We start from the raw sequence: 57,671 nt of genomic DNA, 5'->3' as shown, positions 1-57,671 counted from the left end.
GATGTGTTACTTCTTGTGGGGCTTGGAGTGAGAGTCATTGTGTCGCCATCAAAGGTGATTGTTATGACTCTGTTTGCAAGGGTAGCTGAGCCTGAGAAGCCAGTACCTGTAACAGTGACTACATCACCAGGGATGCCTGTCGTTGGACTCAATGTTATCTTTGGTTCAACTTCGATGTCTACGGATGCCGTACCAGTTGGGTCTCTAACAATTAGGTAGTGAGTGCCTGCGGGAGCAAGCGGGATTGTCACATCAATTTCGTAATCACCAGCTCCATCGGCATAATCTGCAGCCAACAGATTCGCTGGGTTAGTATTCTCCCAGAAAACCTCGACATAGGTACCAGGAGCTGCGCCACCGCCTGAAACTGTAACTTCGTCACCAACGTTAAAAGGATCACCTGACGCTGGTGTTGTTATTCCTGGAGCTGCGCTTGCTAGTGGAATTGCTGCCAGAACTGCTGATAGTACTAGAATTGTCAGGGTTAATGTTGCGAAAAGTTTTTTCTTGTTTTGGGTTGTTAGGGTATTCATTTTTAATTTCCTCGTATTTTATCGAATTTTTCATTTACTTTATTATTTGCTTTTTAGCGCTTGAACTATAGTCGACTTAGTACTTATATCTACTGTAAACAAGCCCTAGCCCAACAAGTGATGTGTACACGTTTCATTACACGTGTAAGGGTCAGTACACATTTAAAGCCCAAAATAAGCTTCTTTTTTCAAGAAAACTGCTCAAAAAGCTCCAAACTGTCGACCTGTTCGACAGAAAATTAGAGCTTAAAATCAATAATCAACATGCCCTTTAAGACTTCACTTTTCTCAGTCTGATAACCAATACCGTTCATGACGCCTTCAACAAACCGTGCAAGCGCCTGCGTCGCATCCTCTTTGAGCACAGTGGAAACACACCTCACCCTTGCCTTAGCACCGTCTTTTCGGACCTCAACTTCGCTCAAATCCCAACGGCTTGCCTCAAGAAAACTCTTAAGCGCCAAAACTGGGTCAGCAAACCGCTCTTTTAGGTACTTGCCATGCCACTTGCCGCTCTCAAACCACACCTTCTCCAACTGTTCTTTGCCAGATTTGCAAACCTCATTAGTCAAAAACGTAAGCACGTCTAAAGGCACAAAAGCGCCGCCTAAAACCCTCTGTGCATAGATAACTTCAAAGAACTCGCCCAACTGATGAAGGTCATAACCAGCAGAAGTAACCCTAACGGACTGCTCCAGTGATTCCTCAATAAATCTGCTAATCGTTACGCCCCTGCTGCGCGAGGATTTCGCAACCTCCTCAAGGAGGTCAAAAGGAACATAAACTAGCTTCTTATCCTTACGTTGAACCATGAACTTCCTCCTTTAATGCCTCCAAACGAATCACCCCTCTTGAAACATCCCTAGAATCTATCTTGTAACCAAACGCTTTCATGGCACCTTCCAAAAAAGCCGAAAACAGAATCGTGTAAGACTCAGTAAACCTTGGGCTAGTGACGCGAACCGACACTCTATCATAATTATCCTCCAAAACAAACTCTGGCACGTTCCATGTTAACCCAGCTAAGTCATTTTTAAACGCTAAGAGAGGAGAATCACCATTACCTGTAACGTAGCGCGTGGCAAACCAGACGCCAGCATCAAACCAGCTTTTGAGGGCTTGGCGTTTGCCTTTCTCGTAAGCTAAGTCAGCCATTTCGTACCAGAGACTTTCTAACCCAAGAATGAAGCCTAGTGCACGTGCATCTTCCAGACGTTTGCGTGAATCCACAATCTTCTTTAGGTTTAAACCTAAGTTTTGAGAAGTAATGACTAATTCAAAGGTTTCATTGACCAACTCGTAGAGGCTGCTGCCGCGTTCTTTTGCGACTTCGCCCAGACGGTTCAGCAAGTCTTCTCTTGCCACAAATGTTTTCCTTCGTGTAGGCGACTTGCCGACCATGCTATATCACGATTAACTCCAAATGCGCCTCAATGAGCCACTTCATTAGCGCTACTCCAACCACCAATTTGTTGTCTTTGCTTATGAATTTTTCTTACGGTAACCGATTCCTTAAGGGAAGAAAACGCTAAATCGACACTTCCCAGTAGCTGACGATGTCGCCTTTTACCCATCTGCCGCCTATGCTTTTGACAACTTCGTTGATGTCTTCCCATTCTGCCTTGAGAAACTGCATTGGCTTGATAACTACGCAATCGTCTCTAACTGAGAAACTTAGCAGTTTACGCTGCTCAGGACTAAACTCGTTAGCAACACCCAAAGCGGCATCGCTGGCTGGCGGCGGCGCTTGCTTTGCAACCAAAGGCAACGGTTCAGGAGCAACCGTCACCGCAGGCTGTGCAACCTCTTTTGCCATGCTTTTCTTGGTGGTGAAGGTGAATTCTGGAATGGGAAAGCCCTCGGCGACGTCCTCAAAACTCTCGCTGCGAACTACTGCAAGCACTTGTTTTGTGAACAGGTCAAGTTTTAAATCTAAAAGTTCTGCGTCATTTGGCAAGTTGGAAGTGAAAGGGGCGGCTTTGCCTTTTAAGAGTTCGACGAGGAATTCAGGAGTTAGTTTTATGGTTCGTAGTTTCATGTTTTTACACGCTCAAAACAGCCTAAAGCTGTCAAATGCATAAAAGCATTACTAACTTGAAGCTAGCAAGTTGCAGCGATGGCTAAATTAAGCCAAGAGGGCTATTGCGGTTTTTTCCTATAGCCCCCTTATTTATAGGCGGTTTAACGCTGCGCCGCGAAAGTTCTGTTGCTCTGCCAGTAGACCCTATCCCCCTATATAAAGGCGGATTTTTTAGCATGCTTTGACGTTGAAAAGTCGTCGATGACGTTTTTGTAATAAATTTGTCCTAAAAATCGTCAATATCGTATTTCAAAAGCAAAGTGTTCTTGTCGTTTGAATGATGAATCGCGTTTAGATTCACTTACTGAATAATTCACTGACTGAATATGAAAATTTAAATTTGGGTTCTCCTCTTGTTTGCGTTTTTCGTTTTCTGTTTCAAGAGGTTTTTCATGGTTTTGCGCCTTTTATTTTCTTGTTATACGATTGAGGTTTGTTTACTTGTTGCCGTTATGGCCTATAAAATGCACCGGTTGTTAGGCGGATATTGGCTGGGTTTGCTTGATGGTTGTTTTTTGGTTTGCAGTGTAGCCTTGTTTTTCTAGTTCTTTGTCGATGTCTATGTCCGCGATTAGTCTTTTGATTTTTTGCAGGTGCTGGATTATTGGGCTGTCTTTGTTGGTTTGGTACATTTCTGCTTTGCCCACAGTTCGGGTGCGCTTGATTAGTTGGTGTTTTTCTAGGTAGGGGATTGCTCTTATGATTGTGCGTATGCTGACTTCTGCGTTTTGGGCTATGTCTGTTTTTGAGTAATCCCATTCTGTGTATAGTGTGAAGAAGTCTAGTATGCGTGCGGTTGATGAGTTGAATAGTCTTTCTAGTGGGGCAGGGTTTTGTTCTGCAAGTTTTTTTGGCATGTTTATCATTATTGTTTAAATTGCTTATTAATGTTTCTTTGTCAATAGGTGATGACTTCTTAGTCATAATGCCTTAATAGCATGTGAGCACTAACCAAGTTGCCAAAGAAGTCATAGAGGGGTTGACTTGTGAATGCTACAAGGCTTGAAATCGCTATTCTTCAAAAGATGTACGAGCATAATCTTATTGGGGAAAAGCATACAAGCGAGGACAACATCCCCAAAGGCTTTCCTAAGCATCTGCGGGGAGACGTAAAAAAGGCGCTAGACAAACTTATCCGCAAGGGCTATGTCCTGCCCAAAATAACAAGTTACGGTTTAGAAGTTTCCCTCAACCCAAGACGGATAGCTGAAATACGTAAACTCATCAGCACTTAATTTTTGAGGTTTGGTTTTTGCGTGTCGGGGTCGCACAGAGATAATCGTTTATGAACAAACAGGTTCGAGGCAACCTAATCCCCTATAGGTTTCTGCATAGATATCCTAATAGCATCCAAATATGCTGGGCGTTTCCCATCGTTTTAGGCACAACTAAGAAAAATTAAACAAAAAAGCTACCTAATTAACAGAAAAGTTAGAGGTTACGGCGCTTCTTTGCAGCCTTAGCAACCAACAACGCGGCAGTAGCCACAAACAGAGACAGCGGAATTAGAAGCGTTGACAATTCAGGAATAGTCCAAACATCCGAGTTCGTGTTTGTGATGGTTTCTGTAAAGATTTCCGTGTACCCCCCATACATGTCCCTGCTTTCATAGTATGAGTCTACCACTATGCCTTTGATTTTGTCATAGTAAACTTCAGTTTTTTCGCAGCTATACTCAGATGTTACTTCAACTAAACGTTTGTTTGTTTCCCTGTTACCAGTTTGATAAGTTCTCGTAACCGTCTCGTTTATGGTATCTTGATCCCAGGTAGGATAGATTGGCTCATTCACAGTCAGATTCGCTGGGATTATAAGAGTCCCGAAGGACATGTGAATTGAACCCGTTTGAATGTCAAGGTAACCTGTTTCTGTTTTTGTTGTTTCATTTTTGTATCTAATTGTTATTTGACCATCAATTATCGTTCCCGTAACGTTCATTATTTGAATTTGAAAACTTTGAATCTGCATTTTTTTAGCGACGTTGGCTGTTGGTTGAGCATTTGGATCAGTTGAGTTCCAAGTCGCATGATAGTCGTATTCAAATATGTCTCCTTCAATTACCCCAGGAAGTGCATTTTGAGCTGTAATTGTTGGTACACTCATCAAGATTGCCAAAATGAGGACTGCCATTGTTATTTTACTGTTCATTTAGCTACTCCTCGTACTATATTGAGATTGATTCTTTGACTATTTAATTTTGCGAAACAAGAAAAATAAAAAAAGAGTGTGGTTTACTTGTTGACTATGATTTGTACGTTGTCAACCCAGACTTGCGCATTTGATGGCAAACTTTGGCTTAAGAATTGGAATCTGAAGTAGCTAGTGAAAGCTGATGTGTCCGTGATGTTTATTGAGAAGTAGTGCCATGTGTTAGCCGCGTAGACATTGCGATCACCTAGGTTTACGCCTAGATTATTCCAAGTTATACTGTTGTAGTCGTCTGTTTGTGTTGCGCCCCAGCGTATTTGGAAGTTTGTTGGATTTGTGCCAGTTATTCTGAAGTAGAAGGACACTGTTATGTATGCTGCGCCTGTTGCGTCTACCTTGTTGCTTGAGAATGCTCCTTGGTTACTGCTTACAGATGATGCTGAGTTTGGTGAACTATAGTATTGTTCAGTGTTGTAATTCCACGGTGGATTAGGCCAAGATCTCCATTCGGAATCCCATGGTGTACCGTCGAAACCTGTGGTGAGTTTAACTTCAGGTGTTGCTGGATTAATTGTGAATGTTGTGCTTACTGACCGATAGTTTGTTGCTGTGGCTGTTATGGTCGGTGTTCCTGTGTTTGAGTCTCTGTAGTAGACATCTATGTAGCTGTTAGGATAGCTTATTGCTATCCACGAAGTTATTTGGTTTGTGCATGCTGCGTTGGAATAGAACTTTCCACCGCTGGAAGATGTAGCTAAGTAAACATAGGTAGTACCACTTGTTATTGGGGTGCCTGCTGAGTTTTGGCGTTGAATTCTTATTCTTCCTGATGGCTCATAGACCACTAGAGTTTGGCTTGTGCCATTAATAAACACCAGTTTGTTGCCTGTTGATTGAATGAAGTTTGCTGTTATTGTTCCTGGGCCGTTGATTGTCGCTGTTGCTGGTGACGCTGTCGATGGGGTTATTTGGATTGCTCCGTTGAATGTCCATGATGAGAAACTGTACCCTGAGTTAGCGGTTGCGACCACTCTGTTGTCGCCTTCGTCGTACCAGCCTGTGGCATTAGTTGTTCCACTTCCCGTAACAGAGAATGCTATGTAGTATTGGGTCTTCCAGTTTGCAAATGCAGTCTTTGGACCATCCATAGTTATACCGCTGCTTTGAGCATAATTTGTGCCCGAAGCGTCAGTACCCCAACTAGTGAACACATACTGAACCCCAGTACCGCCTGAAACGGTTCCCGAATCTAGCGATGCATAAGCTGTAGCACCACTATCATACCAGCCTTGACCGCTGGGTGTACCATGGGCTGAAGTAACAGTCAAGTAACACTGCGTCTTCCAGTTTGCAGATGCAGTCTTTGGACCATCCATAGCTATGCCGTTGCTTTGGGCGTAGTTTGTGCCTGAAGCGTCAGTTCCCCAGTTAGTGAATACGTATTGGACTCCTGTGCCGCCTGAAACTGTTCCAGTATTTAGCGTTGCGTAAGCGGTTGTTCCACTGTTATACCAGCCTTGACCGCCTACTGTGCCGTGAGCTGAAGTTACAGTCAAATAGTATTGAGTCTGGTAACTACGTGTTATTGTAGTTGTTGAAGTTACAGTCACTGCGCCTGAAACTGGACCATTTATTGAGTATCGTTTGCCGCCTGCACTGCTTGTTACTGGATCAACAAAGGTGTAGGAAACGGTTTCACCACTGTAGACCGTGATAGACCCGCCTGCAACACCAAATGTGCCAGATGGGCCACCACCAGAGACTGAGTAAGAGACAAGGTTGCCAGTGGCATCGCCTCCAAGACCACTACTACCGAAAGTCACTTGGTATTCTTGTCTTACAAAGGTTGCAGTAACGACTGGGTTGGCATCAATGGTTATTGTTGTTGTGATTGCTGAACCAGAAGCATCACCGCTCCAGTGGTCAAAAGTCCAGCCTTCAGCTGCATTAGCTGTTAACTGGACATTAGCGCCAAGGAGGTATGTTGCTTGATTTGGATTCTTGGTCACGGTTCCACTGTCGACAGGGTCTATGATTATTGTTAATGGATATTCCGGTGTGGGGGTCGGTGAAGGTGAAGGACTTGGACTAGGTGATGGACTTGGGCTTGGACTCGGTGAAGGACTTGGACTAGGTGATGCTGATGGTGACGGACTTGGCGAGGCTGTTGGTGTCGGATTTGTTTGTGATGTGCCTGGTTGGTTTGTGCCTGTGACTTCCATCCATGTGCCTTCGACTGTCACTATTTTGATTTTGTCACCTGGCAGTATATTGTAATTTATTTGGAGTTCTCTAGTTTGTCCCTTGTTTATTGGAATGTATCCTTTAGAGTTCTTAACTTGATCAACGTCTTCGCCGTCAACCTTTTCTATGTTTTTCAAAACGTCGTTGATGTATACGCTACTGGTTGGATTGAGATGGACTGTTCCTTGGCCCGTGTTTTGCACGTAGATCAGGTTGGTTCCTGCTTTGTAACTTTGTATTTGGATTTGGTTGCCTGCTTGGTCGGTTCTGCCGCCAATGTAGCCCATAACCCACGCGTATGCTATGAGTGAGGCTATGACAGCTATTGCAATCATAAGTAGTACGGAAATTACTGGTGAGACTGCTCTAATGGAGCGTCTGATTTTAGTTATTTTTCTCAATTTTTCTTCCTTTCCTTGTTTGTTTTGGAGCATGCGCTAGAAGTTAGCGTTCTCTCCTTTCTCGATTTGTAATTGTTTGGGCGGGGGTATTTAAGAGTATATAGAAGTTATATCCTTGCATGCACAGGAGACTCTGAGCCATTTTTACGGTTCTTTTGGTTTTTCACGCTATTTTCTGGGCATTTGGTTGGCGCTTGTATCGATTCGCGATATATTAAGATGTGTGAAGCATGACTTATAACAGGTGAGGCAGGGTTTAATAATAGAACTTAACTCTAGAAAAGATGGTTAAAATGACTCTAGAATTGATGGATAACAAAGTAAAACGTCGAGACAAACTCGTCATAATGATGGACATAATCGGTATTGCCAAGAAAGGCGTTTCCAAAACTCACATAATGTTCAGGGCTAACCTTAGCTTCAGCCAGCTAAACGAATACTTAGAGTTTTTGCTGAATCACGACCTAATTGAGGTTACATCAGAAGAGGGACGCATGGTGTATAAACCCACGGAGAAAGGATTAGAATTCATGGAAATGCAACAGCAAGTACTCGGCATGCTCAGCGAAAAGAGCAAAAGTTGCGTGAAATTTAATTGTAATTTTGCCCCAAGAAGCAAGCCGTTTGTTTACTCGGCTTAATCTCGTATACCGATTTCTATTTTTTGATTTTTAATTCTAGTTTTTGTTGCTACGCAGCCTGCTTGAGCATTAGTTTTGTTTTTTAGGAGCCCGCTTTTGCAGCTTGTCTTAATTCTTGCTGCTCGGGGAGGAGAACACCGATGTAAAGTTTATTGTTTTGCACCTGAATTTGCTTTGTTTTGCGTTCCGCTTTGTTTGCGCCTGTATAGGACATTATCCAGCCAATCAGGAATAGCGCCGCTGCAAGCGGCAACATAAAGAGAGTGGGGATTTTTTTGGGTTTTTTACGCATGGTTTTGTTACGTTTGTAAATTATTAATAAGTTTTTTTATTATCGACATATATATGTTCGGCAGTTTGGGTTTATTGATTTGTTTTTGCCATGTTTTGTTTTGGGATTTGTTGTTTTTGATGGTTTCTTGGTTACGGGCACGTGCTTTTTTGCGGTCGCATGTCATTTTTGTGTATATGTGAATGTTAGGAAGTGTTATTCCGTGAACAGCAAATACATGTGCTGTGAGGCTTAGCCGTGACTGAAATTAGTGCTTTAGTGGAGAAAAATGAAGCAAGGCGAGTTTGGATTTACGTGCTGCCTGAAAAAACAAGTTCTAATTCGCAAAGTTCAATTCAGGCCATTCCCGTGTTGAGCGCGCAACAGTTGGTTTGTAGACGTAAACCGAAAAGACCTAGCAAGTTGTAGGCGTTTGGGTTATCGGCTGGTTGCGTAAATCATCAAAGCGCTTAAAGCTAAAATTACAATCAATTCGATATTTGTTTGATAAGGCTTAACAGTTTCTTGCACCGAGTACATCTAAACTGCAACGTGACTTAGCACGGTTGATGTTTAGCTTCCCTACGGAAAAACCGACGCATGCGTGCGTGTTCCAGCGAAGGGATATATCCGTTGCACGAGCTATCTTAACCTTTTTAATCCGTGCCAAATCATCATATTGCACAAGCTAACAGAAGGATATGGAAGTTTCCTGAATTCAGCCAACATTTCAATTCTAACTGAAATAATGTGTTAAACAAAAGAACGAAAAAATAGTGCGTTAGCACCATATTTCTTGTTGAGCTTACCGCTACCAAAAGTTATTTATAGTGAAACCGACCCAATTAAAAATGGGTTTTTAGAGTATTATTCTTTTGATATTTTACTCTTTGAGCCTTTATAATTTGGGAGAAAAGAAAATGCTTATAACTAGAAATAAGAGCGTAGCAATCGCAACTATTATTCTGCTCATGCTTTCGATGGCAGCTTCAATCATGCTGATTCCTGCTAATGCGCATACTCCTCCGCGGACTGTACACACTTATGCATATATTGCGCTATCACCCAACCCTGTTGGCGTAGGGCAACAAGTAATCGTAGTGTTTTGGGTTTCACCCAATCCTCCCACAGCAACAGGTCTCGGAGGTGACCGATGGCGCGACATGACAATCACGATCACCAAGCCTGACGACGCCAATGAAACGCTTGGACCATTTTATTCTGACCCAACAGGAGTAGCTTATACTACCTACACGCCTAACCAAGTAGGCGAATACAGATTCTTCCTTAATTACCCTGGACAAGTGATGTCTCTTACTGGTCCTACTGGATTGCCCGCCAACCTGCCTGACTTGTTGGCAAGAGGCGGAGACCAGTGGGTAAACGATACATTTCTAGGCAGCACCGCAACAGAATACCTCACAGTACAGGAAGAACAGATACCGAAAATTCCTGACACACCGCTTCCAACGGAGTACTGGACACGACCAATTGAAGGACAAAACAGTGCTTGGGCAACTATCGCATCCAACTGGCTAGGAGGAAGCCATATCGGCGGGTACGCGAATCTTTGGCAGAAATACGGCACAGCCCCCAATAGTCCGCACATAATGTGGACACGTCCAATAGAGACTGGAGGAATTGTTGGAGGAACCGGCGACATTCCAGGCATAGGTCCAGACGTAGGCTTTTATTCAGGCGGTTCGTATGAGGGCAGATTCACCAACGCAATGATAATGTTTGGAAGGCTATACTATGCTGAACCTCTAGGTCACTCAAACACTGGCGGCGGATACACTTGTTTAGACTTGAGAACGGGCAAAGTGATGTGGCATAGGGACGACATCGCATACACTACTGGAAATACTTCGACTGGTGCGCCAAACACAATTCTTGTGCCCGCATTTGGGCAGCTCTTTGATTATGAATCACAAAACCAACACGGCGTCGTCGGCGGCATACTTTGGGCACTTTCCACCGAAGCAGGAGTGCGCATTTGGAGTGCCTACGATGCATTCACTGGAAAATGGCTATTTAATGAAACCAACGCACCCATCTTTACAGGTCGGACTGGCGACCAGGAACAAAGTGTACTATATTACACTCCGAAGGGCGAATACATACGTTATGTACTAAACTATAATAGAACCGCGCGTTCAGGGTGGCTTGCTTTATGGAACAACACACGCCAAAACGTCGGATTAGAGCTGGTTGACCCAGGAGGAGGAACAGGAACAAACGCTTTTCAATGGAGACCTAACGGAAAATCAGTTAACATGAGCAATGCATATTCATGGAACGTAACAATAACAGCTGATTTATCAGGGCTCTCAGCACCTATCATAGTTGGTGCAATTCCAGGTGATATCATACTGGGAACAAGTTCTACATTTAACGCTTTTATTGCATATGGCGCTGGCACACCAGATCCCTATACTATATGGGCGATAAGCGACAAGCCCGAATCTAGAGGGCAACTATTGTGGATTAAAAATTACACAGCTCCAACAGGCGACGTTACTAGGTCGTTTTCATTAGCACCGATAGATACTGTGAATCGTGTCTTCTTTATGAGAGACATGGAGACAATGTCATGGTTAGGATACAACTTGGACAACGGCAATCTACTGTGGGGACCATTAACGGGAAACAAGCGTGCATATTCATACTTTGGCAGTGGCTTAGGAGCTGGCCCAATAGGCTGGCCAGCGTATGGCAATCTTTACACCCAAGGCTATGGCGGAGAAATAGTTTGTTATGATGGAAAGACTGGAAAAATCCTGTGGTTATACAACAACACGTATAGCGGTATTGAAACAGCATGGGGCTATTATCCAATCTTTATCGGTGCCATTTCAGACGGGAAAGTCTATGCTTTCAATAACGAGCACTCACCTAACTATCCACTCTATAAGGGCGAAAAAGTTTACTGTATTAACGCAACTACAGGCGAGGAGATCTGGACTCTACTGGGGTGGGCTGGTCAAAGCGGAGGCCCAGGCACGTCGACTATGATTCAGGCTGAAGGCTATTTGGCATACTACAACTATTACGACAACCAAATCTATGTTATCGGCAAGGGACCAAGTAAATTAAATGTCAATGCACCTAGCGTTGGCGTGACAACCGCAACTCCAATAACCATCAGCGGTACTATAACTGACATTTCCGCTGGTTCTCAGCAAGATGCGGTATTGTCAAACTTCCCCAATGGTCTGCCATGCGTATCTGATGCAAGCATGAACGGTTGGATGGAATACGTCTATATGCAGAAGCCTTGCCCAGCAAACGTTACTGGTGTTCCAATCACAATTGACGTCATAGACTCCAACGGCAACTACCGAAACATCGGCACAATAATAAGCGACGGCAGCGGCACCTTTGCTTTCACATGGACGCCTGACATACCTGGAGACTTCACTGTAATCACTACTTTTGCAGGTTCAGAATCATACTACCCATCAAGCGCTGAAGCACACTTCCACGCAGCCACTGTTGCACCAACAGCGTCGCCACCTCCAGAGATTAGTTTGGAACCTACTCAAATGTACGTGCTTGGTATGGGAATCGCAATAATAGTTGTGATAATAGTCATCGGCGCATTGATTCTGCTGGCTCTTAGAAAACGACCATAGAGTGAAGCAAAAAACTTCACTTTCCATTTTCCCTTTTCTTTGTTGAAGAAACCCAAGAATCATGTTAGTGTTGAAACAACAATGTCAAGTTTTCAGTTTTAATTTTTCTTGATTTTGTTGCGGGCTTAATTTGTTTGATAAGGCTTAATAGTTTCTTACACCGAGTACATCTAAATTAAAAACGTGACTTGGCATGGTTGATGTTTGGCTTCCCTACGGAAAAACCGATGTATGCGTGCGTGTTCCAGCCCGAAACCTGCTTGGAACCATCGAGCCTAAAGAGCATCAAGGGGCACCAGATCCAAAAGCGGAAGTAGAGCGAGCCTTAAAAGAACCCATCAATTCTAAGCGTTTAAGCGAGATGGTCACGCCTGAGAGCAAAGTTGCCATCGTAGTAGATGATGCTACTCGCAAAGCCCCAAGCGAGAAGATGCTACTCCCAGTTCTGGCTGAACTAAACAGTGCAGGCGTAAAAGACGAAAACATCACCGTTATTTTTGGTTGTGGAACGCATCGGGCAGTTACGCCCCAAGAGGCGGAAGAACTCCTCGGGCAAGAAGCACTCAAACGGGTAAAAACTATCAGCCACTGTTGCACTGGCAACGATATGGTTTACGTGGGCACAACCAAAACCCATGGCAACAAGGTGTTTGTGAACCGAGTTTTCGCTGAGGCAGACGTGAAAGTGCTCCTCGGCGATGTTGGCTATCACTATTATGCGGGGTACGGCGGAGGCAGAAAAAGTGTCATGCCAGCAGTGTGCGGTGAAGAAACCATAAAACACAACCACGCCATGCTCCTGCAAGCAAACGCCAGAACAGGCATTTTAGAAGGCAACCCCGTGCACGTGGACATGACTGAAGCAGCAAAACTTGCCAAAGTCAACTTCATCGTCAACGTGGTCGAAAACAAACAAGGCGAAATCGTCAAGGCGTTCGCTGGCGACTTGGAAGCAGCTTTCATGGAAGCGGTTAAACTCGTCGACGAAATGTACCGCGTCACAATTGACCGCCGAGCAGACATAGTCGTAGTAAGCGCAGGCGGACACCCAGCAGACATAAACCTCTACCAAGCCTACAAAGCATTGGACAACTCGTTGGATGCAGTTAAGCGCGGAGGAGTCATCATTCTAGTCGCGGAGTGCCGTGATGGGCACGGTCACCAAGTGTTCTACGACTGGATGACAAGACTAGGCGACCTCAAAAACGTCGAACGAGAAATTAAGCGCAACTTTGTCATGGGCGGACACAAAGCGTACTACCTGCTAAAAGCACTACAGAATCACCAGATAATTCTGGTTTCTTCCATGCCAGACTACTATGCAACCAGCATATTCAAACTAAAAACCGCACGCGCCGTAAACGACGCGCTTGCCGAAGCGTTCAAGATTGCAGGTTCAGCTGCAAGAGTTTGGGCTATGCCGCAGGGCAGCTACACGCTACCGATATTTAAGGCGCCCGAAGAAACCCAAACTTAAAGAAAAACTTACTTTTCATGACCTTTTGGTGGTTGATGGAATATAAAGCGTAAACTTTAAGTCTGAACGGTGAAACTTGGTAAGCAAGGCGAAATGATGCAACAAACCTACAATCTACGCAAATTCGTCCCCGACGACCTACAAAGCGTTATGCAAATCAACCGCGTCTGTCTACCAGAAAACTACACGGACTTCTTCTTTATCGATTTGCATCAGCGTTTTCCAGAAACCTTCATTGTTGCCGAAGAAAACGGAAAAATAGTTGGCTACATCATGTGCAGAATAGAAGTTGGCTTATCAAACTACGGTTTAGGCGGCTTAATACGCAAAGGACACGTAGTCTCCATTGCAGTTCTGCCACAGAGCAGACGCAAAGGCGTTGCCCACGCACTGATTAAGAAGGCAATGGAAGGCATGCAGTATTACAAGGCTAAACAATGCTTCTTAGAAGTGAGGGTCACCAACGAGCCAGGCATAGCACTCTACAAGGGCTTAGGGTTCGAAGTCACCCGAACAATTAACGGCTACTACTCAGACGGCGAAGACGCCTACGTGATGACCAAACGACTGTAAAATTAAGACAACAGAAGCAAAATATAGGTTAACGTAAACTTTTAACTATATGTCAAGCGTTGACCCAGCAATTTTCATACTCTTCCAAGTCGGCTTACTAATTGTTGCTTCTTCGCTCGGCTCAGAACTATTCAAAAAACTCAGGCTCCCTGGAGTAATCGGCGCCATCTTAGTCGGGCTGTTCATCGGCGGTCCAGGCGGACTGGGGCTCGTCACCGACTTGACAGTTATCAACTTGCTCGCTGTGCTGGGGTCGGTGCTGATTTTGTTCATGACAGGGGTGGAGTTTGATGCATCAGCCTTCTGGAAGGTAGGCGCCAAAGCATTCCTACTAACAACAATCGGAGTAATCCTATCTGTAATTTTTGGTTATGGAATTGGACTTGCATTAGGTTGGTCATGGCAAGCCGCCATTCTTTTGGGCGCAGTTTTAGCTCCCAGCGGAACCAGCGTAATAGCCGCCATCTTAAGCGCTGAGGGCAGAGTTGATACAAAAGCAGGCTCTACTCTGATGACGGCAGTTATACTTGATGACATCGAAGGCATCTTAATCCTCACCATCGTGTTAGGAGTAATCTCAGAGGGCACCTTTTCAGGAATCAACTTGCTTGAGGTTGGCGTAGTTGCCACCATGTTTATTTTTTCCTCAATATACATAGGCACCAAAATATTCCCAATAATGATTAAGAAATTTCAACGCGTAATCTCTGACGAGGTAATTTTTGTTATACTGCTGGGTTTAGGGTTAATACTGGCTTTCGTTGCAACACAAGTAGGATTAGCGGCTGTTACTGGCGCTTTTATAATGGGCGCTATCATTCCGCATGCAAAAATTGGTGAAAAACTTGCCAACAGGCTGTTTATGATGAAAGAAATTTTTGCAGCTGTCTTCTTCACCAGTATAGGCTTGGTGATTAGCCCAGTAGGCATGCTAGCGGTTCTCCCCATCGGTTTACTAATTCTCGCAGTCGCTCTGCTGGCAAGGTTTGCAGGCGGCTTCGTAGGTGGACGTTTAGCAGGGCTTAAGGGTAAAACATTATGGACAGCAACTATCGGACTTGCAGTGAGGGCAGAATTATCGTTCATTATTGCTTATGAAGGTGTGGCGATGGGAATTGTAGGCACCGACTTCTTAACGCTAACTGCAATCGCCGTAATCGGTTCTATGATTGTGGTTCTTCCGCTCTTCTCAAAACTGCTTAAAAAAGATGAAGGCTAAATCCAAAGCGCGCAAGCTGAACATCTGTTGGTGCCAAGCCGCAGTCACATACACTTAAGATTCGTGCTTGCCCATGTTTTGGTAGGATGTTTTTTCTTGGAGGTGACATCATTGCCCAAGGCAAAGATGAGCGAAAAAGACAGGCAAGAAGCGCAGAGAGATGATATTACAGAGGTTGACCAAGAAAAGATTCTGAGGCATATGCCGAAAACCGAGCTTGTAGAAACGAGGGAGTCTCCTGAAGACTAAACTCTGCCGATTTTGTATTTTGGCGAAAGGATTGCTCGCCTCAAAGCCAGCTGCACGGCTAAATTCACCGCTAAAATCAAGCCTAACAACCCATAACGTGCGTCAGTCGCAAGCACTGCAGTGTCAACAAATACTTGAAAGTTCTGTGCACCCGCCACCAAGTTCATAACACTCATGCCAAGCGTCAGTAACGTTAGCGGTATGGCAGCATAAAAAGAGATATTCTCTTTTAGTTTAAACAGCAAAACGTACGAGAACGCCAATGTTGGACCGTAAAATGCGAAGGCGCCCAAGATGCCAAGTGGCCAACCCAGCGGATTTATCTCAATAGCCAAGCGCGTTACGTCAATCGCATAAACTGTCGTGATTATATCAAACATCCAGAAAGCTAAGGCGACGCCTTGAAAAGCAAAAAGCAGGTTCCTCCAGTTCACTTTTTCGTCAATCGCCCTCTGTCGGAGGTTGTTTAGCTTTAGCATGGTTATGCTGGTCACTGGGATAAGTAGAATAAGCAGGTACATTAGTCCTAGCCATGCGTCGCCGCCATGGAATAGTGCAATGATGTTAAAGACCCAAACCAGTCCAGTGGCGACTAGAAAGCCTTGGGCTAGACTCTTCAGTGACCCCATGTACTTTTTCTCCCCCTATTTATGCCCTAAATAGCTCTACCTACATAACCTTTATTCCCAAAACCCAACGCTAACCCACCTGTTCGACAACGGAACAATTATAAGCAAACTCCCATCACGCTAAAAGCAAGGAGGAACACTATGCCAAAAGTTACGTTAATGACAGAAAAGAAAAGAATAGCGCTCATCGCGCATGATAACAAAAAGCAAGACATGTTGGAGTGGTCAAAATACAACATTGGCACGCTAAAAAAGCATGAACTCTACGCCACAGGCACCACAGGCAAAATTCTAGAGCGGGAATTAGGCTTAGATATTAACATACTGGAAAGTGGACCTCTAGGTGGAGACCAGCAAATCGGCGCACGCATAGCAGAGGGCACAATCGACTTCTTGATTTTCTTTTGGGACCCGCTTGCTCCTTTGCCCCATGACCCAGACGTTAAAGCGCTTCTGCGAGTGGCAGTGGTGTGGAACATTCCGATTGCTTGCAACCGTGCCTCAGCTGACTTCTTGATTTCATCTCCGCTTATGTGCCAAGATTACCCGCGCAGGCTACCAGATTACGAAAGCTACAGACAACGACTAAATTAAAACTTCTATTTCCACATTTTTCACAGCTAGTAAATTGTTAAATATCGCCCGAAACTTAATTTTATGGTGACAGAGGTGATTTTTTGTCGTTTTTATCGGCGCTACAGATAGCAATCCCCACTGACCCCACCACGCTTCTCTGGATACTAATCATTCTAATAATCATCGGCTTAATCGCAATCATAATCATTGGCTTTCTGTTTGCCTTCCCAGTCGCAGCATTAGCAGCGATTCTTGTTTGGTTCCTCACCGGCGGAGACCTGTTCTGGACAGCGGTAACGTTCCTCGTCGTCGCTTTGATTTCAGCGGTTGCAGGCAGAATCTGGCGCGCGACATATCATCCCAGACACAGGCACGAGCACATCGATTAGATTCCAAAAATTCCTTAGCCGTTCAGAGCCGTTAGCCATTTTTCTTAGAAATATATAGATAGTTAGACCTATTCTTATCTCTCAAAGCTTCAGTGTACAATGCGCTTGAGGTTAACGAATGAGCCGAATCCATGAGCACGTTAAAATCCCAAAAACTATGTCAACCCAGCATCCTGATAATGCCAATGCTCCAGAGTGGAGCGAAGACGAAATAATCGACGGCAACGTAGAGGTCTATGAAGCCTTCTACGCCTACAAGACGCTTGGCTGCCAAGAAGTCATGTGGGATGCCGAAGGCAAAGACGTTGACACCCGAGTAGTAAGAAAGCTACTGCAGAAGTACTGGGATTTCTTTTCAGAACACGTTATCGGAGAAGACGTTTACTTAACTTACCGAATTCCAAACCCCAAAATAGAGGGTGCAGAGAAAAAGTTCCTTGTTGAAACGCTCCAAAACATTCCCATCGCCTACGATGTGGCGACTCTGGTTTACAAAAGGGAAGTTGCGCCCATTTTCGAGGTAATTTTGCCCTTCTCTACAGAAGCTAAAGACCTCATTATGCTTCTTAACTACTACAAAAAAGCCATCGTTGGCGACGAAGAGCTGACACTGCATGATAACACGAAAATAAAGGATTGGTTAGGCACATTTAAGCCGAGAACCATATCGATAATCCCGCTAATGGAAGATTTTGACAGCGTACTACAAATAGATAAAATCATCAACCCCTACATTAAAGCCGTTAAACCGAAACATCTGAGAGTGTTCATCGCAAGGTCTGACCCAGCCTTAAACTACGGCTTAGTCTGCGCCGTCCTCTTATCTAAAATTGCCCTCAGCAAACTCAAAAACACAGAAAAAGAGAGCAACGTGACAATTTACCCCATCATCGGCGCAGGCTCAAAACCCTTCAGAGGACACCTCTCACCAGAAAACATCGACAACTTCATAGAAGAATACAAAGGGCTATCCACTGTAACGATTCAGTCAGCCTTCCGTTATGATTATCCCACGGAAAAAGTTCAAGAATGCATACAAAACCTAAACCGCAGACTACCCAACGGTCAACCAACACTCATAGACCACGAAGAAGAACAACAACTCGTAGGAATAATGGAAAAATTCAGAGTGCAATATGAAAAAGAAATCGAAGCCATAGCGCCCCTCATAAACAGCATCGCCGCCTACGTGCCCCAGAGAAGAGCACGCAAACTGCACATTGGACTCTTCGGCTACAGCAGATGCGTTGCAGGGGTATGCTTACCCAGAGCCATCGCGTTCTCTGCCGCCCTCTATAGTGCAGGTATGCCTCCAGAATTCATTGGCATGAAAGCCCTAACCGCATTGAACAGCAAACAATGGTCTCTGTTGCAGAAGCATTACCTAAAAATGGAAGACGACTTGAAAGTAGCGGGCGAATTTGTCTCTTGGAACAATATTGACATGCTGATGGAAATGAGCCACAATGTAGCAAAAAGAGCAGGTATGACTGAGGAGAAACTAAAGGAAGCCTTATCAAACACCAAAGAAGACCTCAAAACAGTCGAAAAGTGCCTCAACATTAAGCTGGGACCAAAAGGTATTGACCAGCGAAGACATGAAAACTTTAGCAACAACTTCCTATTGTCATTTCTGCAAAAAGAAGACTCCGAGGCAAGAAAATCACTTGTAGAGTCAGCTAAGCTTAGAAAATGCCTTGGCTAAAAAAACCTAACTCCTTTAAAAAATTAATAGAACAAGGAAAGGTTATGCTGTTTTTGGCTTAGCCTTCTCAACAGCACTATTTAGACTTGTCATTTCAGCATTTGCTTTACGGATTAGGTCAGCGATGGTTTCTTTTGTTGGAACTGCTGCTCCGATGGACAGCGCCATTGCTTTTTGGTGCGCTTGTTGCAGTAGCGGTTTGATTGTTTCTTTCGTTGGGTAACTGATGCTTAGTGCCAATGCAAAAGCTTCTTGGGTGCTTGATTCAAGGCTTTTCTTGGTTGCGTCAATGTCTAAGGTTAGTTGGCTACCATCAATCATAAGACCATTATCGAAAATCGCCCGCATAGAAATGCCGAGTTCAACTGCTTTAATGCCCAGCTTAGACAGCACACCTGCAAGGCGCTCGTTTATGACTTCACCTTTGCGGACAACTAGCGTGTCTTTGCTAACCCAAACGCTGCCCGACTCAATTCTTGTGGGCAACCCAACAGCGTTTAATTGGCTAATAACTGGACCTGGAGGCTGACCTGTGTTTCCAGCTGGAATAATCACATCGTCAGCGGCTATGTCTCCTGCCTTGGCTGTGGTTTTTACTTTGCCGCGCTCCAGCATAAGCGCCAGTTTGAATGGGTTAAGGTCTGAGAACAAGAAAACGTTTGATCCGTCCAAGTATTCTTCAAGCTTCTTTAGCTCAGCTTGGTTTAATTCTTCGATGGCTATCTTCATCAGCGTATTCTTTAGAACACGGAGACGTACTTTGCCAGCCATGCTTTTCTTTAGCCCTTGCAGTTGGGAAGCGCGAACCTTTTGCAGGCTAGCTATGCCGATGGATTTGTACTCTTTTAGTATGTCTTTTATTTCTTCTACTTCGCTTGATTTTTGCTCTAATACTTGTTGGGATGGCATGATTTCTCTACTCATTACGGTTTAATTTTCACTGGCTCGCCCATGGAAGTCTTGATGAAAGCGTATTTCACGTTTTTCAATCCTCGCTTTAGTTTTCCATCAAGAACACGCAGAACAGTCATAATGTTATCGACAAGTTCTTCATCTTTCATCTGCTGGGAGCCGACAGAAACTTGAATGATTGGTTGAGCGCGCATTCTAACAACCACAGTTTTACGGTGCTTGTTTAGCAAAGCCGAAATATCAGCGTTAGGAGGAACAGGAACGGGCAGTTTTCCTCGAGGACCCAAAACTGGACCAAGAATCCTGCCGACAAGCGGCATTAGAGGAGCTTCAGCAATGAAGATATCATAGGTGCTGGCAAGTTTGCGCAAATCTTTCTTTTTACCCGCTAAACCTTCCAAATCAGCGCGGTCTAGGACAAAGTCAGCTTTAGCATTCTTGGCTTTGAGTGCGAATTCTCCAGAAGCAATAACACAGACCTTGTTTGGTTTACCTGTAGCGTGAGGCAGTTCCACTACCTCTTGGATTTTGCCTTCTGGCGCCTTCATATCAATCTCGGTGATGTCCAAGATTAAGTCTACTGTCTGATTGAATTTCCTGTCGCCAGATTTTTCTTTTGCCTGTTTTAATGCTTCGGATATTGTCTTGTTGTCTAGGGGCATTTTTAAGCCTCGTGCCAATGAGGGATTGGAAACCCATTATAAAAATATTCGCTTATCATTTAGCCAGTACCGAATAGGTTTTCGTAGTTGCCAGCATCTATCTCTTTTTGGACTTCTCGGGGGTCTTTGCCCTCAACGGTGACGCCCATGCTAACGCAGGTACCCAGCAATTCTTTGGTTGCCAACTTGATGTTCGGGGCTAATAGCTGAGGACTTTTGATTTTTGCTATCTTCACCAGTTGCTCAACGGAGAGGTCACCGACTTTAACGGTGTTTGGGGTTCCTGAACCCTTCTCAATTTTAAGTTCGGAAACGATTAATGCTGATGCTGTAGGTGTACCGACGCTTACTTCGAAGGTTTTGTCTTCTTGGTTAACGCTGATTTTTACTGGAACTTTCATCCCAGCGTAGTCTTTGGTTAACTCGTTAATCTTGTTGACAACAGCCATGATGTTTATGCCTAACGGGCCAAGAGCTGGACCCAAGGGTGGACCTGCATTGGCTTGTCCGCCGTTTACGAGCAATTCTACAACTTTTTTCTCTGCCATTTTCTTGTTTCACCTTTATGCTTTTGCTTTTTCTACTAGTTTTACATAGTCTGAATGGACTGTGATTGGCAAAGTGAACGTTGCTTCGAGCAACTCAAGCGTAACTTCGCCTTTTGACTTGTCAAGCCTTGTGATTTTGGCTCGCATGCCTTTGAACGGTCCACCTGTGATTTCCACAACATCGTCCTCGTTGAGGTCTTCCATGACTGGTTTGCGAACAATGTACCGTTCAATTTCGCTAAAACTTACAAGACCAGGGATTCTGGAGCGCACATGCCTCACGCCAGCGATGGCTTCTTCCACTAGGTGTGGTCCATCTGCTTCTATGAATACGTATCCTTTGAGTGTGTCGGGAACAAGAAGAGCTTTGATTGGAATATGGGTCATTTCTACTTTAGAAGCAATTAACCGTGCCACGTTGCGTTCTTGCCCTGTGGTGGTTTTGACTACAAAGATTTTGGTTTGAGCTTGCTCTTCTTTTTTCTCCATAAAAAGTACCTTCTAAACACCCTGTGTGAGTGTTGTGGCGATTAGTTTGATGACAAAGCCGATTAACCCTACTACACCTATGCCGAGGAGACTGATTTTTATCGAGAGCCACAGCTCTTCTCTGTCAGGTTTGGAGGCTAATTTTAAGGTTCTTGCCGCCTGTGTAAGCCAAGATTTTATTCCCATATTTACCGCACACTCAAGATTTCACTAAGGAATAATAAACGTTGCTGTAACTTTTTAGTTTAAAACCTACATCGCTAAGCCTTTTAAACGTTACTTTGCAGAAAAAGCGCTAAACTTTCATGAAAGACAGCCCAGAAGCCTCTAGCGCCTGCAACAGGGCTGGTTTGTCTTCGCTTTTGATGCCTTTCCAATCCAAAACCGCCAACTCCACCTTCTCTAAAGTCCGCTCAACACACTGCCCCAACATTTCCCCATCAACAAGGTTAACCGCGTACTTGGGTATCATGTGCCCAAACACTGCCTCGTCTGAGAGTGCCATGCGGGTGAACTTTTGGTTGTAGTGTGTTCCGCCTATGCCGAGAACGGCAGGACCCGATGGGGCTGAAAATTTGGAGATGGCGTGCATTGCGGCGTGGGCAACGGCTTGTGCCGCCGTTAAATCGTTCCATTGGGTTTCGCAACTGCCTAATTCCACAAACATTGTTGGCACGTCGAGGCTTGGACCATGATGGGTGCACTCATATGATACTTCGTAGTCTAGGCTTAACTGCTCTTTTTGGTGCATGAGCGCTTTTAGGGCTGTTTGCATAGCCACGGCGGGGCAAACTGAGACACATCGTGGCAGTCCGCCTAGTTCAGCGTTGCCAAAGTTTCCAGGAGTGTGAACCGACAGGGTGGGTTTGCCGCTTTGGCTGCTGTGCCTTGAGATGAAAACAATCAATTCCGCGTCAGGAAAGTCCTCTGGCAGGTTTTGTGCATGGACGCTTTCTTGGTTTAAAGTTGCTAAGGTTACGTTTTTACCGTTTACTTCTGCCGCGTACAATGGTGTTTGCTGGAATGTATCTGCGGTTTGGCGGAAGGGGTAGTGGCTTAGGATTTGTTGTTTGATGTTTAGGCTTGCAGTGTCCTTGTTTGAGGCTACGAGGAGAATCATGTTTTGTGTTTCCTTTATGTGGTTTAGGGTTGTTTGCGGAAAAAGTTTTTGCATAAAGCTTATTATTACATGCTTGGTTCAAGGCATACTGAAGGCAAACAAGATGCACCTCATCAATTTCAAAGAACTCACAGGTCAACAGCTGGAAGCTCTAGTCGATTTAGGCATCAAAGTCAAAAATAACCCAGCCAAGTACCTCAAAACGTTTGAGGGCAAGTCTGCGGCGTTGATTTTCCAAAAAACCTCTACGCGCACCAGAGTCGCGTTTGAGGTTGCTATGACGCAGCTTGGCGGTCACAGCTTGTTTATCGATTGGAGAACGACCAATTTCACGTTAGCGGACATAACAGACGAAATACGGTACTTGTCGCGTAATGTTGATTGCATTATGGCTCGGTTGCTTTATAATTCTGATTTAATGAAAGTTGCCGCTGCGTCTCGTGTTCCAGTAATCAACGGTTGCGACGAGAAGTACCATCCAACGCAAGCCTTAGCAGACCTTATAACTGTAAAAGAGAAACATGGCAAGCTCAAAGGTGCCAAACTCGTCTACATAGGCGTCCATAACAACGTTTGCAACTCGCTCATTGAGGGTTGCACCAGAACAGGCGTCAAATTAACCACGGTTACACCTATTTTTAATGAAGCTGCAAGAGACGAGGAAATACTATCTGAAGCAAAAAAATCTGGGCTTTGGCAATCAACCTTAGACGCAAAAGAGGCGGTTTTGGATGCGGATTTCGTTTACACTGACACATGGATTGACATGGAATTCTTCTCTGACCCAAAGTTTGCCAAGGAAAAAGAGAAGCGCATTAAACTTATGATGCCCTACCAAATCAACGCCCAACTGCTCAAAGGCAGTGACGCTTACGTGATGCATGATATGCCTATTCACCGTGGATACGAGATTAGCGCGGAAGTCATTGAAAGCCAAAAATCAGTGATTTATGAGCAGGCAGAAAACAGGCTTTACTCTGCTAAGGCGATATTTCTCAAATTGATGGGTTCTTAAGCGCCTTTGCCCAAGGAACCCTTATTTTTTGCCTTTTTAGGACTATTTTGCCATTTCATTGATTGAATTTTATGTAAGATAGAGGTAGCAGTTAATCGAGTTGCCTTGACTGAAGAATTAAGAAAAAATAGGGGGAAGGTGGTTGTTAAAAGCACTTTATGGTCTTTTCTTGATGATGAGCAGTGCGGCAATAGCTACTGCAACAATTATCGCAATGCCCATGCCGACGACGTACAGCTCAATTGGAGGCAGCGAGATTTGCGGTTGCTCTGTTGGTGTGGGTAGTGCTTCATCCACTGTGAATGCGGTTTCAGCGTGTGATGGGTAGTATCCGGCTGAGCCTGCAAAGCGTGCATAGACTTTGTATTCGCCTGGAACGTCAGGAGTCCACGATAAGCTATAGAAGCCATCCATGCTACTAGTAGTGGTTGTGCCGATGTCTCGGAAGTTACCGTTTGCATCAAGCACACTAATAGTAACTTCAACTCCTTTAGCGTCCGCGGGTCTTTCAAACTGCTTGTAGACGTACAGCATCCATTCAGACATTGATTCGTCTGCTACAGCTGGAACACCATTCGGGAACCGTTTTTGCAAGACGATACCGTCTGTTCCTGGCGAAACGTCAGTTACCATACCTTTAATGGTTACTGATGTGCCGAATGGAACACCGATGTCGGGTGCTGAAACTGTAGTTGCCGAAGGTCCTTTGCCTATGGCATATATCATTTGGTTGTATGTGTCCATTGTTGCAATTATGCTGTCTCCCATGACTGCACTTCCTCCCCAGTCAGTTTGGCGGAACATGCCCGCTATAGACCAGATTTCCTCGCCTGTAGTTGCGTTGAGGCAGACGAAGGGTGCACCACGGGGTTGCGGCTGGTTGACTGAGTGTTCGCTTTGGCCTAAGTAGATTTTGCCATCAGCAACAATGCGAGGCCTCAAAGATGACCAGTAGTCAGACCATAAGGTTTCTGACCATGGGTCTTTGTAGGTGTAGTTCCAAGCTAGTTTGCCTGTTTTGGCGTCGTATGCATACATTATTCCGCTCATACCATTTGAGTACAGTTTACCGTATGCAAAGCGTGGATACATAGCAAAGATGTCTAGATAGTGCTGTGAAGGCGTTTCCCACATAAAGTTGCCCGTATCAATGCTATAGGTGTAGAACTTTGTCAGTTCTTTGCACCATATAGCTACGAGTCTGTCTTCAGCGCTTCCTGCTGCAACTGAAAGAGAAACGTTTCCGCTTGGTGCAGCGATTGTTTTATTGAACTTTAGTGAACCAGTCTTTGCATCAATAGCCCAGAGTATGAATGGTGCATCATTGAGAGTTTCGGTTGAAAACATTCCAGTCGTGCCAAGCCTTGTATAACCGACAATTGTGTCATCGTGGAACACGTAAGAAACGCTTCCAGGTAATCCTAGAGGTATTGAAACGTTTCTTGTGTAGCCGTTGTATCCATAGGGTGTTGCGGTAGTCACAGGAACTGCGCCTTGTGCATCAATGGTTTTTCCCTGAGGTTGCCAAGAACCAAAGGCTGGGTTGTTCTGGGTAGTGCCCCAGTAGGCACTAATGACAGCTGTTGAGTTCCACATAGTCATGTAGCCGCGTTGCTGGTTAAGCGTGTATATCAGGATTTCGCCGTTAGGACCATACGTGCGGGTGCCGCTTGGCATATTCGTAAATCTGAATAGCCAACGCCCAGTGTAGGGGTCAAACGCTTCCAGAGTGGATGAAGCCGCAGCGAACATTCCTGAAGATGTGCCACAGAAAAGATATGCGTAAACACCTTGCGTGTTGAAACTCTTCCAGTACATCACTTGACCATACTGTGGGAATAAACGTTGCCCCGCAGCGTTAAGCAATTCTTTTTCCCACAGCGTTTCTCCTGTATGCAGATCGACAGCGCAGATCCAGTTGGTGACATTGCTGCCTCCGACTGTGTCAAACTTTACGTATATGAGTATGCCCATGATGACTAGGCTACTACTGAATTTGCCTTCATAAGCGTCACCGGGGAAGATTGCTGCTGGTTCAGATAGACCAACGCCTCCACCTAGACCGCCTATTACCAGTTGCTTTTGCCAAAGGACATGTGCGCTTTCTGGCGCATCTTCTTGGCCTAAGCTTTCAGCAGTGCCGTAGATGCTTGCAGGTGATAGCCAATGACCTGCGATTGGCGCCCATTCTCTAATTTGACTGTCGATTGGGCGGCTCCAGTATTCTGTTGGAAGCGGTACACCTGGCCAGAACTGGGAGGGCTCAGCGCCTACCACAAGTTCTAGGATGTCACTGTAGTCTTCTTCGTAGTAGACGTTATTGGTCTTGTTGTACCATTGTGGAGGGAAGTATGTCTGTAGTTTGTATGTACCTTCCATGGTTGGCACGTATATTGTGCCTGTGCCGCCTGTTGAGTCAGTATCGAAGGGACCAAGCGTCTCTTTTGTACCGTCAGGTCGAGTCACGTATATCAGTAAGCCGCGCCATTTGTCCTCTGTGATTTCCAAAGGCTGGGTAATCCCCACGTGAAGCAGAACTTCCTCATTTATGGCGACTGGGTTCGGTGTAGCGCCGATGTAAGCATATGATTTTTTATGACCTGTCCAACCTTGCGCGATTGGTAATGGAACAAGCGAAATAATCATAGTCAACATCAGAATTAGAGCGATTGCGATTGCCGCTGTTTTTCCTTTCTTTTGCATTTTTCTTTTTTCTCCTAATTTTATTGAGCAAAAAGCAAACAATGCTGATTATCTCTCAAGCATCTCAAGAATTTTTTAAACTCTCGAGTAGCTGTAAAATCGACACTACTTTGCCCCCTGCCCAATAAACAATCGTTATCAGAGAATTTTATTTATAAGATTTTCGCAAAATCAGATTCTTGCATATAAACTAGAATAAACATTCTGTTGAAAATTAAATTTTACACCTGCTTTTCTCATCCAAAATCCATAAACCCTTCGATAAGATAATGAAAATAAAGAGAGGGTAAATATGGTTACGAGAGGGCAACGTAGAATAGGCAAAACCATCAGAAAGCTCGAAAACAGCGTAGAGTTGAGCAGTAAAGAAGGCAAAGCAAAACTGGCAGAGCAAAAGTACAAGCAAAAAGTTCAAGCGGAACATGGCTACACGAATGACGCGCCAGTGCAAAATCTGCGAGACCCAGACAAATGGAAAAGTCAACGAACAAAAGAATCTTCGCACTGAACCTATTTGCCGCCTATTAGAAACTCATTGCAGAACCCTATAGGGGGTAGGTGTTATTGACTCTTTTCAACGCCATTAACATGTTGAAAAATCCGCCTTTAAATAGGGGGATAGGGTCTATCGGAGAGCAGCACGTTTTTCTCCAATAAAATATTCTCAACCAGCCCCTTCAGCGCTATATTGCTTACTTTCAACAACTATAAGAAAACAAAACAACCCAAAACACCAAAACCCACCGCAAACCCCAAACACAATCACCACATTCATGATTAAACAGCATCCTGTACTTCAGGTCAATTCTAACCCTTTATGTGCGATATCTTTTATAGTATCGATAAAGAGATTCGTAACTCAATCGGAGGGGGAAAGAACAAACGAGTGCAAAATGGAGAAGAAGCAACAAAAACCGCAAATGGGCAAACTTCAACAACCTCATAAAACCAAAAGACACAAAAACACCAACACAAAACGCCCAAACCACAAAACCTCACAACAAAGCATTTTTCAGACCGTACAAAGGCTACACTAAACGAAACCTACAAGAACCCAAACCACTAATCGACATATTCCAAGACCCAAACAACATAACCATAGTCGCAGAAATCGCAGGCTTTAATAAGGAAACCCTCAAAATACATGTGAAAGATCAAAAAATCACGCTGTCGGCAAAATCAAAAGATCGAAGATACTATAAAAGTTTAAATTTGCCGAAGGTAGTGATTCCAAACGCAATGCACACCAAATACAAGAACGGCGTGCTAGAAATCAAACTCCAAAAAGCAGAAACAAACAACCCCCAAAGAAGCTGACAAGAATGCCACATAAACTAAGAAAAATCAGAAAACTAAGAGGATCAAGAACCGTAGGATACGGAAGAATAGGACAACACCGAGACGCAGGCAGTAAAGGCAACCGTAAAGTCGGACGCCACAAACACCTCTGGAGCAAAATTGTAACCACCCAACCAGACTACTTTGGTAAACACGGGTTCACCTCACCCCAAAGCCTACACCGCAAAGAAAAAACAATCAATCTCTACCAACTAGACCAAATCGCACAAACACAAAACATAAACCTAACCGAACTCGGCTACACCAAACTCCTCGGAACAGGAAAACTCACAAAACCCCTAACCATACAAGTCGAAGCCTACTCAAAATCAGCCCAAGAAAAAGTCAAACAAGCAGGCGGAGAAATCGTAAGCTCCCAGACCAACGGAGAGTAAAGCTGCTAAATGGCCGGAAGATTCCTCAGCCTCTTCAAACCAATTGGAAGAGTTCTGCCCGAAATAAAAAAGCCAGAACGCAAAGTCAGCTTCAACGAGAAAATCTTCTGGACTGCACTTGTACTTGTTATTTTCCTTGTCATGACTGAAATCCCACTTTATGGTGTAGAAAATGCGCAAGATGATTTCGGTGCCCTAAGAGTAATCTTCGCCTCAAACCGCGGCACCCTCATGGAGTTGGGTATTGGACCCATAGTTACAGCAGGATTAATTCTGCAATTACTCGTCGGCTCCTCAATCATAAAAGCCGACATGTCAAACCCTGAAGACAGAGGACTCTTCACCTCAGCAAGCAAAGTCTTCAGCATCATACTTACCGCAGTTCAAGCAGGAGCATACATCCTAAGCGGCATGTACGGCGCATTGGCAGGACCAACAATTCTGGTAATTTTCCTGCAACTCATAGCCGCAGGCATAGTCGTCATGCTTATGGATGAGCTTGTACAGAAGGGCTGGGGACTAGGCAGTGGAATCAGCCTCTTTATTATGGCTGGTGTTGCACAGAACATTTTATGGTCAATGTTCTCGCCACCAACTGGGTTGTTTTTCGGTTCGCTTCAAGAATTATTGGGCGGTCGCCAGACGCTGATGAATTGGGTATTCGGTTCTCAGAATGGGATCTATCCATCGCTTCTGGGTTTCATCGCCACCATTGTAGTGTTCCTAATAATTATTTACTTGGAAGGCATCAGGGTTGAGCTTCCAATGAGTTACGCAGGATACAAGGGTTTCAGAAGCAGATACCCAATCAAACTGCTATATGTATCAAACTTGCCAGTTATCTTCGCATCAGCACTGTTTGCAAACGTGTACTTCTTCTCACAACTATTATGGACACAGCTAGGAACACCTGCGCCAGGAACAAACCTGTTCTTCCAGATAATAGGTGATTTCAACCAAACCGCTAATGGTGTTACTCCGGTTGGTGGTCTTGCTTACGTCGTTACTGCACCTAGAAGTTTGTATGCTGTCGCTGCTGATCCTCTAAGAGCAGCCGCATATCTAGGCATAATCGTGGCTTTCTGTGCCGTCTTCTCGCTAATTTGGCTCGAAGTAGGCGGTTTAGGTCCCTCAAAGGTAGCAAAGCAACTCATGGATAGTGGGATGCAGATTCCAGGTTACCGAAGGTCAGGCAGGCCCATCGAAGCGATTCTCAAGCGTTACATTCCAGTTGTTACAGTGCTTGGCGGTATTGTGGTTGGGCTTGTGGCTGGGCTTTCAGATTTCCTTGGGGTTTTCGGTTCAGGCACAGGAATATTGCTTTCGGTCGGTATCATCTATCAGTACTATGAACTGTTGATGCGGGAGCGGGCTGCGGAGATGTTCCCAGCGTTTAGGAGAATCCTAGGCGAGTAAGAATAAGAGGACTGCTTGAAAAGCTCTCATCCCCCTTTTCATGTGGTTTGTCTTTTTGTTTTTCTTATAGTAGTTGTTGAATAGCCTCATCCCCCTTCACAACAACCAGCGGATTGGGCTATGAATTGGTTTTTTGGTTTAGGGTTTGGTTTTTCTTGCTTATTGGTTGTGGCGTTTCACAACCAGTGCAAGGAGTTAAAGGGTCTTTTATTTGGCAGAGGCGGTGCCTTAAATTTGAACTTTTTACCGTAGATTTTTGTCGGCAGTACCCACTTGCCACTCAGTTTTATAATGCGGGGGATTCTATACGCAGTCAATAGCAAGGGTAATCTTGCTTAAAATTTAGGAAGAGAAAGAATGAAAATAAACAAAACTAAATCTATCGCTATTTTTGTTGCAATTCTTCTATCAGCATCTACAGCTGTCTCAATATCAATGCTACCAACCGCTAGTGCTCATGACCCCCCATGGACTTTTCCAAGCTATCCTTTTGTTGTTCCAGCACCTGACCCCATTGGTGTTGGCCAAACTGGCGCTATTGTGATGTGGGTTGACTATCCCATGCCTGGGTCATTAGTGACCAACGACTACAGGCGTCACAACTATACCTTAATCATCACTAAGCCCAACGGTGACGTTGAAACAAAGCATTGGGACGTAATTTATGACACTACTGGCATTCAGTACTGGCAATATACTCCTGATCAAGTTGGTACCTACATACTCAAGTTCAATTATGGAGGCCAAATCTTTGAGTGGGGAGGAACATATGGCGGTGACATCTATTTGCCTTCATCGAGAACCGTAAACTGGACAGTGCAAGAAGAACAAGTGCCTACACCGATTACTAGCTATCCGCTTCCAACTGAGTATTGGACACATCCGATTGAGGGACAGAACACTGACTGGTGGCTAATTTCATCCAACTGGCTTGGCTCTCCACAAATCGTGAACAGGTTCCAGCCTTACGGCTCGGCTCCTAATAGTTTCCATGTTATGTGGTCTACGCCTATTCAGCAAGGTGGCATCGTTGGCGGAATGTTGGGTCCCTCTGAAGAGGAGCCTGTTAAGGGATACTATATGGGTGGCTCGTACAACGTCAGATTCAGCAACGGTCTGATTATGAACGGAAAACTCTACTATCAACTGCCTTATGGTAACTCTGGTAGTGGCGGTCCCTACGTTTGTCAGGACCTGCGCACTGGAAAAGAACTTTGGCGCATAAACCTCACTGCTGCAGGCACATCTGCTCCATCCTTCGGCTGGCTTGAATCTTTCGATGACGGCAACCAACACGGCGCACTACCAAACGGAGCACTAGTCGCAACCAGCACTAGCGGCGGCGTGACAACATGGAGAGTCTATGACCCAGACACAGGAGTATTAACAGCAATGAACATTACTAGCGTTCCAGCAGGTACATCAGTTCAAGGTCCCAAGGGCTCAATACTGCGCTATTGCCTCATAAACTATGGTACTGCTGCAAATCCAAATTGGTACTTGCTACAGTGGAATACTACTAAGCTGATTTCAACGCCAGGCGGCATTGGTCAATCTGGTTGGTACACAAGCACCATCAATGCAAGTTTACCATCACGTTTTGACTTTAACAAGTCAATAACCCTCATGAACGGCGCATCATGGAGCATGCATAGCGACTCAGCCTACAATGGCTATCTGATTCTTACACAGGGCAACTTCGGAGGCAGAACAGACAACTACTACAACAGAAACTGGTATGGAGCAAACATGACAGTTATCAGCACAAAACCAGAATCAATGGGGCAAGTTCTATGGTCTAAACACTTTGATGCTGCCCCAGGCAACGTCACACGAGACCTAGTAGCTATTGACCAAAAGAACGGCATCTTTGTCTTTGAAGATAAAGAGACTATGGTTCACTATGGGTATGACCTGAAGACTGGAAATAAGATTTGGGGACCAACTAACCCAGTAGATCAATATGACTACTTCCGTTCGACAACTCGCTGCGCTTACGGCAAACTTTACTTCGGTGGTTACGGTGGCATACTCTACTGTTATGATGTTCTCGATGGCAAATTGTTATGGACGTACGGAAACGGTGGAGAAGGAAACAGTACTTCCAGTGGTTTAATTACCGCTTGGGGTCACTATCCAATCTTCATTCCAGCTATTGCGGATGGCAAAGTTTACTTGGCTACAACAGAACACTCTCCTGACTCCCCCTACTATAAAGGCGCACTGGTTCGTTGCGTAAACGCTACAGACGGTACTGAAATCTTCACTGGTGAAGGCTGGGGTACAGGAATGGATGCCAACTATGACATTGTTGCTGACGGTTACTACGTTTACTTCAACGGTTATGATTCAAAGATGTACTGTCTCGGTAAAGGTCCAAGCAAGACCTCAATAAGGATTCAAAACAATGTTATCACCGAAGGTAACAGTGTTCTGATTGAGGGTTCAGTTTTGGACATTGCCGCTGGCACTCTACAAGATGAACAAGCCGCACGCTTCCCGAATGGTGTCCCCGCAGTTTCCGATGACAGCGTTAGTGATTGGATGAGCTATGTTTACTTCCAAAAGCCACGCCCATCAGACGTGAAAGGTGTGGATGTGACGTTGACAGTGCTTGATCCAAACAACAATGTCTATGAAATCGGAACAGCTACCAGTGATTCATACGGACAGTACAGCCTAATGTGGGAGCCTCCGGTTCCTGGCAAGTACACGGTCGTTGCTCGCTTTGCTGGCACTGAATCTTACTACCCATCATACGATGAAGCTGCCTTCGGCGTTACAGAAGCCGCGCCTACACCTACAGAACAACCACAGATGGCTCTACCCCCACTTGAAATGTACATCATGGGCATGGGAGCCGCATTGATTATTGCATTAGCCATAGCCACAGTGCTCATCATTAAGAAGCGCTCACCTCCGATACAAATTCAGAAAAATCAGTAAAAAGACCAAAGAAACAAAATCCCTTCCCTCTTTTTTCTTTCCCAATGAACAAGGGCGCCGTCCACCATTAGAGAAAACATTCGCGATTTCTGTCATTCACAAGTTAAGAGTAAAAACGGTTATTAGACAGGAAACAAGATACGCATTACATAAAAAGCATTGCAGGCAGTGAAACACATGACAAGAATAAAAAAAATCCTATTCGCTCCATTAGTCTGCTTATTGATTTTTTCAACAATAGGTTTTCTGATTGGTTTTGTGCAGGCGCAGTCAAATGTTAACTATGAAGCATCCATCTCGGCAAATACTCCCAATGTTGGGCAAGAGACCTCTTACGTGTTAGACATTAGTAGTACTGGTGCAGACAAAATGGGTTATATTAACGTTACACTTCCTTCTGGATATACTAATCCTAAAAATGCAATGATAACCCACCAACCCTCCTCACAGACGTGGAATGTGAGTATTCAAGATGACCGTTATATTGTTCTTCAATCCACTGAAGGGTTAAGCACTGGGCAGAGTATCAACTTAAGTTTTAATGTGAAAAACCCACCAGTAGCAGGAAATTATGTTTGGAGAATCGGAGCTAGTATAGATGAACTTACCTCGCCAAAAGTTTTAGATGTTACTTATATGATTCTTATCACATCAATTTTGCCAGCACTTGCAATTCTAGGTGTAGCTATAGGAATTGCGTTCTTGAATTCTGGAATATACAGAGTCTTGATTAATCATTTCATAGGTTGGGAACAATATCGTATAATGCAGAAGGAAATGGCTGAGCACCGCTCACAAACCATGGAGGCAATGCGCGCCAACGATAAAAAACAAATTGAGAAACTCAAAAAGAAAGAATCGCAGATTAAAAATATGCAGGCAAAAATGGCAAAACCGCAACTAGCCCAGTTTGCCTTTTCTTTCGTTTATATTGCCGTCTGGTTTTTAGTGTTAACCCCTACCTTCGGTGCCACTACCATGGCGCTAATACCAGGTGTTGGTGCGATTCCCGTCTTCTGGTGGTACCCCATTTGCTCCGTATTCTGCGGATTACTTTCCCAACGCATAATCGGCATCAACCCTATAGAGCACTAAACAGCAAAAAGGCGGCGAAGATGGTTAACAAAGAACAATGCGCCACTAAGAAAGCAATGGTTATATGTATTTCAGGCATGGCTGGAACAGGAAAAAGTACGCTTTCTCAAAAAATAGCCAAAAAATACAACTTAAAATACTACTCTGGAGGCGACGCCCTAAAAGACCTAGCCAAAGCCGAAGGCTACACAATATCTGATGAGGGCTGGTGGGAGAGCCCTATTGGCTTAAAATTCCTCGAGAGAAGACTCAGCGACCCGAAATTTGACAGGGCAGTGGACGAGAAATTTTTAGAATATGCAAAACAGGGCAATGTATTATTGGACAGTTGGACGATGCCGTGGCTTCTTGAAGGCGGATTCAAGATTTGGCTTTCAGCTTCACTTGAGAAAAGAGCGGCAAGAGTTGCTCAACGAGACAAAATATCCATAGAAGAAGCGTTCCGTTTTCTCAACGAAAAAGAGGCACAGACGAAGGCAATTTACAAGAAACTTTACGGATTCGAATTAGACAAAGATTTTGAGCCGTTTGATTTTATTTTAGATACGAATAACTTGACTGCTGACGAAGTCTTTCAAGTCCTGTGCAAAGTTATCGATAATGTAGTTCTTTCTAACACTTAGTGATTTTGCTAATAGAACTTTATTCTATAACAGAGTTACAGACGCCTTAAAACTAAAACAAACCAACTAAAGCCTTCACCATTAGCCCTAACAAGAGAAGGAGGAAGGGGGAGACTTAGTGAAGGCAATCAATTACTTAGTCAAAATACTGCTAATCCAGCTAATCTTTCTATGCATTCTTTCCTCTGCGCGCTTTGTAAACCAGCAATCGACCCTTGTACTGATAATTTTCAACATCCTTTTCTTGTCTATAGGTTTCCAACTGAATGGTAGCTTGAACCTAAAACTATGCCTTTTAGCGTTAGGCAATTTCATTGGCTTTCTATGGAACTTGCTGTTCAATGCGTTTGTGATTGCGGCTTTCATTTCTTTTGGAGAAGCTTTCAAGAATGTTTACATAATTACTTATCCTTTTTTGAATTCACTTTGGGTAATTTCATTTTGGTCATGGAGCTTAACTTTTTTCCGCCCCTTGAAGGAGCATGAAGGGCAGGACGGCCATGCTTATAGAAACTTTTGAGTTATTCTTCATCTTCCTAACACTATTAATGATGACTTACCTCATTAGGCATTACGTTTTTACACTGACTGTTCTGAGACAATCAAAAAACAAAGCGTTAACAAACAGAATGCATGTAACATTCCAGCCAACAGTTTCCATTCTTATTCCAGCCTGTAACGAAGAAAACGTGATAGGGCGACTGCTTGAGCGAATCGCCAATTTCACTTATCCAAAGGATAAGTTACAAGTGATAGTGATAGACGATGCTTCATCTGACCAAACAGGGAAAATTGCAGAAGACTACAAGAGCTCATACCCCTTCATAGATGTCTTACACAGAGACAAAACCAATGGCAGAACAGGTAAAGCCTCAGCCATGAACCAAGGCTTTTTAAAATCAACAGGAGACATAGTACTATGTTTTGACGCTGATTACTACCCCCAAAAAGACATAGTTGAAAAACTAGTCGAAGCCTTTGTTGACCCAACTGTCGGTGCCGTGCAGGGAAGAGTCGTCGTCTTAAATGAACCTCAAAACATCGTTACACGACTCGTAGCGTTGGAGCGCATAGGAGGCTACCGTATTGACCAAGAAGCACGCGATAATTTAGGCTTAATTACTCAATTCGGCGGAACAGTAGGCGGTTTTAGAAGAAGCATTCTTGAAAATCTGAACGGTTGGGACGAATCAATTCTAGCTGAAGATACAGATTTAACCTTTCGGCTCTACCTTGCAGGATACAAAATTCGATACAACCTTCAAGCTGAATGCTACGAAGAAGCAGTTGACAACTGGAAAGCCTACAGACAACAAAGGTACCGATGGGCAAAAGGACACATGCAATGCTTCTTTAAACATTCATGGAGCGTCCTAACCAGCAAATACCTAAACACCATAGAAAAAATAGACGGCCTCCTATTGTTAAACGTTTATTTCATGCCCCTACTGGCACTACTCTCCCTACTCATCGGATTGCCACTGATCTTTTTGGGGTCACCCCTCATAGGCGCTTTATGGTTCGCCCTTCCAATATCCCTCTACAGCTTTGTTGGAAATTTTGCGCCCTTCTTTGAGGTCAGCATAGGTTTATACTTAGATGAACGGCGCAGGTCTAATTGGCTAATTCCTCTCTTAATTTTCACCTTCTTTTTTAACATACCAATCTGCTTGAAAGCCTTCATAGATGTTATCAGTTCCAAGCTTGCTGGCAAAAGAAATGACGTTTGGGTAAAAACGCCCCATTCAGGTAACGGAAAACACTACATCAAAATAAGAGGTGAGCCGCTTTGCTGACGATTGAGAACGCAAGTTTATTGATAACTACTTTTGGGGCAACAGCAGGCATCACAATGCTGATTACGCTTCTGCCAGCTATTCTGGAATTAAAAAAACCCCTCGATGCTGGACCTAGACTAATAATCGAGGACTTTACGCATCTAACCACAAACCAATTCAGAATTCCACTAATGAATTTAGAGGATGAAATCAACCCAGTTAACCACCTAAACATAAAACTTCCTGATTTCCCACGTTTTGTTCCAAACTTAGAAGTCTAATCTTTGAACAGCAACTTCGTGTTTTTCCACTGATCTCTGGCTAATGACAAGTGACCCCTCGGACTACCATGCAACGAGTAGCATACATAGCACAAATAATTGCATTGAGTACACTCATGATAGGTCTTTCGTAATTCATCGAATTGTTTACTTTTCCATTTCTTTGGCAAATCAAAAATGGAACCAGCAAAATTGACGTTATGGCAACCTGCGATTCTGCCCAAGTGGTCGACAACTAAAAAGTTTTTTAACGCTTGGCATTTCCATGTTCTTTTTTCCTCAGCAAAAAGGCTTCTTAATGCTTTAAACAGGTTGTCTGTCATGAGAATTCGCTTATTCTTTTTTCTCATCTCGTTTAACGTATCGCAGAGTTCTACCATGGCTTGCGTATCTGTTATAACAAACTCATCATTCACTTTTCCAATACGAAATAGTTGGTTTTGGTCTGCAGAACAGTCGTAAGAGTAAAGGCAGTACCAGACTAGAATCCCCTTGCCCGTAAAATATTTGGTGATATCAACAATTTCATAGAGGTTCTTTTGCGAAATCGTCGGCGTAACCGCAACATTAACTCCTTCTTTCTTAAGAACTTCCACGGCATTCATGGCACTCTTCCAAGCGCCCGGCACAGATTTAATGTAATCGTTCTTGGCTTCATCAAGACTGTCAATGGAGATTGCCGCAAAATCAACTTTTCGTAAGGCATCAATTTTTTTTGCAGCCATGCTACCATTATCATACACTGTGGTTACAAACAGTTTTGAAGCATGCTCGATTATCTCGTCGATATCCTTTCTGAGCAAGGGGTCTCCGCCAGAGATTACAAGCTCAACTATGCCCACGTCCTTTAAGATGTCTAATCCCTTAATCACCTCATCCGTTGAAAGCTCATTTTTGTCCTGTTCTTTCCAGACGTTACAGCCAACACACCTATAGTTACATTTCCTAGTAATCAACCACTGAGCATGATGAGGTTTGCCCGGGGCAAGTGAACGTCTCGCTATGGATGCAACTTTACCTAAACTTGAAGTCAACTCGTTTCACTTGTCCCTAACTATGTATATTAATTGAGCTTCGAACTACTAAAAACCGATATTTAACTTTAAGCCTATTTCACCTTTTAAATGATGCTTGGTTTTGACAAAGCAAGTTCTAATTTCTTTGTTGTCTGTCTAAAGTTAATGCTTACTTGGCGTGTGTTGCAAAAGAACCTTTAACAGCCTGCTTATTATTAATGGGGTTAACAGTTAAGATAGTGGTTACGTAAGTTCACGTGGTTGGCTATGGATGGCTCAGTTGACGTTGTGCTGTTAACTAAAAACAGCCAAAGGATGCTAAAAGAATGTGTAGAGTCAATCTATCAGAATGTACCAGTCGGCAAACTTATAGTGGTGGACGGCTACTCAACAGACAAAACCCTTCAAATTCTAAACCAATTCAACAACAAATACCACAACGTAAAAATAATCTTTGACAGCGGCACCCGTGCCACTGCCCGCCAAAAAGGCATAAGTCAAGTAAGTACGGACTGGTTTTTGTTTGTGGACAGCGATGTTGTCCTCTGCAAAGATTGGTATAAAAAAGCGCAAAAATTTGTAACACCTGATGTTGGGGCTGTTTGGGGAATTGAAGTTTGGTCGACAATTAAACACAAAAATACTTTGAAGCTTTTTCTCTTGGTTACACGCAAGATTTTTGATGTTCGAGGCGGTACCCATGACACATTGATTCTAACAAGCGCTGTTAAGGACATTAAGATACCTTCGAGTCTTCATGTTTTTGAAGATGCACACATTAAGGATTGGATAGAGAACAAAGGTTATCGTGTGGTTGCTTGCTACGTGCCGTTCTGCATCCACTTTAGACCTAGTTATGTGTGGACTTTGGAGGGCAGCTTAGGCTTGGTTGCTGAAGCATTAAAGATTGGGAGCCCACGGCTTATTGGCAAATTATTGTTGGCTTACGGTTTCTACGCTGCCTACTCGATTTACCAATTGCTTAAATAAAATTGGCTTGGGTTCAGGTTTTTAAGCTATCGCTAACTTATAACAAAAACAATGATTAATTCGAGGGCACGTATGCAACAAGTTGACGTAGTACTGCTGACAAAAAACAGTGAACATTTGCTCGATAAGTGCTTGGCTTCAGTCTACCGAAACGTGCCCATAAAAAACCTAATAGTCATTGATGGATTCTCAACTGACCACACCCTTGCCATCTTGGAGAAATTCAATCGTAAGTACGGTAATGTTTTGCTGTTTCAGATGGAGGGTTCAAGGGCTAAGGCGCGAACAGAAGGCATACGTAAAGTAACCACGGAATGGTTCATGTTTGTTGACAGCGACGTCATACTTTGCAGGGACTGGTTCAAAAAAGCACAGCCAGATTTGACCGATAATGTGGGGGCTGTTTGGGGTTTAAACATTGATGTTCTGCCCAACGTGAAAAATAGGCGGGTTCTTGCTTTGCAGAGTATTGTTGCAAGACAATGTTTCTATTTGCGCGGTGGAATGCATGATACGTTGATTTTGCGAAAAGCTGTCGAAGGCATCAAGATTCCTGAGCATTTGCATGTTTATGAAGACGCGTTCATTGTAAAGTGGATTAAGGCACATGGCTATGGCGTTGCGGTTAGCAGCGACATCTATTGTTTGCATTATAAGCCGCCAGAGAATTGGAACTTGAAAAATGGTTTTGAGCAAGCCAAAGGTGAGGTTAAAAGCGGTTTAGTCTACTCGCATATGTATCGTTATGTGTTTTTTTATCCTGTTTTCTTCCTTTACTGGTGCTTGCAGGTACCGCTTAACGGTTTTAGGAACGGTTCAACGCGACAACGCAATCCAAAGATGGTCTGAGACAGGTCTTGGCAGTATCTCCGCCGAATCATCAGCATGCATCAGTAGGCGCTTGTTTGGGTTTGGGTTAAATTCGCCTATGATGTTGGCGTAAATGTGCTCATTGCTTAAGCTGTTGATTATTTTGTCTGCTCCGTCTGGTTCAGCGGCTATTAGCAGTGCGCCTGAGCTTATCAGTTGGAGAGGGTCAATTTCGTAGAACCTGCAGATTTTCGCGGTTTCAGGTTCAACGGTAATTTTATCCTCAAAAATTCGTGCACCCAAGCCTGCAGCGTCTGCCATTTCATGTATTCCGTTTAGGATGCCTCCTTCGGTTGGGTCGTGCATGGCGTGTACTCCGCCTGTTTTGTAGGCTGTTAGTGCGTCTTTTACTACGCTGATTTGGTTGTAGAAGGCTTTGGCACTTTCCAGAATTGTGGGGTTGAAGGTTTTGGATAGTTGTTCTTGGCGGTCTGTTGCTAGGATGGCTGTGCCCTCGATTCCTGCGCTTTTGGTTAAAATTAGTTTGTCGCCTGTTTTTGCTCCTGCGGCTGTGACGTATTTGCCTTTTTCTGTTAAGCCCATCATGCAGCCGACTACAATCGGATTTGCTAGGCCTGGGGTTGATTCGCAGTGTCCGCCGACAATGGCTATTCCGAGTTGTTTTGCTGCGTTGTGCATTTGGGTGCTTATGGTTTCAACGATTTTTGTGTCAGCGTTTTCTGGGAGCATGATGCATGAGAAGAAAAATGCTGGTTCCACGCCGAAGGTTGCGATGTCGTTGGCATTTATGTTGATGGCTTCCCAGCCGATGTGTTCTACTGCGCCTGTGATGGGGTCCATGGAGATTATGGCGTTTTTGTTGCCGACTTCTAATATTGCGCCGTCTAGTCCTGCTGCTGGTCCGAGTATGACTTCGTTTCTTGGGGCGCCTAGGTTTTTGAATACGACTTCTTTTAGGATGTCTATGGGGATTTTTCCTGGTGGGAGTTTCATGGTTTATTTCTCTGTTATTGTTGGTTTTTAAGTTGTGGGAAGAAGCGCATTACTGCATGCATTATGGGGATGGCGATTATTAAGCCGATGAGCATTTGGCCCAAGTTTATGGGGACTTCTGCTAGGGCAACGCTGAGTGATAAGCCAATGATGAATCGTTCGTAGAGGAAGTATCCTGCGACCATTTCTAGTCCGCCGATGGTGATGGCGATGATTGCGCGTGTAGTTGTGTTTTTGATGTGTTTTTTGAGTTTGATGTTGAGGTAGCCGACGATTGCGCCTTCTATGCCTTTGATTAGTAGTGTTCCTGGTGCGAATGGTGCGTAGCCCAAGTATATGTCTGATAGTGCTGCGCCGATTCCTCCTGAGAGTGCGCCGACGAGTGGTCCAAAGAGGAGTGCTGCAATGTAGATGGTTGTTTCTCCTACGTTGAAGTAGCCTGATGTGGCTGGGATGGGTATGGGGGGGATTTGTGATGTGACGATGAATACGAGTGTTGCGAATATTGTGGCTAGTGCGATTTTTTGGGCTGGGTTTGGGGTGTATTGCATTTGTTTCACGGGGTTGTTGTTTTTGGGGTTATTATTTCTGGGGGCTAGTATAAAAAGTGTGGTTGTTTTTGTGTTTTGTTTGGGGGAAAGTTCTAAATGTTAGTTTTCTCAAGTATTTTGCCAGTGATAGTTGATGAGTGTTAAAGAAGACCCGATTAAGTTGCATAAAGATGCTAATTCGTTGATGGAAAGCGGCAAGTACAAAGAGGCTGTGGAGCTTTTTGAGAAGGTTGCTCAGCTTTACTATAAGGGGCAGAATTTTTTTGGTTCTGCAGAAATGTATTATAAAGCTGGTGAGTGTAGCTCTGCGCTGAAGGAGCCTGAGAAGGCTGTGGAGTTTTTCACGAAGTCTGCGGATATTTCTTTTGCGAAGGGTTTTGAGCGTTACGGCATCAGTGCGTTGGAGAATGCTCGTGAAGCGCATAAGATGTTGGGCAATGCGGATAAGGTTGCGGAAATCACCAAGAAGATTGATGATTTCAACAAGAAACAACAGCAAGAAGATACAGGCGAATCATCGTTCTCTGTGTTCTCATAAAACTCCAACTTTTCAGTTTTTCTTTGTTTAATATGCTGTCAGCGGTGAGAAGCGTTTGATAGCTGTGCAATTTTTTTCTATAGCCCCCCTATATATAGGAGCTGTGTTGCGAGAGGGTTGTTGCTTTGCGGGTAGACCCTATCCCCCTATATAAAGCGGGATTTTTCATGTGTTTTCAACATGCTTTTGGCTTGAAAATGCGCCAATACGATAGACCCCTTAGAGAATTTCGCAGGGTGCAGGGGTTGCGTTTAACGCACTGATTTGCCGTGCAGTGACCTACCCCCTATAGGTTTCAATATACCACTGATATTTGCATCCTAATATGTTCACAAAAAACGCACTATAGAGCAGGTTTTGCGTGATACCTGTTGCGTTTTCAGCACTGGGCACTGAAAGCACTATCTCATTTTCTTAACATGCCGCTTTTGTCATATATTATACACTTGGTTTCTCAAGAGTCAGGATCATAATTGTAGGTCTTGAATCGCCTCTTCTTGCCGAACCTGTACATGAGTATGGCGCCTATTATCGGCGCTATTAGCACTCCGAAAACTTGGTACCAGATACTCCAAAAGAAGTGATAGAGCGGGTTCCCTATACTAAAACGGTTACCTAAAAGTGCGGATATGCCCGCTAAACTCAATCCAACTCCGAAATAAGCAATCCACAACCCCAAAGATATGCCTCCAGCAGTATAACCTATCTTTGCTATGAGCAGTTTTCTTTCCTTGGACAGGACATCTCTTAAGATGTGCTGCAACATATAAGCAAAACCAATTACGAAAATAAGTGATATTAGCATTTGATATAGGCGGTCAAGACTTATTATGCCTGAAAAGAATAGGGCAAGTGAAATTGCCACCATGATTGGTATTACGATTACTGTTTGAATCCAGAACGTCTTCCACCACTTCGGTTTCCCCGATATTTTGGCGTCTGGGAATTCCATGAGTAGTCTTGCTGCAAGTTTGCCTTTATCGGAAAGCACATAATGTCCCATGTCGTTCTTTGATAGGAGATCATCAAGAACCTTTAGATGGTAATTTAGGAGCCCCGTTGTAAGGAAACCTAGCGTTTCTCTAAGTTCAGTATAGGTCAGGACACCTTTCTCGTTGAGCAAAAGCACGATTTGTCTTCGGGTTTCATCCTTTAGAATCTTATGGAGCGAAGCAATTCCTGAATTCATGCTCTCATATTTGGCTTCTTTCAATTTGAGGTTTTTTGACTAAAAATCTTGTCTGAGGAAGATTTGACTATACATTCGTGATAAAATGGTAGATATACAAGCACTAATAACGCCAGCGGTTGCTAGAACAGCATAGACGTAAACAAGCTATTCGTCAAAAAAAAGTTGTGTGCAACATGTTTTTTAATGTGTATGACAATTATGTTTACAAGGTTGTAAACATGTCCGAGACGTTTAGCATCCGCATACCCAAAGAACTCAAGGAAAAAATCGAGAAAAACCCAGCTGACTGGAGCCAAGAAGTCCGAGACTTCCTCGCTGAACGAGTAAAACAAATAGAACTCATAAAAATCCTCGATGAAATCGATGCCCAGTCCAATCGGAGAAAAACCAAGATTGACTCCACCGTCCTGATTCGGGAGGACAGAGAACGCCAAAACTAATCCTAGACTCCAACATAATCGCTAAACTAGTTCTAAACGAGCCAGATTCGAAACAAGCCAGAGCCAGCATCAAGAGTTATGCGAAAAAAGGTTACAGTCTCTACACTGTGGACACGGCGTTTGCTGAATGTTTAAACGTCATTTGGAAGCATGCGACTTTGCTTGGAGACCTGTCTTCTGAAGATGCTAAATCAGCCACCGAGTACCTCGCAAAAGTGTTTAATGGAATCAACATCGCCGCAACACAGGATTTAGCAGAAGAAACAATCAAAATAGCCCAAACCAAAAAAACACCCGTCTACGACGCACTCTACATAGCGCTAGCACAAAAAACAAAAGGCACACTCTACACCGCCGACCAAAAACTCTGCGCACTAGCAAAAACAACAATCAACACAAAACTCCTACAACCATAAAAAGAAAGCCTTTGCCAATCAAAAAACAGAAAAATAAAAAGCAAACATACAAGCACTAAAGCCAGCGGGCGGCCTCCATCAAACTACCTCCCCCTCCCTACCTAATCATAGAAAGGTTTTGTTGTTCTGTCGTTGACCCCCTCCCCCTCTAAAAAGGCGTCTTGTAACGCTGCTATTCTGGGATTTGGCTAAATTCAAATACACCTTATCCATTTTCAAGCTGGATGCCGCCTGTTAAAAATAATCAAAGCAGCGGTTGTGTTAATCTATTATTAGCCGCTTTGTTTGTTCACACAAGCTACTTACAATAGGCTTTGTTTAGAGGCAACAACCAGTTCCAATCAAACATCATTACGGCTGGATTTAACCTCTGATTTATCCCGTGGTCTTTCACAATTTATTGACGACACTTTCAGCACCATATGACATTTTTCACCTGCCCAAAACTTTCCCTGCATGTTCTTCTTTATCACGGTAATACTAAACTTTAGTCTCCCGTGGTTTTCCAAAGACTGCAAAGGGCAATAAACACTGGCTCCTCTTAATGGATACTTAATAATTTTTCCTATGAAAGTGTATTATTGTAGCACAAATAATTCTAAAATTATGAACTTCGTAAATTATATAACGCTAATGTTAAAAAATAGGTTTACGAGCCAGAGTCCTCACTGCTCTGGGATGCCACCGCTTGTGCACCTTGGGTGAACAATAAGTGTGGCTAGTGGAAAACAAGACATTTCCACCCTAAAAAGGAAGGAGGTTGAGAACGAATAAAATTCTAAGCTAAAAATTGTTTTGACACTGGTTCTTTTGCTAAGTTTATTGTCCATGCTCGTCTTGTGTCCAACAATAAATGCTGTTAGTGAAAAAGATAAGAATGACACAACGCCGACACCCTTAACAGATCCATCTCAAGCCTACATAGCGCCAGATTTTTACACGAGGTCGCAAAAACAGACCAATCTAGATTTACCGCCGAGGAATCCTCCACACATAGATTATTCAGAGGAGGCTTTGCAAAAGATAGAAGCGATTCTTTCTGATGAGGATATAAGTCGCACAGTAAAAGCGGTTGAAAATGACGCAAATCTGTTAGTTAGGGATAAATCCACCGCAGATAAAATGCAAGCAATATATGAAAGAGTAGAACAAGACACTGACCCAATACCTAGTGGGCATTCAGCTTGGGGGACAGGATTTGATCACTCTTATATGATAAAAGGCGGATTCGCCGAACAAGCCATAAGTGTAAACCTTGATTTGGGTTCGACTCCTGACGAAGATAAAACTCTTTACGCGCCCACAATCACACTACCTCAACCATGCCCTCTAGAAGTAAGCACTAGATATTGGTACTACGAATCAAGTGGTTATAACGGTTTTGAGGTCAGGATTTTCGATTTCTACGAGTGGAAATATGGTAGTGGCAATGGATGGACGAATGTATATTTCACTATGTCAGATACCGAATACATTTTTGACAGTGCAACAGATCGACCGTACTATTACGCCGAGATCCAATACTGGCTAGATGAGGATGAATGGTGTGCTTACTTCTGGAACAGGAATGCCAATAACTGGGAATTAATGTATACACAAACCCATGGCTACTCTGATTACCTTCAGCAGACGCGACTTGTAGATGGATGGGACTTTTTTGAGGTAATAAGTCCTGGCGGTAATGGGTATGACAATTCTTGGGCTGGAGTGAACATATACAATCCTGTTATGAGTAGCGATATTATGGTTTACCGTGGCACTACATGGTACGATGCTACAAGTTCTAATGGCTGCTATCAGTTCTTTGTATGGACAAATACACCCTTCGCATTGACACATGCTTTCGCTACTCCATACTCAGATTGGTATGTACGAACGCCCGTAGTATTCTTGTATGCATATGACAATATGGATTTCCCTGTTACTGCTGATGTCTGGATAGATGGTGATTACGCTGGTACGACAAACTTTGCTTATTACCTAAACCCCAATATTATGCACACTATAACAATTGGCTACTGGGGTACTAGTATCTACACATATTTTTACGGCGGAACTGAGGAATTTACATACTGGTTCCCATACCCACCATACAACACAAGCGTTAGTATCAATGCAATGACATGTGGATATGATATAGAAAGGACCGCGTGGTATACATGGACAGATAGCTAAAACGCCTATCCCCCCACTTTTTTTTTAAAAAAAAAACTATAAAACAAATAGAAATACACCTTCGTAGAAGGCGGCGACTTACCGCATAAATTCAAAACCGAAAATAGCTAGCAATGAAGATAGGAAAAATTTTATACAAGTAAGCACTATTAAGATTTCAGGGATTCCTCTATGAATAAAACCTGCAGGAATACATTAATTTTTAATATACTTATGGGCTTTTTATTACTCCTATCAATACTTTTTGTACTTTTTACGCTTAATGGAAAAATCGTTCAACAAGTCGATATTTTTATTTATTTTTCGAATCCTTATAGCGGCCCTATAGAATATACACCTACAGGCATACATGCCCCATTACTTAATTATCCATTATTTGCATTTGTGGCTATGCTAGCTGGCGACCTCTTCATACTTATAAGATACAGAAAATAATGCAGGAGTTACCTTTTTTTTAAAAAAAGAATGCTGTACCCAAAGAATATAACTTAAATATTAAGTAGCAAGCACGATAGTTATAGCAGAACCCATTTTCTCGGAGAAACCTATCCTGCCGCGTTTCAATCCCTTGCGCAACTGCGATAAAATCGAAGCCACAAAAAAACGCCTCGAAATCATCGATTCAACAGCAAACTATCTAAAACGCTTGATGCAGAAGAAATCGAGTCTGCCGTTAATATGGATGGTTGCGAGTGTGTTAGGGAAATATTTGAAAGGTAGTTCCGCAGTAAAGGCAAATATAACACAAACTAACAACATTTCCAGATGAGGAATCAAGGTTTGGATGTCAAAGAAAAAACTGCCTTCGCTAAAGAATTCTACAGTCGACAAGTCACCTTAAAAGAACTAGGCGAGAAGGGACAACAAAAACTCTCAAAAGCAAAAATTGCAGTTGCAGGCGTAGGCGGACTTGGCACCGTAACCTCACTCTACCTTGCACTTTCAGGCGTAGGCTACATACGCTTAATTGACCAAGACACTGTAGAAGCCCACAACCTGCACCGCCAAATCCTCTACACCCCAGACGATTTGCACTATCCTAAAGCGGAAGCCGCCGCAAAACGACTCCAAAAAGTCAATCCGCTAATCACGGTTGAGGCGGTTCCTGAAAACCTGCACCCAACCAACGCACAACGGCTCTTAGCTGGCGTGGACTGTGTCGTTGACGGATTAGACAACATGATGACCCGCTACACCGTAAACCGCGCCTGCGTCAAACAAAAAATCCCCTACGTTTTTGGCGCTGCCATAGGAATCGAAGGCAACCTCTCCGTTTTCGCTCCGCCAGAAACAGGATGCCTCGAATGCCTAATGCCAAACCTAAAAGACACTGATTTAATGACGTGCAGTACACGCGGAGTCGTCGGCGCAACCCCCGGCGTAATCGGCACCCTGCAAGCCATCGAAACCATCAAACTCCTCACAGGCGTCGGCACCACCCTCAAAGGCAAACTCATGGTCTGCGACCTCAGCGACATGGACTTCACAACCATAGACATCTCAAAAAACACTCGCTGCCCAGTCTGCCAAGGCGAAGCAAAAGCCCTAGCAGGCGGCGAACGGCTCGTTTGGCTCTGCGGAAAAAACACAGCAAACATTAACCCAGAAAAACCCCTAAAACTCAACATAGAACAGGCGTACCCAACAGTAAAAAAACACTTCAACGTGAGGCTGAAATCGCAGTTGGCTTTGATGTTTGATTATAAAGAGTGCGAGATCAGCTTGTTTAATGGGGGACGCATGCTCATAAAGGGCGTAGCAAACGAAACACAGGCGCTGGCAACCTACCGTGAGATTCTAAAGAAACTTGAGGTAAGCTAAGCTTAAAATTTAAGTGCCTGCTCTAATGCCTTTGCATCCTTTATCCAACCGTCGATGATTTTGAGATTTTCCTCCAGTTTTTGCTGATTTTTCTCAAAGCCTCTTAATTGGTCTTGTTGGTGTGCATAGTAAGCGGCTAACTGTTTCACTGGCTCTATAAACTCTGCCGTTGAAGCTTCAGTTTTCAAACTGTTTCCTAAAGCCCTCAAAGTCGTTTGCATCTCGTCAATTGTAATGCCTGTGTTTTTCTTGAAGTCTCTTGAAACCCATTGACGCTCAAACAAGTTGCGTTTCTTCCAGCCCTCAGACTGCTCCATATGCGTCTTAATAACCGCCTCGTAGAGTTCAACTGCACTTCTGTTTTCACTTGGTTTGGTGACTTGCACTTTTTGCTCTCGCCTTGGTTGTGGCTGTGGCAATTCAGCTTCTTGCCCTTCTTCAAAGGGAATTTTTGCCTCTCTTAGCACCTGAATGGAACTTGTTTCTTGACCATGATACTTTTTGGCAAAAGCAATAGCTAAGGCAAACCCTGCGCCTGCAGCCTCAGGAGAAATCTGAGCGTTCTTGTTTAACTCAAACAGTTCATCCAAACTCATCCCCATCAGCGTAGCAACTTTGGCTCCTCCCTCCATGAAGCCGGGCGTGCGGGAAATCCCTGGACCAATAGTGAAAGCATAAACTCCTGTGCCGTCAACTTCTGCCGAGATAGTGTTCGCTAACTCAACCTGGGCGGTTTTGAAAACTTCGTAGGCTCCCATGAAAGGTGCAGCGCCCGAGGATGAAACGCAAACAAAAATACCGTGTTTGCGCTCCAGCATTTGAGGCAAAAACTTTTTAGCTAAAAGAACAGGACCACGCAGGTTCACGCCGTAACTAAAGTCCCAAGATGAAATCGGAGTATCCTTAACGGCGCCCATTGGAAAAACTGTGGCGTTATTTAGGACGATATCAACTTTGCCATACTTTTTTAGCGCTACCTCAGCCAGTTTATCAATGTCTTTTTCGCTGCCAATGTCAGTCTTAACAAACAGCGCACTGTCAGCACTAAACTCTTTGTTGATGCTTTCTTCAGATGCCTTGCCATTTTTCTCATTAATTTCTGCTATAACCACTTTTGCGCCAAGCCAGACAAGAGCTCTTGCCGCTTCAAAACCTATTCCCCGCCCAGCCCCAGTTATGATAGCAATTTCTCCCTTCAGCAAATCTTGACTTAGGTTTCCTTTGCTAAGTATCATTTTCAGCTATCCTCTCTTTAACGGTTGCGTAGTTATTGTTTAATTTGTATTTAAAATAACTTAAAACCAAGCAGCCCCAGCTCAACCCACAGAACAATCGAAGCCACAACCACTTCTACAATTGACAAGACAGCGCCGACTTTTAGGTAACTCCAAAGGCTGATGTTCACGCCCTTGCGCCTCATGGTTTCCAGCCAAATCAAAATCGCCAACGAGCCCAACGGGAAAAAGTGAGGCCCCAAATTGTTGCCAATTATGTTGGAGAAAACCAGCCCCGTCAACGCTGAACCGCCCAGCCCCGCAGTCAAGGCTACGTGTTCAATTGTGAATAATCCAAGGATTGTCATGGGCCAATTATTCATGAAGCTTGCACCAATCGTAACAATCAAACTTGGGACCAAAACCGCCAAAACCGAGGGCAATGCGGTTGCAGACACGAACGCCGAAGCCAAAAGTTCGGTGATTCCCGCGTTTGTAAGCCCCTGAACCACAAGGAAGATGCTTAACATGAAAAGCACAATGTCCCAGTTGATGTCTTTTGCCAAACTCCACAGCCCCTTGCGCTCTGCTTTAATGAAAAGCCCATTTCTCAGATTAGCCCAGTACACAACTAGCAGGAAAACTGCGCCGGCAACAATCACTAAAGAAACAGGAATCCTGCTAAGCGAAGCAATAATGTAACCAACATCAATAGCAACCAGAGTTGTAAGGCTAACCTTCAGCATTTTAGGCGTAATCGGTGAAGAGCCTGAAGCCAACATGTCAACCAACGCCACATCGTAGGTCTTGGGAATCTTTTTCCTAAAAAACAAAAAAACCAGCAACATACTACTCGCGATTGTAGCTATGGCGATTGGACCCATAAACACCAAGTGGTCAATGAAGGTGTAGCCGAAGAAGTCCGCGCTCAAAATGTTAATCGGGTTACTAGTAATCAGCGGCATAGCCGCGGTGTCCGCGATGAGCCCAGCTGCAAAGAGGTATGCTAACCTGCCCTTTTCGTTGATTTTGAGTTCGCTTATGATTTCCAGCACAATCGGCGTTAAAATCAACACGGCACTGTCATTGGCAAAAAGAATGCTGACTGTTGCCGTCAGCAAAGACACGTAAAAATACAGTCGAACACCGCTTCCCTTGGCCAACCTCACGACGCGCAGGGCAGCCCACTTGAAAAAGCCCATAGCGTCCAAAATAACCGACAACGCCACAATGCCAATGAACGCTAATGCAGCGTCCCAAATGTCCAAAAACGACTGCGCAGCCTGCCCTAAACTCACCGTGCCCAAAACAAGCGAAGTCACTGCGCCGATGCCAGCCGCGTAGCCAAGCCGCAGACCCCATGGACGTTTAATCATCAAAAACAACGTAATCGCAAATATGACCAACGCAGCGAATGCAACGTAGTCCAAACAGAGCCCCGCAGTTATTCTGCAAGCGCTTCTTTCAAGTATAAAAGCTTAAGCTAACCAAACAATAAAAACTCACAAAAAGCCTAATAATAAAAAATAGGAGAAGCTTATTGTTGCTTCTTTTTAGGTCTTAGCGAGCGCACGGTTTTTCCTGCACGCCACATTTCGCTTTGACCCATCTCGGTTAGTTCACACGCAAGTTTTTCGCGGTAATCAGGTGCCTTGCTTTTCTCCAGTACGATGCGTGTTTCTTCTCCAGTAGCGACCAGTTCGTAGAGGCTGTCAAACACTGGCTGAGTTGCACTGCGGAAGCGTTCTTTCCACCTTAAGGCGCCGATGCGTGCCGTTTCGCTGCAGTTGCAGTACATCCAGTCCATGCCATTCTCATCTACTAGGCGGATTAGGCTCTGCGTGAGTTCTTCGACGGTCTCGTTGAAGGCTTCGCTCGGGCTGTGACCATGAGCGCGCAACGTGTTGTATTGGGCTTCGAGTATACCTGCCAATGCACCCATAAGTGTGCCACGTTCGCCTGTGAGGTCGCTGTAGACTTCTTTCTCAAACGTTGTTGGGAACAGGTATCCTGAGCCGATGGCGATGCCGAGTGCTTTGGCGCGGTCCCATGCTTTTCCTGTTGCATCTTGGAAGACTGCAAAACTGCTGTTTATGCCGCTTCCGTCAAGGAAATTTCTGCGGACGCTGGTTCCACTGCCTTTCGGTGCAACAAGGATGACGTCTATGTCTTTGGGTGGGATGACGCCTGTTTGCTCCTTGTAGACTATGCTAAAGCCGTGGCTAAAGTAGAGTGCGTCCCCTTTCTTTAGGGTGGCTTTCACTTTTGGCCATACTGCTTTTTGTCCAGCATCAGTGAGCAAGAACATTTTGATGGTTCCTTTTTTCGCTGCCTCTTCAAGCGGGAAGAGGTTTTTGCCTGGAACCCAGCCGTCTGCAACTGCCTTGTCCCATTCTTTCTTGAAAATGCCTTCTTTTTCCTGTCCAATGATTACTTTTACGCCGTTGTCTCTCATGTTTAATGATTGGGCTGCACCTTGTATGCCATATCCGAGGGAGACGACGACTTCGTCTTTTAGGATTTGTTGGGCTTTCGCCACTGGAAACTCTTCACGGGTGATGACGTCTTCTTGGACGCCTCCGAAATCCATTTTCACCATTTAAATAACACCTTCAGCCACACCATTTAGCAGACGGGATAATTAAGAATTATGTTATGAAAACAAGGGATAATTATAGCCTAAAGCATGCGTTAACCATCGGCATCATGGAATTTCAGTTTTATCATCACGCAACGCTAACCAACGTTTAAACTCAAGTCCAGTACACTTGCCCTTGCCTAGCCAGTTATCACCGTACTTCTGTCTCAACTTTTCATCATAAGAGGCAAAAGTTTCTGATTCACTGACCTCTATGCTGCTTTTCCTCTTCAAACACCAGTAGCTCCAGTTAACCCATTTTTCATTACATTTTGGCTGGATTTCTGTCTTTCGCCGCCTTCATGTGCATAAAACATAAGTCCAAACTTTAACCTAATACCAGACATGAGTAAATTCACCCCTGACCTTATCGCGCCATGCGGCATGAACTGCGGAATCTGCAAAGCCTATCTCGCCTACTCGCGGGGCGTGCCCAAAAAGAAAGGCGAAGTATCTCACTGCTTAGGCTGCAATATAAGAGATAAGAACTGCGCCTTCATCAAAAGAAACTGCGAAAAAATACGAAAAAAGCAAATCCGATTCTGCTACGAATGCCAAAACATGCCCTGCGAACGCTTAGCCAAACTAGACGCTCATTACCAAGCACGTTACAGCATGAGCATGGTTGAAAACCAAAAAATGATAAAAGAAAAAGGCATAGACACATTCCTCAAAAACCAAACTGAAAAATACAAGTGCCCAAACTGCGGCGACGTAATTTCGGTGCATGACGGAAAATGCTATGCTTGCGGATATCAGGGAGAAAAACCCATTAAAAAAGTTGGAAAGTCACAATGGGACAAGGCTCGATGGGTGCCCACAAAAAATAGGCTATCTGTCAATCGCTGAGGCAGGCATGCAAAAGTTTTGGTGAAAACAATAGAGAAGAGTTTAGGGTGAACTAAAAGAATTAACCCCTCCTCTTTAGCTTACTTTTTTCTTTTTGCCAACGTTTCAAGTATCTGTTGAACTAAAAACCCTTCATCAGCCTCTTTATGTTCGGCTTTGTGTTTTTGAATTGCAAGGTTCATGGCTGCTATGTCTGGAACAATTAAGATTTTTGCTCCGCACGTGCATCGTATAGTCAGGGGTTCCTTGCTCTGCGGGGCAGCCTTAACTTTGGTGTCTCTGATGGTTGGCGAGACTGCGTTGAACTTGTTCTTCATATATTTATTGTCAAACATTCTTGTGCACTCTTGGTGACACCCGAAGTTGCACCCGCTGAAAATAACCATTTTTGCTAAAAATTTTTCGCTCAAATGGCAAAGCAATGTTTGCTTATTTGTTCACTGCAATTGGCAAACTGGCATACTCCGCTTCGCAAACAGAAAAAACCGCAAAAAAACGTGTTTAGTCCGTACCTTAATTGGTTGCGGTTGGGACTGGTGCACAGTTCTTTTGTACGCTGTCTTTTAAGCTGTTTAGCTGTGCCACCGCAAAAGGAACAAGCATTTCCTTTTCACTTAGTCCTCCATGCTGCCCAAGATAACTAATCTTTCTGCCTTCAGGATTCTCAAACCAAACTGTTTGGTCTCCATAGGGCAAAATCATCAGGTTGCCTGTTCGCTCAAGAATCTCCGTCCTTGCAGGGTCTAAGCCAAACAAGCCTTTCTCAGCAACTTCTCTGGTTTCAATGATTTTGGCTTTGTGACCAATTTTTTGTATCAGCCATTGCTTTGTTTCAACAAGCTTTCTTTCCTTGATGTGCAGAAAGATTTCTCGGGGGCTACCAAGAGGCAAAATCGGTTTTCGGTTTTTCCCCACCTGAAAATTCAACAACTTAGGCAAAAGGTTGATGTAAGTTGTCTCATTTGGGTTCACGTCTACACCGCCGTGGTCAGCGGTTACCAGCAGTAGCGTTTCTTTGGCAGTTTTAGCATCTGTCTTTTGCACTAACTCCCTGTACAATAAACGAGTCAGCAAAGATAACTCCGCATAATACTCGAAGCTTCCGGGACCATAGTCGTGAGAAACAGTGTCAAGCGTATCGAGATGCAAAAAAAAGTAGGCGCTCTCACCACTGTTTTTCTGCAAGTTCTTTCTTAAGCTAACGATTGATTCATACGCATTCGTGGCTGGCACTATTTTGCTTCCTTGAAAAATTAGTTTCGAACAAGCGTTAACTGCGTTGGATGCACGAAGATGCGCGAAACTCTTGACCCCTTTGTCTTTCAGGGTGTTGTGGATTGTTTGTTTCTTCAACAGCATAATGCTTGGGTCAAAGCCTTCGGCGGTTAGTCCTTTTTGATTTTTAGCGCTTAAGCGTTGGAACTGCATGGCGTTAATTACACCGACTTCTTTGAGGTAGATAAAGTACTCAAAAAGCCCGTGTTCTTGAGGAGTTAAAGCCGTGTTTAGGGTTGTTAGGGCATTGGTTGTTTGAGAAGGAAAAACACTTGTGAGGGGATACACTTCGCCTTTGTCGATGAGGCTAGTTAAAAAGCGGTCTCCGCTGTGATAATTCAGGAACTTGTTGAATCCAAAACCGTCAATAATTACAAGCACTACTTTGTTAATCTTATCATGGACAGCTGACCCTTCGAGGGGCAAGCGTATTTTTTGGTTGGTTGCCCCAAACAGGTGAAGTATAGTGTTTGGTATCGCCGAGATGCAGTTCTTGCCGTACTGAGGATGCACAAAACTGGTGCTTGTTTTCTGTATAGATTCAAGCCGTTGAACTAACATCAGACCGCCCTAACCGCTTTTGCCATAATGTCCATTTCCCCTGTTTCCACACCATTCATTGCAATTGCTTGTTCAGCGTCTAGTAAAAGCCTTTTCGTAAAGAATTGTTGACTAAATGGCGATTTTTTAGTCAAGAAATCTTGACTAAGCCTCAAGCATGTTCAAAAATCTGAGAAACTCTCCCTTCTTTCAAGAAGCCAGCAAGAAAAAATACCTTTTTTTAGGTTTAACTCCCAAGAAAACTAATATTAACTTAGTTAGACATCTCTAACTTGATGGGTGTACAAGTGTACGAGATATTAATTTTCACAGTCCTATGCATGACACTCGAATGCGGTGCAGGCATCTTGTACGGCGTTGGCATCGGACATGACCCATTACTAGTTTACCCAGCGGCAATAATCATAAATTTTACATCAGTATTCATCGCAGGTTTCTTGATAGGCAGGTTGCTGGAATGGAAGAAGGGTCTGAAAAACTGGCTTGAGAAGAGGCTTGCCAGAGGCCAAAAACTTATCGATAAGTACGGCTGGATTGGCATAATAATGGGCATTTTCGTTCTTTCCCCGATGCAGCTGGCAATAATTGGCAGACTGGTGGGTATGAAACCCAGCAAACTGTACCCTGCACTCTTTGTTGCAATAGTTATAGTTGCAACAGCGTTTCTAGGCATCGCATTGGGCATTTTCAAAGTTTTGCTATCTTAAAGAAAACTATTTTTGAGTAAGTGTAGAAAGCTTACTATGGATGCTACTAGGCGCTAATGTGGTTTGCCTTTCGCGTTAGTTATGCCACAAACATGCGCGCAACCATCATACAATACGCTTCTGTAATATTATCTGCCTCTACTCACGGTTTAGCGGGGTTAACTCTAAAAAAATTCTGTATTTGTGTTGTACACTTATTGTTCTATTATGCTTGGGTTATGTGCAAGCCTTTATGTAGACAATAGCGATTGGTAAGCGCAAACTTTCATCGGAAAGATAAGAGATGAACGCTATAAACCGAAAAGACACACAGACAAAAATTGCAAAAGGCCTCTTAGATATGATTATCCTCCAGTACCTCCAAAAGGAGAGCATGTATGGATATCAACTAATCACAAACATCCGCAAAGGCTTCGGCATCTACTTTGGCCCCAGCACAATCTACCCCTTGCTTGGGCAACTAGAAAAGCAAGGTTACGTCCAAAGCGCTTGGAACATGGAGTCTGAGAGACCTCGCAAAATATACAAACTCACAGAGCTTGGAAAATGCCTCCTAAGCTTAACAGAGGAATCGTTAATAGTAATTTGCCAAAAAATAAACCCAATAGTCATCGAGAGAATCCACGTTCCGCCTTCTATTTACACTCTTAACAAATAAGACTTAACCATTCGCTTTTCAGCATGGGCGATTAGCATTTCTCATCCTGCAAATTCGGTATTGCCACTCCAGATTTTCTCGATAAAACCTATGCAGTAGCCCGCTTGTTTTTGCACATGCCATTTTTTCGTTTTAGAAATTCTTCAGCTATTGTTGGAATTGCCACTAACCCACTTATATATAGGCGTGACCTACATTTTTTGGAGAAAGGCTCAGTTGTTCTCTGGCGGGAAAGGGAGGAGCATAATACGAGTAGTTCGGATAGCAATTATTGTAGCACTATTGACTCTCATAATCGCAGCCGCTGGATTGCTAAGTTTTGGTAAAACAAATTTGCCGGTTGCCTCGGATAATGTTCCACAAACAAATAAAACCGACACAGTTCAGCAGCAGCCGCCACCAAACAAAACTGCTACTGAGGCGCCAAGTCAAACATTTCCCTCACCAAGCACAAATACGGTGGACCAGCCAGGAGGCAGCGTGATACCAACCAATGTAGGTATCTATTCGGACAGCGCTTGCACTCAGCCTTTGACGTCTATAGATTGGGGGTCGTTTTCACCTGGTAGCTCGGTTAAAAGAACTCTGTATGTTAAAAATACACAGAATACTCCTTTAGCGCTGAATATGTCAACAACTAATTGGGCTCCCACACAGGCTGCTGAATCAATAACAATAACATGGGACAAAGAGAATGTAACTTTAGCCAGTCAACAATCAACTGCGGCAACGCTAACATTAACTGTCGCATCAAGCGTAAGGGGGATTTCGCAGTTTAGTGTTGCCATCGTGATAACTGGACGTTGAGCTGGCTGAATTGAATAGGCATAGTTATTGGTGGCAGATTTGAAGTACGGAAAACCGATTTGGCAATTGGTCGCTGAAGCAGCCGACCGCCTAGAGGTTGAAGTATTCACCGCTTCTGACATAGTTAAGGAAGTACATAAAACGAACCCTGATGTGCCAGAAATCAGCATAAAAAGCTACGCCATTGCAATGGCTCCAAACCATTCATTTAGTGACCACTGGCCCTCCATCCGTAAAAACCACCCACGCTTCCACTATCTGGGGACGGAAAATTCAAGTTACTCAAACCCACTGAAAAACCCTCGTTAGACGAGCATACAAAGCAAAAATAGTCGCAAAAGCTTGGGGGTCGAAAATGGAGCGGGGAATTGAATCTTCCAATGTGTGGAGCTGGGGATGGGAATTGAACCCATATATAACAGCTCTGCAGGCTGTCGCCTGAACCATTCGGCCACCCCAGCATCGTGACTTAAGGTTTGAGTCGCGACATAAAAATATTGTTGGTTCCATGTGGGTTTTGGTTGCTGTTACCGCTTGGTGGTGGAGGCATTTTTTCTGTGTGTTGCAATTTTATGATTGACTAGGTAAAATGAAAATATTTAGATAAATGTTTATTTTTTTCTCCGTTAACTATTTATATTTTTAGTTATATTACTATTAACATTACAATTGGATAAAAGAATGAAAGAAGGTTGAAAAATTGAAAGTTGCAGCACTATGGACGGGAGGAAAAGATTCAGCCCTCGCTTGTTATAAAGCCATAAAAGGCGGTCACAAAGTAGCTCACCTTGTCACTTTCCTGTGGCAAACGCCCTCCAGCGCCCATGATTTAGAATTAATTAAGCTCCAATCTGAAGCTCTCGGAATCCCCTTCCTGTGGTTCAAGCTTGAAAAACCTTATTTCGAAGCATACAAAGAAGCCATGATAGCTCTAAAGAAAGAATACGGTATAGAAGCAATCGTAACAGGCGACATCTCATACGTTGACAGCTTCCACGGCAACTGGATTGACGATGTCTGCGAAGGCACAGGCATAAAAGTGATAAAGCCACTCTGGGGTCTGAAACGGTCAGAAATCCTCAGCGAACTTTTGTCTAGCGGCTTCAAAGTAATCTTTACCTGCGTCAAACAGCCCTGGTTTAGCGAAAGCTGGCTAGGCAGAACCATAGATCAGCAAAGCGTGCAAGAGCTAGGACAATTAAACGAACGATTCGGCATGGACATGTGTGGAGAAATCGGCGAATACCACACCATGACCTTAGATGCACCACTCTTTAAGCACGCCATCAAAATCTCGCAATCCACAAAAGAGCACATCGGCAAAGCCTACGTTTTGTCACCCACAGCAATCTCCTTAGCTAATTCAGGAGGTGAGAGCCAATTCAATTAGAAAGTTGTAAAGACTGCCGAAACCTAGAAGACCGAAGATGCATTGATAAAGTTGCATTATGCGCCAACCATTCTGGTCCATCTGTTGGTTGCGTAGAATTTACGCCCAAATCTGGCGATGCAGCGTCTCAAGAGTTCTGTGTAAACTGCGCAAACTTCGAAAACGTCAAAGGTGTTCCTTTATGCTCGAGGGATCACCGCCCAGGCGTTGCTTGCGGAGCGTTTAGATATAAGAACTAGTTTTTCTTGAATGCTAATCCTGAAAAAAATGCGATCATTTTGTCTTGGTTGCGCACGGTGATGTGGTATAAGCCCATAGTTTTGCCATCTGAAACTCTGTTTGCTTCCGCCGTTAGCGTGTCTCCTTCTACTGAGGGTTTGAGGTAATTGATGTTGACTTCCACAGCCACTGCAACGTTGTCTCCGAAATTGCATGCTTGAGCGAAAGCGTAGTCTGCTAGCGAAAAGATTGCGCCGCCATGCGTGAAGCCCAAAGCGTTTGTGTGCAGTTTCTCAACT

61 protein-coding genes and 1 tRNA gene (1 of these 62 running past the window's edge) are annotated in these 57,671 nt (G+C 44.0%); 34 read left to right on the top strand and 28 right to left on the bottom strand.

Annotation, left to right across the window (positions count from 1 at the left end):
- The 5 genes from NWE95_07795 to NWE95_07775 form a co-directional block, all read right to left on the bottom strand.
- Positions 1-533 carry the 5' end (the start) of a collagen-like protein gene (locus NWE95_07795; GenBank protein MCW4003797.1) on the bottom strand. The gene continues 1,795 nt to the left of window position 1, outside the view, so only the first 533 of its 2,328 coding nucleotides appear in the window; the start codon lies at positions 531-533; its stop codon lies off the left edge, out of view.
- 239 nt (positions 534-772) lie between these two features.
- Positions 773-1,345: a hypothetical protein gene (locus NWE95_07790; protein MCW4003796.1), complete on the bottom strand. Its 573-nt coding sequence runs from the start codon at positions 1,343-1,345 to the stop codon at positions 773-775.
- The gene (locus NWE95_07785) at positions 1,332-1,898 is read right to left on the bottom strand and encodes a hypothetical protein (GenBank protein ID MCW4003795.1); all 567 of its coding nucleotides are present in this window, start codon (positions 1,896-1,898) and stop codon (positions 1,332-1,334) included. The genes NWE95_07790 and NWE95_07785 overlap by 14 nt, the downstream gene beginning before the upstream one ends.
- A 163-nt stretch (positions 1,899-2,061) precedes the next feature.
- Positions 2,062-2,571: a hypothetical protein gene (locus NWE95_07780; GenBank protein MCW4003794.1), complete on the bottom strand. Its 510-nt coding sequence runs from the start codon at positions 2,569-2,571 to the stop codon at positions 2,062-2,064.
- A 518-nt stretch (positions 2,572-3,089) separates the two neighbouring features.
- A complete protein-coding gene (locus tag NWE95_07775) occupies positions 3,090-3,470 on the bottom strand; it encodes a hypothetical protein (GenBank protein MCW4003793.1) in 381 nt (126 codons plus the stop codon).
- Between the two features lie 129 nt (positions 3,471-3,599).
- Between NWE95_07775 and NWE95_07770 the strand changes: the two genes are divergently transcribed.
- The gene (locus tag NWE95_07770; protein MCW4003792.1) at positions 3,600-3,848 is read left to right on the top strand and encodes a hypothetical protein; all 249 of its coding nucleotides are present in this window, start codon (positions 3,600-3,602) and stop codon (positions 3,846-3,848) included.
- Between the two features lie 196 nt (positions 3,849-4,044).
- On the opposite strand, the gene NWE95_07765 is transcribed toward NWE95_07770, so the two are convergent.
- Complete coding sequence (locus NWE95_07765; protein ID MCW4003791.1) at positions 4,045-4,761, bottom strand: hypothetical protein; 717 nt, start codon at positions 4,759-4,761, stop codon at positions 4,045-4,047.
- Between the two features lie 83 nt (positions 4,762-4,844).
- Positions 4,845-7,406, bottom strand: a complete 2,562-nt coding sequence (locus tag NWE95_07760) for a type IV pilin (GenBank protein ID MCW4003790.1) — start codon at positions 7,404-7,406, stop codon at positions 4,845-4,847.
- A 293-nt stretch (positions 7,407-7,699) separates the two neighbouring features.
- Here NWE95_07760 and NWE95_07755 point away from each other — a divergent pair, with 293 nt between their 5' ends.
- Positions 7,700-8,047 (top strand): hypothetical protein, encoded by a 348-nt coding sequence (locus tag NWE95_07755; GenBank protein ID MCW4003789.1) that lies wholly within the window; start codon positions 7,700-7,702, stop codon positions 8,045-8,047.
- Positions 8,048-8,129: 82 nt separating this feature from the next.
- On the opposite strand, the gene NWE95_07750 is transcribed toward NWE95_07755, so the two are convergent.
- Positions 8,130-8,339 (bottom strand): hypothetical protein, encoded by a 210-nt coding sequence (locus tag NWE95_07750; GenBank protein MCW4003788.1) that lies wholly within the window; start codon positions 8,337-8,339, stop codon positions 8,130-8,132.
- Positions 8,340-9,238: 899 nt separating this feature from the next.
- Here NWE95_07750 and NWE95_07745 point away from each other — a divergent pair.
- The 5 genes from NWE95_07745 (at position 9,239) to NWE95_07725 (ending at position 15,471) form a co-directional block, all read left to right on the top strand.
- Positions 9,239-11,953 (top strand): PQQ-like beta-propeller repeat protein, encoded by a 2,715-nt coding sequence (locus NWE95_07745; protein ID MCW4003787.1) that lies wholly within the window; start codon positions 9,239-9,241, stop codon positions 11,951-11,953.
- A 193-nt stretch (positions 11,954-12,146) separates the two neighbouring features.
- Positions 12,147-13,430 (top strand): nickel-dependent lactate racemase, encoded by a 1,284-nt coding sequence (gene larA / locus NWE95_07740; GenBank protein MCW4003786.1) that lies wholly within the window; start codon positions 12,147-12,149, stop codon positions 13,428-13,430.
- Positions 13,431-13,523: 93 nt separating this feature from the next.
- Complete coding sequence (locus NWE95_07735) at positions 13,524-14,003, top strand: GNAT family N-acetyltransferase (protein MCW4003785.1); 480 nt, start codon at positions 13,524-13,526, stop codon at positions 14,001-14,003.
- Between the two features lie 49 nt (positions 14,004-14,052).
- Entirely contained in the window at positions 14,053-15,222 is a 1,170-nt protein-coding gene (locus NWE95_07730) for a cation:proton antiporter (GenBank protein MCW4003784.1), read from the top strand.
- A gap of 111 nt (positions 15,223-15,333) precedes the next feature.
- Complete coding sequence (locus NWE95_07725) at positions 15,334-15,471, top strand: hypothetical protein (GenBank protein ID MCW4003783.1); 138 nt, start codon at positions 15,334-15,336, stop codon at positions 15,469-15,471.
- On the opposite strand, the gene NWE95_07720 is transcribed toward NWE95_07725, so the two are convergent.
- Positions 15,468-16,100, bottom strand: coding sequence for a hypothetical protein (locus NWE95_07720; protein ID MCW4003782.1), 633 nt, complete (start codon positions 16,098-16,100; stop codon positions 15,468-15,470). The genes NWE95_07725 and NWE95_07720 overlap by 4 nt on opposite strands.
- 141 nt (positions 16,101-16,241) lie before the next feature.
- Here NWE95_07720 and NWE95_07715 point away from each other — a divergent pair, with 141 nt between their 5' ends.
- The 3 genes from NWE95_07715 (at position 16,242) to ppcA (ending at position 18,770) form a co-directional block, all read left to right on the top strand.
- Positions 16,242-16,694, top strand: coding sequence for a methylglyoxal synthase (locus tag NWE95_07715; GenBank protein MCW4003781.1), 453 nt, complete (start codon positions 16,242-16,244; stop codon positions 16,692-16,694).
- 83 nt (positions 16,695-16,777) lie between these two features.
- Positions 16,778-17,065 carry a hypothetical protein gene (locus NWE95_07710; protein MCW4003780.1) on the top strand — a complete coding sequence of 96 codons (288 nt, stop codon included), beginning with the start codon at positions 16,778-16,780 and terminating at the stop codon, positions 17,063-17,065.
- Positions 17,066-17,183: 118 nt separating this feature from the next.
- Complete coding sequence (gene ppcA / locus NWE95_07705) at positions 17,184-18,770, top strand: phosphoenolpyruvate carboxylase (GenBank protein MCW4003779.1); 1,587 nt, start codon at positions 17,184-17,186, stop codon at positions 18,768-18,770.
- Between the two features lie 42 nt (positions 18,771-18,812).
- Here ppcA and NWE95_07700 read toward each other — a convergent pair whose 3' ends face one another.
- From NWE95_07700 to NWE95_07675, 6 genes are all read right to left on the bottom strand, one after another.
- Complete coding sequence (locus NWE95_07700) at positions 18,813-19,679, bottom strand: 50S ribosomal protein L10 (protein ID MCW4003778.1); 867 nt, start codon at positions 19,677-19,679, stop codon at positions 18,813-18,815.
- A gap of 14 nt (positions 19,680-19,693) precedes the next feature.
- Complete coding sequence (locus NWE95_07695) at positions 19,694-20,344, bottom strand: 50S ribosomal protein L1 (GenBank protein MCW4003777.1); 651 nt, start codon at positions 20,342-20,344, stop codon at positions 19,694-19,696.
- A 59-nt stretch (positions 20,345-20,403) separates the two neighbouring features.
- Positions 20,404-20,892 carry a 50S ribosomal protein L11 gene (locus tag NWE95_07690; protein ID MCW4003776.1) on the bottom strand — a complete coding sequence of 163 codons (489 nt, stop codon included), beginning with the start codon at positions 20,890-20,892 and terminating at the stop codon, positions 20,404-20,406.
- A gap of 15 nt (positions 20,893-20,907) precedes the next feature.
- A complete protein-coding gene (locus NWE95_07685) occupies positions 20,908-21,381 on the bottom strand; it encodes a transcription elongation factor Spt5 (protein ID MCW4003775.1) in 474 nt (157 codons plus the stop codon).
- Between the two features lie 12 nt (positions 21,382-21,393).
- Entirely contained in the window at positions 21,394-21,567 is a 174-nt protein-coding gene (locus tag NWE95_07680) for a protein translocase SEC61 complex subunit gamma (protein MCW4003774.1), read from the bottom strand.
- A gap of 109 nt (positions 21,568-21,676) precedes the next feature.
- On the bottom strand, positions 21,677-22,501 hold the full coding sequence (locus tag NWE95_07675; protein ID MCW4003773.1) for a hypothetical protein: 825 nt from the start codon (positions 22,499-22,501) through the stop codon (positions 21,677-21,679).
- Between the two features lie 103 nt (positions 22,502-22,604).
- Between NWE95_07675 and NWE95_07670 the strand changes: the two genes are divergently transcribed.
- Positions 22,605-23,516, top strand: coding sequence for an ornithine carbamoyltransferase (locus tag NWE95_07670; protein MCW4003772.1), 912 nt, complete (start codon positions 22,605-22,607; stop codon positions 23,514-23,516).
- Positions 23,517-23,672: 156 nt separating this feature from the next.
- Here NWE95_07670 and NWE95_07665 read toward each other — a convergent pair whose 3' ends face one another.
- Complete coding sequence (locus NWE95_07665; protein MCW4003771.1) at positions 23,673-26,219, bottom strand: PQQ-binding-like beta-propeller repeat protein; 2,547 nt, start codon at positions 26,217-26,219, stop codon at positions 23,673-23,675.
- Positions 26,220-26,511: 292 nt separating this feature from the next.
- Between NWE95_07665 and NWE95_07660 the strand changes: the two genes are divergently transcribed.
- The 10 genes from NWE95_07660 to NWE95_07615 all read left to right on the top strand — a co-directional run bounded on the left by NWE95_07660 (position 26,512) and on the right by NWE95_07615 (position 36,091).
- Positions 26,512-26,727 carry a hypothetical protein gene (locus NWE95_07660; protein MCW4003770.1) on the top strand — a complete coding sequence of 72 codons (216 nt, stop codon included), beginning with the start codon at positions 26,512-26,514 and terminating at the stop codon, positions 26,725-26,727.
- A gap of 563 nt (positions 26,728-27,290) precedes the next feature.
- Complete coding sequence (locus tag NWE95_07655) at positions 27,291-27,536, top strand: Hsp20/alpha crystallin family protein (protein MCW4003769.1); 246 nt, start codon at positions 27,291-27,293, stop codon at positions 27,534-27,536.
- A 5-nt stretch (positions 27,537-27,541) separates the two neighbouring features.
- Positions 27,542-27,952: a 50S ribosomal protein L15 gene (locus NWE95_07650; protein ID MCW4003768.1), complete on the top strand. Its 411-nt coding sequence runs from the start codon at positions 27,542-27,544 to the stop codon at positions 27,950-27,952.
- 9 nt (positions 27,953-27,961) lie between these two features.
- Complete coding sequence (gene secY / locus NWE95_07645; GenBank protein MCW4003767.1) at positions 27,962-29,368, top strand: preprotein translocase subunit SecY; 1,407 nt, start codon at positions 27,962-27,964, stop codon at positions 29,366-29,368.
- A gap of 357 nt (positions 29,369-29,725) precedes the next feature.
- Positions 29,726-32,314 (top strand): PQQ-binding-like beta-propeller repeat protein, encoded by a 2,589-nt coding sequence (locus NWE95_07640; GenBank protein MCW4003766.1) that lies wholly within the window; start codon positions 29,726-29,728, stop codon positions 32,312-32,314.
- A gap of 177 nt (positions 32,315-32,491) precedes the next feature.
- Positions 32,492-33,409: a hypothetical protein gene (locus tag NWE95_07635; GenBank protein MCW4003765.1), complete on the top strand. Its 918-nt coding sequence runs from the start codon at positions 32,492-32,494 to the stop codon at positions 33,407-33,409.
- Positions 33,410-33,429: 20 nt separating this feature from the next.
- The gene (locus NWE95_07630) at positions 33,430-34,032 is read left to right on the top strand and encodes a cytidylate kinase family protein (protein ID MCW4003764.1); all 603 of its coding nucleotides are present in this window, start codon (positions 33,430-33,432) and stop codon (positions 34,030-34,032) included.
- Positions 34,033-34,150: 118 nt separating this feature from the next.
- On the top strand, positions 34,151-34,552 hold the full coding sequence (locus tag NWE95_07625) for a hypothetical protein (protein ID MCW4003763.1): 402 nt from the start codon (positions 34,151-34,153) through the stop codon (positions 34,550-34,552).
- On the top strand, positions 34,515-35,828 hold the full coding sequence (locus NWE95_07620) for a glycosyltransferase family 2 protein (GenBank protein ID MCW4003762.1): 1,314 nt from the start codon (positions 34,515-34,517) through the stop codon (positions 35,826-35,828). Before NWE95_07625 ends, NWE95_07620 begins: the two co-directional genes overlap by 38 nt.
- Positions 35,822-36,091, top strand: a complete 270-nt coding sequence (locus NWE95_07615) for a hypothetical protein (GenBank protein ID MCW4003761.1) — start codon at positions 35,822-35,824, stop codon at positions 36,089-36,091. Before NWE95_07620 ends, NWE95_07615 begins: the two co-directional genes overlap by 7 nt.
- Here the strand turns inward: NWE95_07615 and NWE95_07610 are convergent.
- On the bottom strand, positions 36,088-37,125 hold the full coding sequence (locus NWE95_07610) for a radical SAM protein (GenBank protein MCW4003760.1): 1,038 nt from the start codon (positions 37,123-37,125) through the stop codon (positions 36,088-36,090). The two genes, NWE95_07615 and NWE95_07610, sit on opposite strands and share 4 nt — an antisense overlap.
- A gap of 249 nt (positions 37,126-37,374) precedes the next feature.
- On the opposite strand from NWE95_07610, the gene NWE95_07605 reads away from it, so the two are divergent.
- Together NWE95_07605 and NWE95_07600 are read left to right on the top strand one after the other, a co-directional pair.
- Positions 37,375-38,097: a glycosyltransferase family 2 protein gene (locus NWE95_07605; protein MCW4003759.1), complete on the top strand. Its 723-nt coding sequence runs from the start codon at positions 37,375-37,377 to the stop codon at positions 38,095-38,097.
- A gap of 72 nt (positions 38,098-38,169) precedes the next feature.
- The gene (locus NWE95_07600) at positions 38,170-38,946 is read left to right on the top strand and encodes a glycosyltransferase family 2 protein (protein ID MCW4003758.1); all 777 of its coding nucleotides are present in this window, start codon (positions 38,170-38,172) and stop codon (positions 38,944-38,946) included.
- Here the strand turns inward: NWE95_07600 and NWE95_07595 are convergent.
- Both NWE95_07595 and NWE95_07590 read right to left on the bottom strand, forming a co-directional pair.
- Positions 38,914-39,921 carry an AIR synthase family protein gene (locus NWE95_07595; protein MCW4003757.1) on the bottom strand — a complete coding sequence of 336 codons (1,008 nt, stop codon included), beginning with the start codon at positions 39,919-39,921 and terminating at the stop codon, positions 38,914-38,916. The genes NWE95_07600 and NWE95_07595 overlap by 33 nt on opposite strands.
- Positions 39,922-39,935: 14 nt before the next feature.
- Positions 39,936-40,472: an ECF transporter S component gene (locus tag NWE95_07590; protein MCW4003756.1), complete on the bottom strand. Its 537-nt coding sequence runs from the start codon at positions 40,470-40,472 to the stop codon at positions 39,936-39,938.
- Positions 40,473-40,605: 133 nt separating this feature from the next.
- Here NWE95_07590 and NWE95_07585 point away from each other — a divergent pair, with 133 nt between their 5' ends.
- Positions 40,606-41,010 (top strand): tetratricopeptide repeat protein, encoded by a 405-nt coding sequence (locus NWE95_07585; GenBank protein ID MCW4003755.1) that lies wholly within the window; start codon positions 40,606-40,608, stop codon positions 41,008-41,010.
- Between the two features lie 454 nt (positions 41,011-41,464).
- Here NWE95_07585 and NWE95_07580 read toward each other — a convergent pair whose 3' ends face one another.
- Entirely contained in the window at positions 41,465-42,223 is a 759-nt protein-coding gene (locus NWE95_07580; GenBank protein MCW4003754.1) for a winged helix-turn-helix domain-containing protein, read from the bottom strand.
- Between the two features lie 197 nt (positions 42,224-42,420).
- On the opposite strand from NWE95_07580, the gene NWE95_07575 reads away from it, so the two are divergent.
- From NWE95_07575 to NWE95_07560, 4 genes are all read left to right on the top strand, one after another.
- Positions 42,421-42,642, top strand: coding sequence for a hypothetical protein (locus tag NWE95_07575; protein MCW4003753.1), 222 nt, complete (start codon positions 42,421-42,423; stop codon positions 42,640-42,642).
- The gene (locus NWE95_07570) at positions 42,642-43,058 is read left to right on the top strand and encodes a type II toxin-antitoxin system VapC family toxin (protein ID MCW4003752.1); all 417 of its coding nucleotides are present in this window, start codon (positions 42,642-42,644) and stop codon (positions 43,056-43,058) included. Before NWE95_07575 ends, NWE95_07570 begins: the two co-directional genes overlap by 1 nt.
- 795 nt (positions 43,059-43,853) lie before the next feature.
- Positions 43,854-45,233 (top strand): hypothetical protein, encoded by a 1,380-nt coding sequence (locus tag NWE95_07565; GenBank protein ID MCW4003751.1) that lies wholly within the window; start codon positions 43,854-43,856, stop codon positions 45,231-45,233.
- A 780-nt stretch (positions 45,234-46,013) separates the two neighbouring features.
- On the top strand, positions 46,014-47,054 hold the full coding sequence (locus tag NWE95_07560; GenBank protein MCW4003750.1) for a HesA/MoeB/ThiF family protein: 1,041 nt from the start codon (positions 46,014-46,016) through the stop codon (positions 47,052-47,054).
- A 2-nt stretch (positions 47,055-47,056) separates the two neighbouring features.
- On the opposite strand, the gene NWE95_07555 is transcribed toward NWE95_07560, so the two are convergent.
- From NWE95_07555 to NWE95_07540, 4 genes are all read right to left on the bottom strand, one after another.
- Positions 47,057-48,289 (bottom strand): SDR family oxidoreductase, encoded by a 1,233-nt coding sequence (locus NWE95_07555; protein ID MCW4003749.1) that lies wholly within the window; start codon positions 48,287-48,289, stop codon positions 47,057-47,059.
- 50 nt (positions 48,290-48,339) lie between these two features.
- Entirely contained in the window at positions 48,340-49,698 is a 1,359-nt protein-coding gene (locus NWE95_07550; GenBank protein MCW4003748.1) for an SLC13 family permease, read from the bottom strand.
- 107 nt (positions 49,699-49,805) lie between these two features.
- Positions 49,806-50,867, bottom strand: a complete 1,062-nt coding sequence (ilvC, locus tag NWE95_07545; GenBank protein ID MCW4003747.1) for a ketol-acid reductoisomerase — start codon at positions 50,865-50,867, stop codon at positions 49,806-49,808.
- 105 nt (positions 50,868-50,972) lie between these two features.
- Positions 50,973-51,140 (bottom strand): hypothetical protein, encoded by a 168-nt coding sequence (locus NWE95_07540; GenBank protein ID MCW4003746.1) that lies wholly within the window; start codon positions 51,138-51,140, stop codon positions 50,973-50,975.
- A gap of 111 nt (positions 51,141-51,251) precedes the next feature.
- Here NWE95_07540 and NWE95_07535 point away from each other — a divergent pair, with 111 nt between their 5' ends.
- On the top strand, positions 51,252-51,755 hold the full coding sequence (locus tag NWE95_07535; protein ID MCW4003745.1) for a DUF3795 domain-containing protein: 504 nt from the start codon (positions 51,252-51,254) through the stop codon (positions 51,753-51,755).
- An 80-nt stretch (positions 51,756-51,835) separates the two neighbouring features.
- Here NWE95_07535 and NWE95_07530 read toward each other — a convergent pair whose 3' ends face one another.
- On the bottom strand, positions 51,836-52,090 hold the full coding sequence (locus tag NWE95_07530) for a hypothetical protein (protein MCW4003744.1): 255 nt from the start codon (positions 52,088-52,090) through the stop codon (positions 51,836-51,838).
- Positions 52,091-52,268: 178 nt separating this feature from the next.
- Positions 52,269-53,591: an alkaline phosphatase family protein gene (locus NWE95_07525; GenBank protein MCW4003743.1), complete on the bottom strand. Its 1,323-nt coding sequence runs from the start codon at positions 53,589-53,591 to the stop codon at positions 52,269-52,271.
- Between the two features lie 287 nt (positions 53,592-53,878).
- Here NWE95_07525 and NWE95_07520 point away from each other — a divergent pair, with 287 nt between their 5' ends.
- The 4 genes from NWE95_07520 (at position 53,879) to NWE95_07505 (ending at position 56,072) form a co-directional block, all read left to right on the top strand.
- Positions 53,879-54,298: a small multi-drug export protein gene (locus NWE95_07520; GenBank protein ID MCW4003742.1), complete on the top strand. Its 420-nt coding sequence runs from the start codon at positions 53,879-53,881 to the stop codon at positions 54,296-54,298.
- Positions 54,299-54,581: 283 nt separating this feature from the next.
- A complete protein-coding gene (locus tag NWE95_07515; GenBank protein ID MCW4003741.1) occupies positions 54,582-54,956 on the top strand; it encodes a PadR family transcriptional regulator in 375 nt (124 codons plus the stop codon).
- A 282-nt stretch (positions 54,957-55,238) separates the two neighbouring features.
- Positions 55,239-55,763: a hypothetical protein gene (locus tag NWE95_07510; GenBank protein ID MCW4003740.1), complete on the top strand. Its 525-nt coding sequence runs from the start codon at positions 55,239-55,241 to the stop codon at positions 55,761-55,763.
- Positions 55,764-55,802: 39 nt separating this feature from the next.
- Positions 55,803-56,072 carry a hypothetical protein gene (locus NWE95_07505; protein MCW4003739.1) on the top strand — a complete coding sequence of 90 codons (270 nt, stop codon included), beginning with the start codon at positions 55,803-55,805 and terminating at the stop codon, positions 56,070-56,072.
- 76 nt (positions 56,073-56,148) lie between these two features.
- Here NWE95_07505 and NWE95_07500 read toward each other — a convergent pair.
- A tRNA-Cys gene (locus NWE95_07500) sits at positions 56,149-56,224 on the bottom strand.
- 239 nt (positions 56,225-56,463) lie between these two features.
- Between NWE95_07500 and NWE95_07495 the strand changes: the two genes are divergently transcribed.
- On the top strand, positions 56,464-57,153 hold the full coding sequence (locus NWE95_07495) for a diphthine--ammonia ligase (protein ID MCW4003738.1): 690 nt from the start codon (positions 56,464-56,466) through the stop codon (positions 57,151-57,153).
- Between the two features lie 235 nt (positions 57,154-57,388).
- On the opposite strand, the gene NWE95_07490 is transcribed toward NWE95_07495, so the two are convergent.
- Positions 57,389-57,671 (bottom strand): hotdog fold thioesterase (locus NWE95_07490; protein MCW4003737.1); only part of this gene is annotated, 283 nt, incomplete at its 5' end.

The organism is Candidatus Bathyarchaeota archaeon (assembly GCA_026014725.1).
In the GTDB taxonomy this organism is placed as follows: Archaea; Thermoproteota; Bathyarchaeia; order Bathyarchaeales; family Bathycorpusculaceae; genus Bathycorpusculum.
This window is presented reverse-complemented; position numbering and strand designations above follow the sequence as displayed.

Bases quoted from the DNA above. Each gene is read 5' to 3' on its own strand.
- NWE95_07790 (MCW4003796.1), bottom strand. From the start codon at position 1,345: ATGGTTCAACGTAAGGATAAGAAGCTAGTTTATGTTCCTTTTGACCTC.
- NWE95_07780 (MCW4003794.1), bottom strand. From the start codon at position 2,571: ATGAAACTACGAACCATAAAACTAACTCCTGAATTCCTCGTCGAACTC.
- NWE95_07775 (MCW4003793.1), bottom strand. From the start codon at position 3,470: ATGCCAAAAAAACTTGCAGAACAAAACCCTGCCCCACTAGAAAGACTA.
- NWE95_07765 (MCW4003791.1), bottom strand. From the start codon at position 4,761: ATGAACAGTAAAATAACAATGGCAGTCCTCATTTTGGCAATCTTGATG.
- NWE95_07755 (MCW4003789.1), top strand. From the start codon at position 7,700: ATGACTCTAGAATTGATGGATAACAAAGTAAAACGTCGAGACAAACTC.
- NWE95_07750 (MCW4003788.1), bottom strand. From the start codon at position 8,339: ATGCGTAAAAAACCCAAAAAAATCCCCACTCTCTTTATGTTGCCGCTT.
- NWE95_07745 (MCW4003787.1), top strand. From the start codon at position 9,239: ATGCTTATAACTAGAAATAAGAGCGTAGCAATCGCAACTATTATTCTG.
- larA (MCW4003786.1), top strand. From the start codon at position 12,147: ATGGTTGATGTTTGGCTTCCCTACGGAAAAACCGATGTATGCGTGCGT.
- NWE95_07735 (MCW4003785.1), top strand. From the start codon at position 13,524: ATGATGCAACAAACCTACAATCTACGCAAATTCGTCCCCGACGACCTA.
- NWE95_07730 (MCW4003784.1), top strand. From the start codon at position 14,053: ATGTCAAGCGTTGACCCAGCAATTTTCATACTCTTCCAAGTCGGCTTA.
- NWE95_07720 (MCW4003782.1), bottom strand. From the start codon at position 16,100: ATGGGGTCACTGAAGAGTCTAGCCCAAGGCTTTCTAGTCGCCACTGGA.
- NWE95_07715 (MCW4003781.1), top strand. From the start codon at position 16,242: ATGCCAAAAGTTACGTTAATGACAGAAAAGAAAAGAATAGCGCTCATC.
- ppcA (MCW4003779.1), top strand. From the start codon at position 17,184: ATGAGCCGAATCCATGAGCACGTTAAAATCCCAAAAACTATGTCAACC.
- NWE95_07700 (MCW4003778.1), bottom strand. From the start codon at position 19,679: ATGCCATCCCAACAAGTATTAGAGCAAAAATCAAGCGAAGTAGAAGAA.
- NWE95_07695 (MCW4003777.1), bottom strand. From the start codon at position 20,344: ATGCCCCTAGACAACAAGACAATATCCGAAGCATTAAAACAGGCAAAA.
- NWE95_07690 (MCW4003776.1), bottom strand. From the start codon at position 20,892: ATGGCAGAGAAAAAAGTTGTAGAATTGCTCGTAAACGGCGGACAAGCC.
- NWE95_07685 (MCW4003775.1), bottom strand. From the start codon at position 21,381: ATGGAGAAAAAAGAAGAGCAAGCTCAAACCAAAATCTTTGTAGTCAAA.
- NWE95_07680 (MCW4003774.1), bottom strand. From the start codon at position 21,567: ATGGGAATAAAATCTTGGCTTACACAGGCGGCAAGAACCTTAAAATTA.
- NWE95_07675 (MCW4003773.1), bottom strand. From the start codon at position 22,501: ATGATTCTCCTCGTAGCCTCAAACAAGGACACTGCAAGCCTAAACATC.
- NWE95_07670 (MCW4003772.1), top strand. From the start codon at position 22,605: ATGCACCTCATCAATTTCAAAGAACTCACAGGTCAACAGCTGGAAGCT.
- NWE95_07665 (MCW4003771.1), bottom strand. From the start codon at position 26,219: ATGCAAAAGAAAGGAAAAACAGCGGCAATCGCAATCGCTCTAATTCTG.
- NWE95_07660 (MCW4003770.1), top strand. From the start codon at position 26,512: ATGGTTACGAGAGGGCAACGTAGAATAGGCAAAACCATCAGAAAGCTC.
- NWE95_07650 (MCW4003768.1), top strand. From the start codon at position 27,542: ATGCCACATAAACTAAGAAAAATCAGAAAACTAAGAGGATCAAGAACC.
- secY (MCW4003767.1), top strand. From the start codon at position 27,962: ATGGCCGGAAGATTCCTCAGCCTCTTCAAACCAATTGGAAGAGTTCTG.
- NWE95_07640 (MCW4003766.1), top strand. From the start codon at position 29,726: ATGAAAATAAACAAAACTAAATCTATCGCTATTTTTGTTGCAATTCTT.
- NWE95_07635 (MCW4003765.1), top strand. From the start codon at position 32,492: ATGACAAGAATAAAAAAAATCCTATTCGCTCCATTAGTCTGCTTATTG.
- NWE95_07630 (MCW4003764.1), top strand. From the start codon at position 33,430: ATGGTTAACAAAGAACAATGCGCCACTAAGAAAGCAATGGTTATATGT.
- NWE95_07620 (MCW4003762.1), top strand. From the start codon at position 34,515: ATGAAGGGCAGGACGGCCATGCTTATAGAAACTTTTGAGTTATTCTTC.
- NWE95_07605 (MCW4003759.1), top strand. From the start codon at position 37,375: ATGGATGGCTCAGTTGACGTTGTGCTGTTAACTAAAAACAGCCAAAGG.
- NWE95_07600 (MCW4003758.1), top strand. From the start codon at position 38,170: ATGCAACAAGTTGACGTAGTACTGCTGACAAAAAACAGTGAACATTTG.
- NWE95_07595 (MCW4003757.1), bottom strand. From the start codon at position 39,921: ATGAAACTCCCACCAGGAAAAATCCCCATAGACATCCTAAAAGAAGTC.
- NWE95_07590 (MCW4003756.1), bottom strand. From the start codon at position 40,472: ATGCAATACACCCCAAACCCAGCCCAAAAAATCGCACTAGCCACAATA.
- NWE95_07585 (MCW4003755.1), top strand. From the start codon at position 40,606: ATGAGTGTTAAAGAAGACCCGATTAAGTTGCATAAAGATGCTAATTCG.
- NWE95_07575 (MCW4003753.1), top strand. From the start codon at position 42,421: ATGTCCGAGACGTTTAGCATCCGCATACCCAAAGAACTCAAGGAAAAA.
- NWE95_07555 (MCW4003749.1), bottom strand. From the start codon at position 48,289: ATGATACTTAGCAAAGGAAACCTAAGTCAAGATTTGCTGAAGGGAGAA.
- ilvC (MCW4003747.1), bottom strand. From the start codon at position 50,867: ATGGTGAAAATGGATTTCGGAGGCGTCCAAGAAGACGTCATCACCCGT.
- NWE95_07535 (MCW4003745.1), top strand. From the start codon at position 51,252: ATGAGTAAATTCACCCCTGACCTTATCGCGCCATGCGGCATGAACTGC.
- NWE95_07530 (MCW4003744.1), bottom strand. From the start codon at position 52,090: ATGTTTGACAATAAATATATGAAGAACAAGTTCAACGCAGTCTCGCCA.
- NWE95_07525 (MCW4003743.1), bottom strand. From the start codon at position 53,591: ATGTTAGTTCAACGGCTTGAATCTATACAGAAAACAAGCACCAGTTTT.
- NWE95_07515 (MCW4003741.1), top strand. From the start codon at position 54,582: ATGAACGCTATAAACCGAAAAGACACACAGACAAAAATTGCAAAAGGC.